Below are 55798 nucleotides of genomic sequence, written 5' to 3'. Positions count from 1 at the left end.
ACCGGCGGGCTGATCACCGCGGCGGCGGTCATCCTCGCCGTGGTGATGGTCGCCATCGGCACCTCCCGGGTGACGAACACCAAGATGCTCGGCCTGGGCATCGCCCTGGCGGTCCTGATGGACGCGATGGTGGTGCGCAGCCTGCTGGTCCCGGCGATCATGCGGCTGACGGGCAGGGCGACATGGTGGGCACCGGCGTGGCTGCGGCGACTGCACGAACGGTTCGGACTGAGCGAAGGCGAGCCGACGGCGCCCCTCCAGGGGCCCGGGGCCGGGCCGGCGGGAGGCCCCGCGGAGCACGAGCAGCCACAGCGCATCGTCACCGGTTGAGACGGCCGAACCCTCTAGTCTGCACGGAGGTTCCCGAAAGGACTGCCCATGCGAGCCGTCGTCTTCGAACGCTACGGCGCCCCCGCCGAGGTACGCGAGCTGCCCGACCCCCGCCCGGCCCCCGACGGCGTGGTCGTCCGGGTCGAGGCCACCGGGCTGTGCCGCAGTGACTGGCACGGCTGGATGGGCCACGACCCCGACATCGAGCTGCCGCACGTGCCGGGGCACGAACTCGCCGGTGTCGTCGAGGCCGTCGGCTCCCGGGTGACCCGCCGGCGGCCCGGCGACCGGGTCACCGTGCCGTTCGTCTGCGCCTGCGGCACCTGCCCGGCCTGTGCGGCGGGCGACCAGCAGGTGTGCGAGCGGCAGACCCAGCCCGGCTTCCACCACTGGGGCTCCTTCGCCCAGTACGTGGCGCTGGACCACGCCGACGTCAACCTGGTCGCGATCCCGGACGACATGGCGTACGCCACCGCCGCCTCCCTCGGCTGCCGCTTCGCCACCGCCTTCCGCGCGGTGGTGCAGCAGGGCCGGGCGGCGGCGGGGGAGTGGGTCGCGGTGCACGGCTGCGGCGGGGTCGGGCTGTCCGCCGTGATGGTCGCGGCAGCCTCGGGGGCGCGGGTCGTCGCCGTGGACGTGTCGCCGCAGGCGCTGGACCTGGCGCGGAAGTTCGGTGCGGCGGAGTGCGTGGACGCCTCGCGCACCCCGGAGACGGCCGTGGCGATCCGTGAACTGACCGGCGGCGGAGCCCACCTCTCCCTCGACGCCCTCGGCTCCCCGGCCACCTGCGCGGCGTCCGTGAACGGCCTGCGCCGGCGCGGCCGCCACGTCCAGGTCGGCCTGCTGCCCCCGGCCGACGGCACCACGCCCGTCCCGCTGGCCCGTGCCGTGGCCCTGGAGCTCGAACTGCTGGGCAGCCACGGCATGGCCGCCCACGCCTATCCGGCGATGCTGGAACTGGTCGTGTCCGGGGTGCTGCGTCCGGACCTGCTGGTGACGCGGACCATCCCGCTCGACGCGGCCCCACAGGCCCTGGCCGCGATGGGCACCGCACCGGGCGCGGGCGTGACGGTCATCGAGCCGTGGCGCTGACGGCGGCCCCCTCCCGGTCCGGGACCGCCGCCAGCGCCCCGCACGCCTCGTACGCCGCCAACGGAACACGGTGCGGCCCCGGTTGCCCGAAGTCGCGGCCGGCGACCGGCCGGGTCAGTCGAACCGGCGGCCGCGGTTGCGGGGGCGGGAGGCGACCCAGGCGCGGACCGTGTCCGCGTACCAGTAGGGCTTGCCGCCCTCCACGTGGTCGGGCGGGGGCAGCAGCCCGTGCTTGCGGTAGGACCGGACGGTGTCGGGCTGCACGCTGATGTGCGCCGCGATCTCCTTGTAGGACCAGAGCCTTCGGTCGGTCATGAGTTGCACCTCCCTGCGCACACCGCGGCGGCGGCCGGGAAAGCCGTCGGGGGAGCCGGGCGCTGCGCTGGCGATCACCAAGCCTGCGTCCGGTGAACGACACCGGGTGAGGAGCGGACAGTGCCTGTCGTCACGGTGTGACGCACAGTCGACGTACACGCGACACATGTGACACAAGAGGGGTGTTCGTGACAGAACTGCCGCAATGGTGTCGCTACGCCCCGCACGAGCGCAGGAACGCCCGGGTCCGCCGGGCGATCGGCAGCGGAGCGTCCGGCTCGCAGGGATACATGTCCTGCTCCACGATGGCGAACAGATCCACGTCCAGCCGCTGGGCCGCCGCCAGGACGGGGCTCAACTCCGGTACGCCGGCGGGCGGTTCGCACATCACGCCCTGGGCCACGGCCGGTCCGAAGGGGGTGCCCTTCGCCCGCACGTCGGCCAGGACCTCCGGGTCCACCTGCTTGAGGTGCAGATAGCCGATGCGCTCGCCGTAGGTCTCGATCAGCTTGACGCTGTCCCCGCCGCAGTACGCGTAGTGCCCGGTGTCCAGGCACAGCGACACCGCGTCGGAGTCGGTGCCGTCGAGGAAACGCGCGACGTTCTCCTCGCTGTCGATGTGGGTGTCGGCATGCGGGTGGACGACGATCGTCAGTCCGTACCGCTCCCGCACCTCCCGGCCGAGCCGCTCGGTCAGGGACGTCAGGTTCCGCCACTGCTGCGCCGTCAGCGCGGACGGCTCCAGCACCTCGCCCGTCTTGTCGTCCCGCCAGAAGGAGGGGATGACGACCAGATGGCGGGCGCCCATGGCCTGGGTGAGGGCCGCGATGTCGCGGACGTGCGCCCAGGTCCTGTCCCACACGGCCGCCCCGTGGTGCAGGCCGGTGAAGACCGTGCCCGCCGAGACCTTCAGCCCGCGCCGGGCGGTCTCCTCGGCGAGCACGGCCGGGTCCGTCGGCAGATAGCCGTAGGGGCCCAGCTCGATCCACTCGTAGCCGGAGTCCGCCACCTCGTCGAGGAAGCGCCGCCAGGGGACCTGCTTCGGGTCGTCGGGGAACCACACACCCCAGGAATCGGGCGCCGATCCGATCCGGATACGGGACAGTGAGGAGGAGGGCGGCAGCGACGTCATGGGCGCCAGCGTGAGGGCGCGCAGAAAGCGGTGTCAAGAGTTGGTCCGTATGTCTGGACAAAACATTGACAGGGTCGGCCCGGGGAGGCTAGAAATCCGGGAAGAGCCGCGACGAGCCGGGAAAGAGCCGGGACGAGCCGGGGAAGAGCCGCGACGAAGGGAAGCCGATGGCGTACGACCTGATCACCATGGGGCGGATCGGGGTGGACCTCTACCCGCTCCAGACAGGTGTCCCGCTCGCCCAGGTGTCGTCCTTCGGCAAGTTCCTCGGCGGCTCGGCGACGAACGTCGCGGTCGCCGCGGCCCGGCTCGGCCGGCACACCGCCGTGATCACCCGTACCGGTGACGACCCGTTCGGCGCCTATCTGCACGAGGCGCTGCGCGGTTTCGGCGTGGACGACCGCTGGGTCACGCCGGTCCCGGGCCTGCCGACCCCGGTCACCTTCTGCGAGGTCTTCCCGCCGGACGACTTCCCCCTCTACTTCTACCGGCAGCCCAAGGCGCCCGACCTGGAGATCGACGCCCACGACCTGGACCTCGACGCCGTCCGCGACGCCCGGATCTTCTGGGTCACCGGCACCGGCCTGAGCGAGGAGCCGAGCCGTACGGCGACCCTCGCGGCCCTCACCCACCGGGCGAAGTCCGGCCCGACGGTGTTCGACCTCGACTGGCGCCCGATGTTCTGGAGCCACCCCGACGAGGCCCGCCCCTTCTACGCCGAGGCGCTGCGGCACACGACCGTCGCCGTCGGCAATCTGGACGAGGTGGAGGTCGCGACGGGTGTGCGCGAGCCCCACGAGGCCGCTCGCGCGCTCCTCGCGGCCGGGGTCGAGATCGCCGTCGTCAAGCAGGGACCCAAGGGTGTCCTCGCGGTCGGCGCGAACGGCGACTCGGCCGAGGTGCCGCCCCTGCCGGTCACCGTCCTCAACGGACTCGGCGCCGGGGACGCGTTCGGCGGCTCCCTCTGCCACGGCCTCCTCGAAGGCTGGGACCTGGAGACGATCATGCGGCACGCCAACGCGGCCGGCGCCATCGTCGCCTCCCGCCTGGAATGCTCCTCCGCGATGCCCACCCCGGACGAGGTGGCCGCCGCGCTCGACGCCGGAGCGGTGCTGTGAGGGCCGGCCGCGTCGCGGGCACCCACGCCGAGGGCGGGGACGGCGGGAGGAGCCCCCGTACCGACGGCGGGAGAAGTCCGCGTGTCGACGTCGCCGAACTCGTCCGCATCCGTACCCATCACCCCGAGGCGATCTCCGAGGCGGCCGTCCGCCGGGCGCGCAGGCCGTTGCTGAACGAGGGCGGCCGGCTGATGATCGTCGCCGCCGACCACCCCGCCCGGGGCGCGCTCGGCGTCGGGGACCGGGGGCTCGCCATGGCCAACCGCGCCGACCTGCTGGAGCGGTTGTGCCTGGCGCTGTCCCGGCCCGGGGTGGACGGCGTCCTCGCCACCGCCGACATCCTGGACGACCTGCTGCTGCTCGGTGTCCTCGACCACAAGGTGGTCATGGGCTCGATGAACCGGGGCGGACTGCAGGGCGCCCGCTTCGAGCTGGACGACCGCTTCACCGGGCACCGCCCAGAGGACATCCAGCGGCTCGGCTTCGACGCGGGCAAGCTGCTGCTGCGTATCGACTACGACGACCCCGGCTCCCTGACCACCCTGGAGTCCACCGCCCGGGCGATCGACGACATGGCCGCGCGCCGGCTGCCCGTCTTCGTGGAGCCGTTCATCAGCCGCCGCTCCCCCGAGGGGAAGCTGAGGAACGACCTGTCCGCCGAGGCCGTCACCCGGTCCATCGCCATCGCCTCCGGCCTCGGCGGCTCCTCCGCCTACACCTGGCTGAAGGTGCCGGTCACCGACGACCCCGACGACATGGCCCGGGTCATGGAGACCTCGACCCTGCCCGCCGTCCTCCTCGGCGGCGACATCGGCGACTCGCCCGAGAGCCAGATCGCCGCCTACGAGAAGTGGCGCGGCGCGCTCCAACTCCCCACCGTGCGCGGCCTGGTGGTCGGCCGCTCGCTGCTGTACCCGGCGGACGGCGATGTGGCCGCCGCCGTGGACACCGCCGTAGGACTGCTGTGAGGGCCGCATGACCAGTACCGATCCGCATCTGCCCAAGGGCGCGACCGCGAACGCCCAGTACGCAGTCGACATCGATCCCAAGGCGGCCGGCTGGACGCACAGCAGTCTGCGGGTGGCCGAGTTGACGCCCGGCGGCACACATACGTTCACCGCCGGGGACAGTGAGTGGATCGTGCTTCCGCTGCAAGGCGGATGTACCGTACAAATTGAGACTGCGTCAACCGAGCAGCACGAGTTCCAACTCCTGGGCCGGGACAGCGTGTTCGCGAAGGCTTCCGACTTCGCGTACGTTCCCCGGGACGCCCGGGTCCAGATCGCCTCCGGCGCGGGAGGCCGCTTCGCCCTGGCAGGAGCGAAGTGCGAGCGACGACTCCCCGCCCGCTACGGCCCCGCGCCGGAGGTCCCCGTCGAGCAGCGCGGCAGCGGCAACTGCGCCCGCCAGGTGCGGAACTTCGCCTCCGCCGACTCCTTCGACTGCGACAAGCTGATCGCCGTCGAGGTGATCACGCCGGGCGGCAACTGGTCCTCGTACCCGCCGCACAAGCACGACGAGCACCGGCCGGGCGAGGAGTCCGTGCTGGAGGAGATCTACTACTTCGAGATCGACGGCCCGAACGGCCTGGGCTATCAGCGCGTGTTCCCCTCCCGCGAGGGCGGCACCGACGTCCTCGCCGAGGTCCGCTCCGGCGACGCCGTCCTCGTCCCCGACGGCTGGCACGGCCCGTCGATCGCCCAGCCCGGGCATGACATGTACTACCTGAACGTCATGGCGGGCCCGGGCGCGACGCGGGAGTGGCGGATCTGCTTCCACCCGGATCACGTAGAGAGCACAGGGGGGTACCGATGACCACGACCCGGCTGACCGTCGCCCAGGCGCTGGTCCGCTTCCTCGCCGCGCAGTACACCGAGCGCGACGGCGAGCGGCGCCGGCTGATCGGCGCGACGTGGGGCATCTTCGGGCACGGCAACGTCGCCGGGATCGGCCAGGCGCTGATCGAGTACCGCGACGTGATGCCGTACCACCAGGGCCGCAACGAGCAGTCCATGGTGCACGCGGCGGTCGGCTACGCCCGTCAGGCGAACCGGCTGTCCGCGCACGCGGTGACGACGTCGATCGGCCCCGGCGCCACCAACCTGGTCACCGGCGCCGCTCTGGCCACCATCAACCACCTCCCTGTCCTGCTCCTCCCCGGCGACGTCTTCGCCACCCGTCCCGCCGACCCGGTCCTGCAGCAGCTGGAGGTGCCGTACGCGGGCGACGTCTCGGTCAACGACACGCTGCGCCCGGTGTCGAAGTACTTCGACCGCATCACCCGCCCGGAAGCCCTGATCCCGGCCGCGCTGCAGGCCATGCGGGTACTCACCGACCCGGTGGACACCGGCGCGGTCACCCTCGCCCTGCCGCAGGACGTGCAGGCCGAGGGCCACGACTGGCCGGAGGAGTTCTTCGCCGAGCGCGTGTGGACCGTGCGCCGGCCGGGCGCGGACCCGGTCGAACTGGCCGAGGCGGTCACGGCGATCCGCGCGGCCCGGCGGCCTCTCGTCGTCGCGGGCGGCGGGGTCCACCACAGCCGCGCCGAGGAGGCCCTCGCGGAGTTCGCGTCGGCCACCGGCATACCGGTCGCCTCCACCCAGGCCGGCAAGGGCTCGCTGCGCCACGACCACCCGCAGGACGTGGGCGGGGTCGGCCACACCGGCACCGCCACCGCCGACGAACTGGCCCGCACCGCCGACCTGGTGATCGGCGTCGGCACCCGGTACACCGACTTCACCACCGCCTCCGGCACCCTCTTCGCGCACCCGGACGTCCGCTTCCTGAACCTCAACATCGCGCCCTACGACGGCCACAAGCTGGCCGCGCTGCCGCTGATCGCGGACGCCCGCAGCGGCCTGGGCGAGCTGACCGAGGCCCTCCAGATGCACGGCCACCGCGTCCGGGACTCCTACGTCACCGAGTACACCGAGGACAAGGAGCGCTGGGAGCAGCGTGTCGACGCCTGCTTCGAGGCCGACGAGATCGACGTACGGCCGACGCAGCCGCAGGTCATCGGGGCGCTGGACGCCCTGGTGGACGAGTCGGACGTGATCGTCAACGCGGCCGGCTCGCTCCCGGGCGATCTGCACAAGCTGTGGCGGACGCGCTCGTACGACCAGTACCACCTGGAGTACGGCTACTCCTGCATGGGCTACGAGATCCCGGCCGCGATCGGCGTGAAGCTCGCGGCGCCGGAGCGCACCGTGTGGGCGCTGGTCGGCGACGGCACGTACCTGATGATGCCGACGGAGATCGTGACGGCCGTGCAGGAGGGCATCGCGATCAAGATCCTGCTGGTGCAGAACCACGGGTACGCCTCCATCGGCGGGCTGTCGGAGTCGGTGGGCGGCGAGCGGTTCGGCACCGCCTACCGGTTCCCGACCGAGGAGGGGACGCTCACGGGCGCCCCGCTGCCCGTCGACCTCGCCGCGAACGCGGCCAGCCTGGGCATGCGGGTGCTGCGCGCGAAGACCGTCGAGGAGCTGCGCGCGGCGCTCGCCGAGGCGCGGGCCGCCGACACTCCCACATGTGTCTACGTCGAGACCGAAACGGCCGACACTGTGTCGGGCGCGCCTCCGGCGCAGGCCTGGTGGGATGTTCCTGTGGCCGAGACCGCGACCCGACCGTCGGCGGTCAAGGCCCGTGAGCTGTACGACCGGCACGTCTCGACCCGACGCCGCCATCTGTAAAAGGAGTTTCTGGGCATGACGAAGATCGTCAACCACTGGATCGGCGGCAAGACCGCCGAAGGCGCGTCGGGCACGTACGGGCCGGTCACCGACCCGGCGACCGGCGCGGTCACCACGAAGGTCGCGTTCGCGTCGGTCGACGAGGTGGACGCCGCCGTCGCCGCCGCGAAGGAGGCCTTCGTGACCTGGGGCCAGTCCTCGCTGGCCCGGCGCACGGAGATCCTGTTCCGCTTCCGCGCGCTGCTGGACGCCAACCGGGACGCCATCGCCGAGCTGATCACCGCCGAGCACGGCAAGGTGCACTCCGACGCGCTCGGCGAGGTCGCGCGCGGTCTGGAGATCGTGGACCTGGCCTGCGGGATCAACGTGCAGCTGAAGGGCGAGCTGTCGACGCAGGTCGCCAGCCGGGTGGACGTCTCCTCGCTGCGCCAGCCGCTGGGCGTGGTCGCGGGCATCACGCCGTTCAACTTCCCGGCGATGGTCCCGATGTGGATGTTCCCGATCGCCATCGCGTGCGGCAACACCTTCGTGCTCAAGCCGAGCGAGAAGGACCCGTCGGCCTCCGTCAAGCTCGCCGAGCTGCTGGCCGAGGCCGGCCTGCCCGACGGCGTCTTCAACGTCGTGCACGGTGACAAGGTGGCCGTGGACCGCCTGCTGGAGCACCCGGACGTCAAGGCGGTCTCGTTCGTCGGCTCGACCCCGATCGCCCGTTACATCCACACCACCGCCTCCGCGGCCGGCAAGCGGGTGCAGGCGCTGGGCGGCGCGAAGAACCACATGCTGGTCCTGCCGGACGCCGACCTGGACGTGGCCGCCGACGCGGCGGTCTCGGCCGCCTACGGCTCGGCGGGCGAGCGCTGCATGGCCATCTCGGCCGTCGTCGCGGTCGGCGCGATCGGCGACACGCTGGTGGAGAAGATCCGCGAGCGCGCCGAGAAGATCAAGATCGGCCCGGGCAACGACCCGACGTCCGAGATGGGCCCGCTGATCACCGCCGCCCACCGCGACAAGGTGGCCTCCTACGTGCGGAACGCGGCCGCGGAGGGCGCGGAAGTGGTCCTGGACGGCACCGGCTACACGGTCGAGGGCTTCGAGGACGGCCACTGGATCGGCCTCTCGCTGCTGGACCGGGTGCCGACGTCGGCGAAGGCCTACCAGGACGAGATCTTCGGCCCGGTGCTGTGCGTGCTGCGCGCCGAGACGTACGAGGAGGGCCTGGCCCTCATCAACGCCTCGCCGTTCGGCAACGGCACCGCGATCTTCACCCGGGACGGCGGCGCGGCCCGCCGCTTCCAGCTGGAGGTCGAGGCCGGCATGGTCGGCGTGAACGTCCCGATCCCGGTCCCCGTCGGCTACCACAGCTTCGGCGGCTGGAAGGACTCCCTCTTCGGCGACCACCACATCTACGGCAACGACGGCACGCACTTCTACACCCGCGGCAAGGTCGTCACCACCCGCTGGCCCGACCCGGCCGACGCCCCGGCGGGCGTGGACCTGGGCTTCCCGCGCAACCACTGAGCGCCCGACAGGGCCGTCCGTATAGCGGACGGCCCTGTTTTTTTGTGCCCGGGCACTGCGATTCTCGTACCGGTGCAAGTGCCCGCCTATAGGGACCGTTGCTGCGAGAACCGGCTTCAGGCCGTCTTTTTGCTGCGGATTTCGTAGGTGAACACCCATTGACGTGGCGGTTTTCGTCGGGGTTCCATTCAGCCGCCGGGAGCGGACCAGAGCACGTACGACCAGGCCCGCCGGAGGCGATAGCGCTCCCGTCCTCACCCTCACTCGCACGAGTCGATCGGAACCGCCGTATGACCGACACGCTCCGCTCTGTCGACCCCGCCGTCATAGCCGCTTCTGACAGCCCCCAGAAACTCAAGCGGTCCATCGGCGTCGTCGGCGGCACCCTGCTCACGCTCTCGTGCGTCACCCCCGCCTCCACGCTCTTCGTCATCGTGCCCGACCTGTTCTCCAGCCTCGGCACCGCGACGGCCCTGTGCCTCGTCATCGGCGCGCTGCTCTGTATCCCCGTGGCCTTCTGTTACTCCGAGCTCGGCACCCTCATCCCCAGCGCCGGCGGCGAGTACGCCATCGTCTCCACGCTGGCCGGACGCCTCGCCGGCTGGCTGGCCTTCGTGATGTCCCTGCTCGTCGTGATGATCGTCCCTCCGGTCATCGCGATGGGCACCGCCGACTACCTCGCCCCGGTCGTCCACCTCGACCCGTCCCTCACGGGCGCCGGCGTGATGCTCGCGGCCACCCTCGCCGGCCTGCTGGACCTGCGCGCCAACGCCTGGATCACCGGCATCTTCCTGGTCCTGGAGGTCGTCGCCGCCGGCGTCGTCGCCCTCCTCGGCTTCACCCACTCCCACCGCGGCCTCGGCAGTCTCGGCTCGATGCAGATCGCCGGCGAGCACGCGCACGTGAACCCCGTGACCGCCATGATGGTCCTGTCCGGACTCGCCATCGCCCTGTTCGCCACCCAGGGCTTCTCCACCGCGATCTACCTCTCCGAGGAACTGGAGCACCCGCGCCGCAACGTCGCCCGCACCGTCCTCGCCACGCTCGCCATCTCCAGCGTGGTCATCCTGGTCCCGGTCGTGGCGATCACCCTGGGCGCCGGTGACCTCAAGTCCCTGACCGGCGGCGACATCAGCAGCATGGTCATCGCCTGGAGCAACTCGGCCGTCGGCACCTTCGTCAGCCTCTGCGTCGCCCTCGCGATCATCAACGCCGGCATCGTCATGGTCATCCAGAACTCCCGCGTCCTGTTCGCCTCCGCCCGCGACAAGGCCTGGCCCACCCCGGTCAACAACGCCCTCGCCAAGCTCGGCCGGTTCGGCTCCCCGTGGGTCGCCACCCTCGTCGTCGGCGTGCCCGGAGCCTTCCTCTGCTTCGTGAACCTGGACACGCTGTACGGCGTCACCGGCGTCGCCGTCACGGGCCTGTACCTGCTGGTCGCCGTCGCCGCGCTGCTCGCCCGGCGCGGCGGGCACGGCAGCCGCACGGCCTGGCGGATGCCGCTGTGGCCCGCGATGCCGGTGCTGCTCATCGCGGTCCTCGTCTACATCCTCGTCGAGCAGGACCCGTCCTACCTGCTGTGGACCGGCGCCATCACCGCCGTCGCCACCCTCTACTGGGCCCTCTACCTCCGCCCGCGCCGCGACACCCGCTGGCTGGTGTCGATCCCGGAGGACGCCGAGGCCTGACGGCCGGCCCGAGGGACACGCCGACGACGCCGGCCTTGAGGCCCCGCGGCGCTCCATGGCCCCGCGGTACCACGACCGGGATCCTCGCGTACCGCGCCCGAAGTACATCCGGCGGACCCGTACTCCCCAGGGAGGGGCCGGGGTTCAGCCCGGGGGATCCGTCGGATGTCAGTGCGGGCCCGTACCGTTGAGGCATGGATCTTCGGGTGCCCTCACCGCGAGGGCTGCTCAAGGGGCCGCGGCGGCTGATGGCCGCCGCGGCCGCCGTCGTGGTGCTGGCCGGCGCCGGCACCTGGACGGCCGCCGCCTCCGGCGGCCCGCCCCCGGTGCACCGCACCGACCGGATGATGGCGGTCGACGGCGTCCGCCTGGACACCTCGTTCTTCGCCCCGGCCGGCTCCGGCCGGCACCCGGCCGTCCTGCTGGGACACGGCTTCGGCGGCAGCAAGGACGACATGCGCGGCCAGGCCGAGGACCTCGCCCGGGACGGGTACGCGGTCCTGACCTGGTCCGCGCGCGGCTTCGGCAGGTCGACCGGGAAGATCGGCCTCAACGACCCCGAGGCCGAGGTCGCCGACGTCTCCCGGCTCATCGACTGGCTCGCCGCCCAGCCCCAGGTCCAGCTCGACAAGCCGGGCGACCCGCGCGTCGGCGTCGCCGGCGGCTCCTACGGCGGCGCGATCTCCCTGCTCGCCGCCGGACACGACCACCGCGTGGACGCCATCGCCCCGGCCATCACGTACTGGAACCTCGCCGACGCCCTCTTCCCGAACGGCGTGTTCAAGAAGCTGTGGGCCGGCATCTTTTTCAACAGCGGCGGCGGCTGCGTCCACTTCGAGCCCGAGCTGTGCCGGATGTACGACAGGGTCGCCGAGTCCGGCACCCCCGACCAGGCCGCCCGCACCCTGCTGGAGGAGCGCTCCCCGTCCGCGGTCGCCGCCCGCATCAAGGTGCCCACGCTGCTGGTGCAGGGCCAGACGGACTCCCTTTTCCCCCTCGGCCAGGCCGACGCCGCCGAGAAGGCGATCAGGGCCAACGGCGCCCCCGTGGACGTCGACTGGATCGCGGGCGGCCACGACGGCGGCGACATGGAGACCGGCAGGGTCCAGGCACGCGTGCGCGCCTGGTTCGACCGGTATCTGAAGGGCGACAAGAACACCGACACCGGCCCGGCCTTCCGCATCACCCGCACCGGAGGCGTGAACTCGAACGACGGCACGGCCCAGCTGCGCGGCGCCACCGCGCCCGCCTACCCGGGCCTGCGCGACCACCGGCGGGCCGTCGCCCTGACCGGCGGCACCCAGCGGATCGCCAACCCGGCCGGCGCCAGCCCGCCCGGTGTCTCCGCCCTGCCCGGCCTCGGCGGCTCCGGCGGCCTGTCCCAGCTCTCCGCGCTCGGCGTCGGCATCTCCCTCGACTTCCCCGGCCAGTACGCGAAGTTCGACTCCGCCCCGCTCACCCGCGACCTGCAGATCACCGGCACCCCGACCGCCACCGTCCACCTCACCTCCACCAGCGACGACGCCGTCCTGTTCGGCAAGGTCTACGACGTCGGCCCCGGCGGCACCCAGCAGGTGCTGCCCAGCCAGCTCGTCACCCCCTTCCGGGTGACCGGCGCCAAGGCCGGCAAGGACGTGACGATCACCCTCCCGGCGATCGACCGCACGGTGCAGAAGGGCCACCGGCTCCGCCTGGTCCTCGCCTCCACCGACCTCGGCTACGCCTCCCCGGCCGCGCCCGCCACCTACACCGTCTCCCTCAAGGACGCCCTGAGCGTGCCGACGGCCCCCGCCGTCAGCACCGCCGCCGCGCCCCTGCCGTCCTGGGTGTGGTGGCTGCCCGCCGCCGGCGCGGCCGTCGCGCTCGCCCTGCTGCTCACCGCCCGCCGCCGCACGACCGCCCCCGCACCCGCCCCGGAGCTGGCCGAAGTCCCGCTCGTCATCAAGGACCTGAGCAAGCGGTACGCCAGGTCCACCGACCGGTACGCGGTGCGCGAGCTCTCCTTCCGGGTGGAGCGCGGCCAGGTGCTCGGCCTGCTCGGCCCCAACGGCGCGGGCAAGACCACCACCCTGCGCATGCTGATGGGCCTGATCACCCCGGACGACGGAGAGATAAGGGTCTTCGGGCACGCCGTCCGGCCCGGCGCGGCCGTGCTGTCCCGGGTCGGCGCGTTCGTGGAAGGCGCGGGCTTCCTGCCGCACCTGTCCGGCCGGGAGAACCTGGAGCTGTACTGGCGGGCCACCGGCCGCCCGCCCGCGGACGCCCACCTGGACGAGGCGCTGGAGATCGCCGGGCTCGGCGACGCGCTCGCCCGCGCGGTGCGCACGTACTCCCAGGGCATGCGCCAGCGCCTCGCCATCGCCCAGGCCATGCTCGGCCTGCCCGACCTGCTCATCCTGGACGAGCCCACCAACGGCCTCGACCCGCCGCAGATCCGCGAGATGCGCGAGGTGATGATCCGCTACGCGGCCGCCGGCCGTACGGTGATCGTCTCCAGCCACCTCCTCGCCGAGGTCGAGCAGTCCTGCACCCACCTCGTGGTGATGGACCGCGGCCGGCTCGTCCAGGCGGGCCCCGTGCACGAGATCGTCGGCTCCGGCGACACCCTGCTGGTCGGCACAGCCGCACCGGTGCAGGAGCCGGTCGTGGAGAAGGTCGGCGCGCTGCCCGGCGTCGCCTCCGCCGTGCGCACCGACGACGGACTGCTGGTCCGGCTGGAGCCGGGCGGCACGGCCGAGCGGCTGGTCGTGGAACTGGTGCGCCTCGACGTGCCCGTCGCCTCGGTCGGTCCGCACCGCCGCCTCGAAGACGCCTTCCTGACCCTGATAGGAGGTTCCGCATGAGCACGCTCGCCGAGGTCGCCTCCGGCTATCAGACCCGGCACACCCTGCCCCTGCGGGTCGAGCTGGTCCGCCAGCTCAAGCGGCGGCGCACCCTGGTCATGGGCGCGATCCTCGCCCTGCTGCCGTTCGTGCTGCTGATCGCCTTCGCGATCGGCACCCCGCACGACCGGAACGGCCAGGTCACCCTGATGGACACGGCCACCGCGTCGGGCGCCAACTTCGCCGCGGTCAACCTGTTCGTCTCGGTGGGCTTCCTGCTGGTGATCCCGGTCGCCCTGTTCTGCGGGGACACGGTCGCCTCGGAGGCCAGCTGGTCCTCGCTGCGCTATCTGCTGGCCGCGCCCGTGCCCCGGGCCCGGCTGCTGTGGTCCAAGCTCGTCGTCGCGCTCGGGATGAGCCTCGCCGCGATGGTGCTGCTCCCGGTCGTCGCGCTCGCCGTCGGCACGGCGGCCTACGGCTGGGGCCCGCTGCAGATACCGACCGGCGGCGCGCTGGACAGCGGCACGGCGGCCCAGCGGCTCCTGGTGGTCGTGGCGTACGTCTTCGTCTCCCAACTGGTCACCGCCGGGCTCGCGTTCTGGCTGTCCACCAAGACGGACGCCCCGCTCGGCGCGGTCGGCGGAGCGGTCGGCCTGACGATCGTCGGCAACGTCCTGGACGCGGTCACCGCCCTCGGCCACTGGCGCGACTTCCTGCCCGCGCACTGGCAGTTCGCCTGGGCCGACGCCGTCCAGCCGCACGCCGAGTGGTCCGGCATGATCCAGGGCGCGGCGGTCTCCGTCTCCTACGCCCTGGTGCTGTTCGCCCTGGCCTTCCGAGGCTTCGCCCGCAAAGATGTGGTTTCATAATTGCTTTTTCGTATTTCTTTCTCCGGTAGTGCGCCGAGGAATCTGAATAATGTGCGCTCCTTCACTGCGGAAAACTTCATGCGTATGGAGTAGTGCATCGCTTTGGGCGGGCTGTGGACTGCTATGTTCTGCCTCTGTCGGATCAGAGGTAACTCCAAGTGAGGTGATCATGAACAAGGCAGTTCTCACCACTGCGGCGCTGGCCATTGGCGCGAGTCTCGTGGGTGGCTCCGCCGTCGCGGCGTCGGCCACCGCCAAAGCGCCGGAACACGAAACCGGCCCGCTCGGTCTCATGTCCCAGGCCGAGGTGACTCCGGCGATCGTGCCCGCGGCCGACACCGTGATGCGGGTGGCCAAGCAGGGCAACCTCACCAAGGGCAGTGCGTTCGACGAGAACCAGTCATCTACGGTCACCGGCACGAACAAGGCGGCGCGGGCTTCCGGCGTATACCTGGACGGGATGGGACGCGACAGCAGTAAGAAGCCCGCAATTCCGGTGAAGAACCCGGCCGGAACCGGATCTGTTCAGCTCCATCCGCTGAATGCGCCGACCAGCGCCGGGCTCGGTAGCCTGCTCAGCCAGGGATGACACGTAAACCGTCAGGAGTCGGTGCGGTGAAAGCCGCCGGAATTCTGACACTCTGATCCGGTTCTCGTCACCCACGTCCGGCGCCTTAAAGGCGTAGCGCAGAGTCTGGAGCCGGACCAGCAGCTCCGTACTCGCCCGGTGCCCGATGCGATGCCCGGGATACGCCTCAAGCCTGTTCGGCCCACTGGAATCCTCCTGACCAGTGGGCCGGACGCATGTCGGCGTCCGCTCCTGCTTCCCCGTGAGGCACTTGGGAAGCGGGGCACGGCATCGTTCCGCCATCCGATGGAATCCGTCTGGTATGGCCGGTGTCCGCGTGACTTTCCGCCGCATATTTCGGTTTCTTGCCATGTAAGCGCGGGTTACCGTGAATCCAGGAAGGAACCGAGTTGACCAGGAAGTTCGCGGTCGTCACCGCACTGGCCCTTGGCGCTCTCTGCGGCAGCGCGGGCGTTGCCTCCGCCCATTCGAACACGACCAACGTCACTGGCGGTGAGGGCTTTTCGGAGTCCCCGGTCGTTGTGAACGCCCCCCAGCAGGGTGTGGTCGTCGTCAACGGCGCCCTCGTTGACGGCCGCTGCATCGCGCCGTGGTCCAACGGTGCCGTTCTCGGCGGCGTCGTTCCGCCGAACTCGCACTACGCCGCCTGTGACACCGCTGCTGTCAACCAGTCGCAGAACGCTCCGTACGTCGGCGGCCTGCTCTTCTGACCCCCCGCTCCGAGTAATTCGGGGCAGGTGAACCCTCCACAAACGCAGTCCGGAAAGGACATCTCATGCGTAACAAGGTTACGGCCATCTCGGCCCTCGCCGCAGGTGTCGTTCTGGCGGCCGCCGGCACCGCCGCAGCCGACAACTGCACGACTGTCACCGGCGGCAACGGCTTCTCGTCGTCCCCGGTCGTCGTGAACGCCCCCCAGCAGGGCGCCATCGTCTCCAACGGCACGCTTGTCGACCTCCGCTGTGTCGCCCCGTGGTCCAACGGTGCCGTTCTCGGCGGCGTCGCCGCACCGAACTCGCACTACGCCGCGTGCAACACGGCCGGTGTCAACCAGGCGCAGAACGCGGCGTACGCCGGCGGCCTGCTGTTCTGACCCCTTCGCGCTCCGAACCCCCCCCGGAGCGGGGATGTCAGCAGACGTTCCCGTCCAACCCACCCCTCCCACAACCGAAAGGCGCATCTCATGCGTAACAAGGTTACGGCTCTCTCCGCGCTCGCCGCGGGCCTCGTCCTGGCCGCCGCCGGCACCGCTGCTGCCGACAGCAACACCTTCGCCAGCGGTGGCAACGGCTTCGCGGAGTCTCCGGTCGTCGTGAACTCCCCTCAGCAGGGGCTTGTCGTTTCCAACGGTGCTCTGATCGACGGCCGCTGCATCGCGCCGTGGTCCAACGGTGCCGTTCTCGGTGGCGTGGTCGCGCCGAACTCGCACTACGCCGCGTGCAACACGGCCGAAGTCAACCAGGCGCAGAACGCCCCCTACGCGGGCGGCCTGCTGTTCTGAGCAGTCATCACCGGCCTGGCGGCCCGCCGACATTCGGCGGGCCGCCAGCTGTTTTCTGTGGCCGCCCTGGAAGAGCGTCCCGAGAACGCCGAAGGCCGGCTCCGGGAAACGGAGCCGGCCTGGATCGCTCGGCGGGTGTGTGTCCTCTGAAACGATCAGTTATTTGGCGATCGGAAGCTTGGCCGGAAGCTGGGCAGGCGACTTGCCGTTGAGAGGGTTCGGAAGGGTGCCGCCGAAGACGGGTGTCTTGACGATGCCCGACTGCTTCACGCCCTCTGTCGCGGTCCTGACGTCGTTGGCGACGGCGCCCGTCGGCATCTCGGCTGCGTTGGGAAGAGCACGGGTGACCGTCTTCCCGTCCTCCAGAATGCCCTGTGCCGGCACGTCCGCGGCGACAGCGGGCGCCGCAGCCCCCGCGATGGCCAGGGTGCCGACCATGAGGGCCGCAGCCTTCAGCTTCTTCATTGTGTTCCTTTCGTCCGCAGCTCGGGAGCTCGGGTCACACTTCTCCTGGGCTAACGAGAGAGATGCGCCGCGGGAAACTCCGCTGACGGCAAGTTTCCGGAACTCATACATCCCGAATGACCTCGCGGATAAAAACGGATAAGCGGCCCGCCGTCGTGCGGCACCGGGCCGCCGACGGCGGGCGTCCGTCACCACATGACCGGCCCCCTCAGGCGGTCGCGTCGATCGGTTCCGAGCGCGGTGTCGTGTGCCTTCCGTCGGTGACGGCGATCGTGTAGCGGTGATGTGAGCCGTGGGGGACGGAATCCGTGTAGGTCATGTCCGGTCGGTTCCATTCGGCCGACCGCTGCCTCCGCGAGGCCACGAGAACACCGTCTCGGTAGATCAGGTACGTCAGCTCCGCGTCGTCCCTGTCCCATGCGGCACGCCAGGTGAGCGTGACCGTTCCGGCGCGGGCACGCCCGACCGTGAGCCGGGGCGCCGCCTCCGGGGCCGTGTCGCCGGGGCGGGCCCCGAAGCGCGTCAGACCCTGCTGGGGTTTGCCGTTGACCGTGGTGAACTCTCCGCCCGCCCAGAGGACGCCGCCGGCCATCACGAGCGTACGGGGGCCGACTCCCTCACCGATACCGTCATCGGTGTCGGGGAACCAGTGCAGGATGCTCTTGTCACCGATCGACTGAGCCAGGAAATGCCGTCGGGGTCCGTCGGGGAAGCCCCCGGGGGTGAGGCCGCAGTAGTGGGCGTGGGATGCGCTGTACAGGACGTCCTTGTACACGACGACATCCTGAGTGGCGCCCAGACAGGTGTCCTTCCAGACCATCGCGCCGTCGGACAGCCGGCCCGCGATACGGCCGTCGAAGATGCCCGCCCCCTCGCCCTCGGCTCCCAGGTAGAAGCGGTCGCCGTTGCGGGCCAGCGACGTCACCGCGGATCGATCCGGCAGCCAGTCCGGGAAGGACCTCACCGTCGAACCCGTCGTGGGATTCAGGGAGACCAGCGCCTGCTCCGGCTTGCCGTTGACGTTGTGGAACCTTCCGCCGACGAGCACCTGTCCTCGATCAGGTGCGGCCAGGAGGGCCCGGACCGGCTCGTCGATGTCCGCCTTGAACGGCAGCAGTGTCCCGCTGCGGCTGAGCGCCGCGAGGCGCTTTCTCTCCTGGCCGTCGACGACCGTGAAATCGCCCCCCAGGTACACGGTCGTGCCGGTGGTCTGGATGGCCCGTACGGGCGCCGCCACGGCGGGGCGGAAATCCCTCCGCAGCGAGCAGTCGGCCGTGTTGAGGGCGACCGCACTGGCCACTCCGGCGCCGTCGACCTTGCCGAACGATCCGCCGACATACAGTACTTTGCCGTCGGGCGATGCCTTCAGCGCCCGTACCGTCCCGGCGCCTTCCGTGAAGGAGTGGGCACACGGCAGCAGTTTGCCGGTCGCCGCGTCGAAGGCCGCGAAGTTCTTCCGGGTGACCTGCTTCTGGCCGGGCTTCGCGCCAGGCGGGCGGACGCTGTCGAAAGTGCCGCCGACGTACACGACACCGCGTGCGTACTCGACCGACCAGACGATGCCGTCCGTCTGCCAGGTCGCCAACGGGGCCGCGGTCAGAGTTGTTTCACCGCGCAGGGTCTTCTCGGCACGCGGGATTTTCACGTCGTGCGCCTGCGCGCCGAAAGCGGACGTGAGCGAAGCGGCCGTGAGGAGGGCCACCGCGGAAGCCGTGGTGGCGGTCCTGGCCGTGCTTTTACTTGGTCGCATGGAACTCGAAAGTAGGCACCCGGCCCCGGATTTCGCGACGCCGCGACGACGCGCTCCGCCCTTCAGGACCTTAGTGAAGCTCAAATGGCCTAGGAAAAGGAGTCGTAACCCACCACGGCATGCTGTTCGTGGGAATCTCGGGCCAGATCAGGTACCCGAGCTCTGGTACCCCGAGCAACGAGGAGGAGTGCTCGTCATGCGAGTAGCCGCCCGAACAAAGACGCAGTCACGGCAGTTGAGTTGGGGAGCGGGGCTCGTCGGCGCCGGCCTGACCGCGACCTTGGCCTTCGGCATCGCCGCCGGCCCGGCGTCGGCCCACGCCGTCCCCCGGGCGACGCAGGCGTGCACGTCGTGCAAGGCGACGACCACCCCCACGACCGGGTGCCCGTCGTGCCAGACAAAGCCGCCCACGTCCGGGTGTTCGGCGTGCCAGTCGATGCCGCCCATGCCGACCATGCCCCCGTGCGGGTGCCAGACGGCGCCGCCGCCCCCTCCGCCGGTCTGCCCCCCGGGCTCGACCGCGGTCAGCGTGACCAATCCCAAGACCGGCTCCGTCGCGATCCCCGGCGACGGAAGCTTCAAGCTCACCGTCTCCAGCACCGCCCAGGGCCAGGTGTTCAGCTTCGACATCCCCAGCTCCGCTCACCGCTCCGTCGTCAGGGTCACCGCGACGGGCGGCACCGCCGGCTCCACCGTGGTCACCTACGACAGCACGACGGGCTTCCCCGACGGCATCGAGGCCGCCGGACCGCTGCACGCCCCGGTCAACTCGACCGGCAAGTTCGCGAATCTCAGCCGCATCGACTTCTGCGTCAAGCCCACCAAGTACTCCTGAGGAACCCGCAGGTGAGGGGGCCCGGGACGGCCCGGGCCCCCTCAGGGCCGGAAAGGGGGCGGGCCGGGGGACACCCCCGGGGTGCTGGGCGGTGCCGGGGGGGACGTGTCGCCGGTGGGCGCGGTGTCGATGCAGTCGGTGAACTGTACGAAGCGGGCGGGACCGGTGCCCTCGGTGACGGCGAACTCGGTCCGAGGATGGCTCCGCAGCAGGCACATGTCGTAGCGGACGACGGTCGGCAGGCTCTCCCCCTCGTGGGCTGTCCGGTACTGGTGGCGGCCCACGAGCTGACAGGAGTCGTAGCGGATCAGGGGTCCCCGTGGGCCCACCGTGTAGCGGTGCGGGCGGACTTCGGCGGAGAAGTCCTGGAAGGCGATCGCGGTGTCGTCGCAGTCGTTGAAGTGGACCGTTCCGCTGCTCCACACGCAGTCGATGATCCTGACGTCCGGGTCACGTACTTCGAACCGGATGTCCTGGGCGTGGAAACGCTGTACCGAGTCGTGGTGTCGGCTGACCGGAAAGCGGAAGAAGGTACTGGTGGTGCCGTACTCCGGGCTGCTTTTGGGGCGCTTGCCGGTGATGATGTACGAGCCGCCGCGGCAGTTGATGGATCCGCCGTAGGGGAACTCCAGGAAGTTGCCCCACTCGTATTCGACCTTCATGTCGGTGAACCAGTAGTTCAGGAACTGGTCCTGGTAGTTGGGGCTGGCCTGTTTGCGGCCCGTGAGCCCCGAGTACAGAAACGCCTTCCGATAGCTGCCGGCGACCGTGCAGGCTTCCCAGCGCATTTCCGAGTTGGTGTCCGTGCCGTCGAGGGCCAGCCCGTACTCCCATTCCCCGAGCCACTCGCACTCCGAGAACCGGTAGTCCTGGGCCTGGCCGGTGGAATAGGAACTGAAGAAGGACGCGCCCGGTGTGTCCGAGCGGAACTGCATGCGTTCGAAGGACAGGTTCGACCAGCTGTCCTCATTGCGGCACAGATAGGAGCCCGGGCCGGTGGCCGGGCGGAAGACCAGGGCGGTCATGTTCTTGCCGGCCCCGACAAAGCGCAGACCGTTCGCGGGCCGAGGCGGGGCCACGCCGTTCAGCAGCGCACAGGGACGGGTGATGAGAAAGTCCCCGGCGGGAATCTCGATCACCAGTCTGCCCACCCCGCCCCGGACATGGGCGGCGGCGAGCGCATAGGCGGATTCGAATGCCGCTGTGTCGTCGGTGTTTCCATCCCCCACGGCACCGAGTTCGGCTACGTTGATCGCGGACATCGGCCCCGGGTGCGCACTTTTGGCGGACGCGCTGTCGGCCGGCAGGGCCGCAGCGACCAGCAGTGACGCTCCGCCACGCAGAATATTCCGACGGTTGCGTGAGATCGCACCACCCAGTTCTGACATAGTTGCCTTCCTTTCTCACGTGGTTGTGTCACCAAGGAGGGTGATGGCCGAGTTCGCGGAGACGCTGAGGCAACTCTCGACGGCACAGAAACCGGCGAAGGGGGTGTCGGTCTACAGTCGGTTCGTCAATCGCCCGGCCGGCCGTGTCATGGCCGCGCTGGCCTTCCGGATCGGTGCGACCCCCAATCAGCTGACGCTCCTCGGTGCCTTGTTCACTTTTCCGGCCCTGGCGGCGGTGGCCCTGCTGCGGCCCGCGCCGGTGATGTCGGTCTGTGTCGGCGTGGCCCTTGTCCTGGGCTTCGCCCTGGACGCGGCAGACGGTCAGCTCGCCCGGATCCAGCGCTCTGCGAGTCTGTCGGGCGAGTGGCTGGACCATGTGCTGGACTGCGTCAGGATCGTCACGCTGCACTCGGTCGTCCTGGTGGCGTTCTACCGCTTCTTCGTTCTGTCCAGTCCGCTCCTTCTGCTGGCCCCCGTGGTGTTCCAGTCCGCAGCGGTGGTGATCTATTTCGCCGGCATTCTCACGCAGAAGCTCAAGGGGGGAAGAGTGGTGGCGGGAACGGACAGGGGATCTGCCTCGGTGCTGGGGCCCGTGCTGCTCCTGCCGGTCGACTACGGCACGACCTGTATCAGCTTTCTGTTTCTCGGCAGTCCGGCCATCTTCCTAGTTCTGTACTGCGGGCTGTTGCTGGCTCATGTCCTGTTCCTCGTCGCCTTCTCGGTGAAGTGGTACCGGGAACTGCATCAGTTCCAGCGCCCCGCGCAGTAGTGTGCTGGAGGTGTGGACCGTATAGGGGAAGTAGACGACGTCGACACCGACGTCCGCGAAGCGGCGTTCGAGGTTTTCCCATGTGGGTGTGCCCTTCCAGTCGTCTCCCTTGAAGACGACGTGAAAACCGACCTGCCGCCAGGTCCGCAGTTTGTCCTCGTGTGTCTCCACCACGACATCGTCGACGTGGCGCATGCTGCGGACGATCTCCAGGCGCTCGGTCAGCGGGATCACCGGCCGCCTGCCCTTGACGCGCCCGGCCAGTTCGTCGGACACCACCCCGGCCACCAGGCGGTCACAGCGCCGGCGTGCCTGACGCAGGATGTTGAGGTGCCCGATGTGGAACAGGTCCCAGACGCCGGGCGCGTATCCGATGAGTGTCGCTTCCACGGGTCAGCCTCCGGTCGTCGGGCTCGGGCCGGTGCGTGCGGGCACCGTCACGGACAGGGAGGGCGATCTGTGGGAGGTGCGGGTGCCGGTGACGGTCACCTCGATGGCGTACCGGTGGCGCGTACCGGCGGGCACGGAGTCGGTGTAGCTCATCTGCGGAAGGTTCCAGGGCGTGGAGGAGAGGGTCTGCCGGGAGACGGGCTTTCCGTCCCGGTAGAGCCGGTAGGCCAGGGCGGCGGTGGTGCGGTCCCACGACGCGCGCCAGCCGATGGTGACCTTTCCCGGGATCGCGGCCAGCAGCGTCAGGGCGGGGGTCTGCGGCAGGCTCGTGGGCGTTCCGGTGCCGAAGCGGGTGAGTCCCTGCTGTGGCCGGTCGTTGACCCGGGTGAACTCGCCACCCACCCAGAGGGTGCCCCGGGCCATGGTCAGGGCGCGCGGGCCGACCCCCTCTCCGAGCCCGCCGTCGGTGTCGGGGAACCAGTGCAGGATGCGCCGGTCCGTGACCGACTGGGCCAGGAGAGTGTGGCGAAGGCCTCGTTCGGGAAACCCGCCGGGGGTGCCCCAGCAGTCGTGTGCGTGGGAGGCGCTGTAGAGGACCCCTTTGTAGGGCAGGACGGCCTGGGTGGCGCCGAGGCAGGTGTCCTTCCACACCATTTTGTTGTCGCGGAGCCGGGCCGAGATACGTCCGTCGAAGACACGGTGCCCGGTCCCTTCGGCGCCGATGTAGAAGTGAGAGCCGTCCTGCGCGAACGACTTGACCACCGAAGCGGCCGGCAGCCAGCCGGGATAGGTGTGGACCGTCGCCCCGGAGGTGATGTCCAGCGCGGCCAGGGCGTGGGCCGGCCGGCCGTTGACCGACTTGAAGTCACCTCCGACCAGGATTTCGCGCCTCGCGGGCACGGCCGACAGGGCGCGGACCGGAAGATCGATGTCGGCCTTGAACGGCAGCAGGGAACCGCCGGGGGTGAAGGCGGCGATGCGGTTCCTGCTCTGCCCGCCCACCTGGTTGAAGTCACCGCCCAGGTACACCCCGCGGTCGGTCGTCTCGATGGCCCGCACGGTCGCGTTCACCGCGGGCCGGAAGTCCTTGCGCAGGGTGCAGTCGGCCGTGTCGACGGCCACGGCGTTCGCCACCCCCGTGGACCCGGCGTGGCCGAACGAGCCGCCCACGTACAGCACCCGCCCGTCGGGGGAGGGCTTCATGGCCCGTACGGTGCCGGCCGTGTACGGGCCGGCACCGGAGGTGAAGGACAGGGCGCAGGGCAGCAGTTTTCCGGTCGCGGCGTCGAACGCGGCGAAGTTGTGCCGCTGGACCTGCCGGGTGCCCGGCGCGGCACCGGGCGGACGGACCGTGTCGAAGGAGCCCGCGGCGTAGACGACACCGCGGGCGTAGGCCAGGGACCAGACGATGCCGTCCGTCTGCCAGGTGGCCAGCGGATCCGCGGTGAACGTTGCCGGTGCATGGCCCGCGACCGCGGTCGCGGGAGAGCTGAGCAGAGCGCCTGTGCAGATGAGGGCAGCGGCAGCCGGGCCCGCGACCACCTTCTTACGGAGCTTGCTCTGACGCAAGGGGACACCTCAAAGGAAAGGGGGGGCGGGCAGGACGAGGGCATCGATGCGGACGGTGCCGGCTCACGCGGTGCGACGGCGCAGCACCTGGACCAACTCGCTCACACCCAGAGGCGCGCGATATCGCCACAAAAAGGTACCAAAGACCGACATTCCGAAAGTCAGACTGAGGGCGAGTCCTGACGGAGTGTCACCCGACAGGAGGCGCACGGCTGCCAGCACCACCGAGACGGCCAGGCCGATACCGAGAGCGCTCGTGTATCCGGCGGCCACGGTGGTGAAGCCGAGCCGCAGCCGGACCAGCAGAGCGGCCGAGAGGTTCTCCACGACGACGGCCGCGCCCCAGGAGACGGCCGCGCCGAGGATGCCCCACCGGGGCACGGCGAGCACGCCCACCGTGAGCTGCACCGCGAACGCCGCAGCCGTGCAGGCCAGATGCCACGAACTCTTGCCGGCCATGAGCAGCACGGTCTGCGCGTTGCCGACCGCGACATTGACCACGGCGGCGGCACACAGGACGACCAGGGCGGGTGCCCCCTGGGTGAACTCCGGCCCGAAGACGGCGAGGACGGTGCGGGGGAAGCCGGCGATGAGAACGAACAGCGGCCAGGAGAAGAGGACGATCCAGCAGGTCGAGATGCGGTGCAGGTGGTGGGCCTCGGCGACCTCGCCGACGGCGAGCAGCCGGCTGAGCTGGGGTGCGACGGACAGGCGGACGGCGAGCTGGAGGAGGGTGCCCGCGGTGACGACGCGGCCGATGGCGGTGTAGATACCCGCCTCGGCGTCGGTGGCCAGCGCCGACAGCAGGATGACCCCCACCCAGACCGCACTGATGTCGAAGACGGAGGAGACCGCGCGGGGTGCGGAGAAGGCCCAGAACGCCCGCCAGGAGACGGGCTCTCCACCCCGTGGGGCCGTCGTGGTGCGGTGGTGGGCCCGGCAGCGGTGCAGGCCCAGCCATGCGGCTGCGAGACCGGCCAGCGCCGGCAGCAGCCAGGCCGCCGCCAGGGACATCATCCGGGGAACCCAGCAGGCCACCGGCACCGCGATCAGCACCCGGAGCACGGGCTTGCCGATCTGCTCCACGGAGACGAACGGCACCACGGTGCCGTATCCCTGGGTGGCGCCGAGCAGCAGCAGGCTGACGGTGGCGGCGGGCAGGACCAGGCCGAAGAACCGGATCAGGGCGACCGCGTCGGCGCGGGGCAGGTGCGGCAGGAGCGTGGTGGCCACCGTGGGGCACAGCAGCAGCACCGCGCTGGTCGCGGTGGCGGCCGCCACCGCCGGGAGCACGGCCATGCGCAGCAAAGAGCCCACCGAGCGGCCGCCGTTGAGAGCGAGATCGCCGGGGATGAAGCGGACGAGCCCGGTGTCGGCGCCGAGCTTGCAGACGTTGCTGGCGATGGTGAACACGGCGACGCCCGTGAAGATCGCTCCGGCCCCCTGGGCTCCGGCCGCTCGGGTGATCAGGCCGACCAGGAGGAAGGCGAACACGGCGTTCGTGGCGGAACCCGCCGCGCCCCACAGACCGCCCCGTGCGGCGGCGGCGACCGTGCTGCGGGCGGGGGCCCCGGTGGTGGGAGCGGCCGCGCCGGGCGGCGTCATCCCCTGGAGACCGTGACTGTGTCGTGCTGCCCCGCGGGCTGCGTGCCCGGCAGGACGCTCTCGGTCCGGAGACGGGGCTTCACGCGGCGGAGCACGGCGGCACCGCCCCGCACGCGTCCGGCGTCGATCACGGCGCCCAGCAGTCGTACGCCGGAACAACTGATCAGCTCGCCCGTCTGCCTGAGGTCGTCCCGCCGGGTGTCACGTCCGGTGACCACCACGACACCGGCGTAGTGCTGGGCCGCCACCAGCGCGTCCGGGTGCTCCAGCAGGGGCCGGCCGGCCACGACCGTGGTGGGCGGGCAGGTGCCGGACGCCGCCTGGTCCATCGCCTGGGACACGTCGGTGAGCGGGGACCGGCCGGTCCTGCCACCGCGGCAGAGGGCAAACCGTCCCGCAGAGCCCGCGTCGACGAGGTCGCCCCCCTCGGGCAGGGAGGGATCCGGCTCGGTGCGCTCTTCCGCCGGCACCAGCGGCAGGCGGGCCGCAAGGCCGTGCGCGTCGGGGTCGGCGTCCACGAGCACGACCTCCCGTCCGCACTCCGCGAAGGCCGCGGCCAGGTTCGCGGCGACCGCCCCGGCGCTGTCGTCGGCCCGTGGCGTCACCACGAGGAGGCAGCCGGCACCGCCCGAGAGCCCGGTACGGAAGGCCAGGGACCGATAGGCCTGGGCCCGGGCGCCGTCCGTGCGGCCGACGGTCAGCAGCGCGTCGTCCGCGCGTGGGCCGGCCGGCAGGCTGCCCAGCACGGGCGCGCCCAGGGCGGCCTGCACCTCGCGGGCCGACCGCACCCGGCTGTCCAGGGCCGAGCACAGCCAGGCCAGCAGGATGCCCAGGACGGCACCGCCGGCCAGACCGAGGACGGCCAGCGTGCCCGTCCCGGGACCCGAGGGCAGGGCGGGCGCCGCGCCCCTGCGGACGATGTCGCCACCGCTGGTGTCGCGGGAGCTGATCTCGGCCACGCGCTTGCGCAGGCTGCCGATCTCGCTCTGTACGGCGGCGCCGTCCGCGCTGTTGTCCCAGTCCTTCCTCGTCTGCCGGGTCAGCGCGGTGATCTGCGTTCTCATGCCGTCGACGGCCCGGAGCACCGCCGCGTCGTTGCGGCTCCTGCGGTCGGCGAGATAGGCCTCGGCGAAGGCGTCGGCGCCGCGCGCCGCGCGCTGGGGGGCACTCGCGGTGAACTCGAAGCGGAGCATCTGGGACTTGGCCGGGTTGGTGACCCGGAGATGGTCCTGGAGAGCGGCGGCGCGGCTGTCGGGCTGTCCCAGGGCCTGCGCCGCACGGACGGCGACGGCCGCGCTGGCGGCGATCTGCTGCTCCGTGCTCATGCTGATCTGGTTGTCGACGGGCACGCTGACCGTGTCGAAGGGGTCGGCGCCGGCGCGGACCAGAACGTCACTGGTGGAGCTGTAGGTGCCGGCGTCGTAGAGCGCCATGGCCAGCCCGCCGAGCAGCCCCAGGGCGACCCCCAGTGCCATCGCCACCCGGTGGCGAAGGAGCAGGCGCAGTTGGTCACGGAGCTGGTCCGGTTCGCCGAAACGGTCGTCGAAGGGGATGGGACCGGTCACAGGTGGCCTCCTGGGTGAGGAAGTGAGGCGTGCGGGACGGGGGCGGACCGGGCCGCCGGTGCGGCGAGTTCGGACACCTGGCGCCTTGACGTGCTGATGAGCAGCGGAACGGTCATCATCAGCAGCATCGGGCCCGTGATACCGAGCAGGCTTCCGCGGAGGAACATCAACTGGTAGAAGGCGAAGGCGGGGACCAGCAGAGCGGCCAGCGTGCCGCGCCGGTCCCGCAGGCGTTCCCGTGCCTCGTCCATACGGCGTCCCGCCGCGCCCAGCAGGCAGAACACGAGGGCCACGGCGACCGGGCCGGCCCACAGGTAGCTCTCGATCCACAGGGGCGCCGACAGGTTGAGGAAGTCGTAACCCGCGTACCGCGCCAGCGCGATACCGGTGTCGTCGGGTTTGTCCCGCCACACCGAGCGCGGCACCATGAAGAGGAGGGGGCCGAGTGCGGACCGGGGGGAAACCCCGTTCTCCCGCGCGTAGTCGAGGCCGGTCTGCACCTGCTGGAAGGCGTCGTAGTCGCCCTTGGCGGTGAACTGCTCGGCCATCGACACGACGGCGACCGTCTGCCGGTCGTCGTAGCGGAAGTAGTCGCTGTAGGGAAAGACGACGAGCACCGTGGCGAGAACGGCGCCGGCGATCGCGCGCGAGGCCCGGGGGCGGCACCACCGGTCCACGGTGAACAGCAGCGTCAGCAGCACCGTGCCGGCCCAGAACCTCGGTTTGCTGATGGGGTTGTTGACGACGATGTTCAGGGCGACGAGCAGGGGCAGCAGCAGCCATCGCAGGCCGCGCAGCAGGCGGTCGCCGCCCGGCAGGCGCGGCAGGCGCAGCAGGCCCAACAGCCCCCAGAAGGCGGGCACGGACAGCGACCAGCTGCGCAGAGGCTGCAGGAAGGAGTCCGACGCGTTGTTCAGGGCGCCGGTTTCGTGGACGGCCTGGCGGCTGGTGAAGTACGCGACGACTCCGCCTGGTTGGCCGGGAATCAGCAGCACCGCGAGCACCAGCGCGAGTCCGGACAGCACCAGGACGCGCCAGGGCGCAAGGCGGCGGGCGAGCAGCCGTTCCAGCGCGCCGGGCCGGGTGGCACGGGTGGCCGCGCGTCGCACGGCGAGGGCCGTTCCGGCGCTGTGGGCGAGCAGCCCCAGCTCGACGACCGCCACGGCCGCGAAGGAGGTTTCCGCGCCGGCCCGGTAGGGCCAGGGGTAGGTGTCCGAGGTGAGCTGCGCCAGGGGGGCCAGACCGAACCAGATGTAGGAGAACATCCAGAAGCCGAAGGCGACGAGCCGGACCGTGGGAGCGGTCAGCACGCGGGTGAGGGCGCCCCCGGTGTGCGCCACGACCACACCCTGCAGCAGCAGGGCCGCCGGCACCGGCCCGTGGTGCGGCCGGAGTACCAGCACCGGCAGCACGACGATCAGCACCACGGCCCAGACGCAGACCCCGGGCACACTGCGGGCGCACGCGTCCCGCACCGGGGCATCGGGGATTTCTGCGGTCGACGAGTGCGGCGAGTACGGCGAGTGCTTCGGCGGAAACCTCACCGGCAGATGTATAGCGGCCTCCGTCCCGTAATACCGCATCAGGCGCGCCAATGCGGAGCAAATCGGACAAACCTCAATACTCTGGGCACCTCGCATCCCCCTTCAGCTGAGGAGCTGTCCATGAACAAGCAGGTCGACGCCGTCGTTGCCGGTGGCGGGGGGTTCATCGGCGGGCACCTCGTGGGCGCCCTGCTGGGCCAGGGGCTGACGGTCCGCTCCATCGACGTCAAGCCCCGGCGCGAGTGGTACCAGGTCCACGAGGACGCCGAGAACCTGACCGCGGACCTCTCGCTCCCGGACAGCGCACGCGACGGCGTCCGGGGCGCTCGGTTCGTGTACATGCTGGCCGCGGACATGGGCGGCATGGGCTTCATCGAGAACAACAAGGCCGCGTGCATGATGTCGGTGCTCACCAGCACCCACATGCTGCGGGCCGCGCATGAGGCCGGCGTGGAACGGTACTTCTACTCCTCCTCCGCCTGCGTCTACGCCGCCGGCAAGCAGACCGACCCGAAGGTCACCGCCCTCAAGGAGGAGGACGCCTATCCGGCGCAGCCGGAGGACGGCTACGGCTGGGAGAAGCTCTTCTCCGAGCGCATGTGCCGTCACTACGCGGAGGACTACGGGTTCACCACCCGCGTCGCCCGCTACCACAACGTCTACGGCCCGCACGGTACGTGGTCCGGCGGCCGGGAGAAGGCCCCGGCCGCGGTGTGCCGCAAGGTGGCCGAGGCCGTGCTCTCCGGGGACCACCGGATCGAGATCTGGGGCGACGGCCTGCAGACGCGTTCCTTCATGTACATCGACGACTGCCTCAAGGGCACGCAGATGATCACGGAGGGGGACAGCGGCGTACCGGTCAACCTCGGCTCCTCCGAGCTCGTGACGATCAATCAGCTCGTCGACCTGGTCGAGCGGATCGCGGGCATCCGCTGCGAACGCAGCTACAAGTACGACGCTCCCCAGGGCGTACGCGGCCGCAACTCCGACAACACCCTGATCCGCGAGATCTACGGCTGGGAGCCCTCGATCCCGCTGGCGGACGGCCTGGAGAAGACCTACGCCTGGGTCTACGACCAGGTGAAGCGTTCCCAGGGCTGAGACCCCGGTGCGAGGACACCACGAGCCGATGCGGATCTTCGTTCACGACTACAGCGGTCACCCCTTCCAGGCACAGCTCAGCCGGGAGCTGGCCCGCCGCGGTCACGCAGTGGTCCACTCGACCTGCACGGCCTACCGCAGCGGCAAGGGCGATCTGGAGGCGGACGTCCCCGGCCTGCGCTTCGTCACCATCGGAGACCGCATGGTGCTGAAGAAGCAGGCCTATGTGCGCCGGCTCTTCCAGGAGAGTCTGCTGGGCGTCGAGCTCGCCCGGCAGGTGCGCCGTGCGAGGCCCGATGTGGCGCTGCTGTCCAACCTGCCGATTCCCACGCTCGTCGTGACCGTGGCAGCGCTGAAGCGGCTCCGCATCCCCTGGGTGCTGTGGCACCAGGACGTCACCGCCGTCGCGCTCAAGAGCTTCGCCGCCGCGGAGGTCGCCGATGCGATGGGCATCGCCGCGAAGGTCTTCGGCGCCGGCGAGAAGTGGGCCGCACATCAGGCCTCGGCCATCGTGGTGATCGCCGACTCCTTCGTCGAGGTGCACCGGCAGTGGGGAACCGCCGACAAGGTCACCGTCATCCCCAACTGGGCACCGCTGGACGAGATTGTCCCCGTGGCCCGGGCCAATGCCTGGTCGGACGAGCAGCACCTGAGCGGCGTGAAGACCCTCCTGTACGCCGGCACGCTGGGCCTGAAGCACAATCCCGTGCTGTTGGTGCGGCTGGTGGAGCGTCTGCGGCAGCGGGGCGAGCGTGTGCGTCTCGTGGTCGTCAACGAGGGCCCGGCCGTGCCCGTCCTCGAACGGGCCGCCGCCGTCCACGGGATCGAGGTCACGCTGCTGCCCTTCCAGCCCTACCGGCGACTGCCCGAGGTACTGGGCAGCGGTGACGTACTGGTCGTTCTCCTCGAAGGCGACGCCGGGAGGTTCTCGGTCCCGTCGAAGACCCTGTCGTACCTGTGCGCCGGGCGCCCGGTTCTCGGCCTGATGCCGGCCGAGAACCTGGCCGCCCAGCTGCTTCATCAGGCCGGCTCGGCGGTCTTCCCGCCGGCACAGTCGTCGCTGGAGGACGCCGCCGGCTGGGTCCAGGAGGTCCTGTCCGACCCGGAATACGCCGCGTCGCTCGGCAAGCGGAGCCGCGTCCTGGCCGAGCGGGAGTTCGCCCTGGAAGGCTCCGCCTTCCGCTTCGAGGACATCCTCAAGGCGGTGACCGGCGCCTCGGTGCCCTGAGCACCCCGCCGGGCGCCCCGCGGAGCGCCCGGCGGGGGGACCTTCACCTCTGTCGTGCGCGATCGCGGTAGAGGCTCTCCAGCCGGTCCACCACCGCGCGGATGGAGAAGACCTCCCTGATCGCCCGGCGCCCGGCGTCGGCCAGCCGGCGGCGCAGAGCCTCGTCGCCGAGCAGCCGGCTCACCGCCTCGGCCAGGGACTCCGGGCTCTCGTCGGTGATCAGCGCCGCCTGCCTGCTCGCCAGTTCCTCCGCGATGCCGCAGCTGTCCGTGCACACCACGGGTGTTCCTTCGGCCAGTGCTTCCAGAACGGTCATGCCGAACGGCTCGTTCACGCTGGGCAGGACGTAGACGGTGGCCCGGCGATAGGCCTCCAGCGCCGCGGAGTGTTCCAGCGCGCCGCCGTAGTGGACCACGTCGGTCAGCCCGCGGTCGGCGATGAGCTGGTTCACCTGCCGCAGCGATCCCTCGTCCGTTCCGTGGAGGGTGAAGCGCGCCTCCGGGATCTCCTTGTGGACCAGGGCGGCCATCTCCACGAACGCCTCGGGTCGTTTGCGCGGGTGAAGCCGGGCGAGGAAGAGCACGTGGTGGCCGCCGCGCGGCCGCTCGTCCGTCACCGGACGGGGCGGGGGCATACCGTTGCCCAGCATCACCAGCGGCGGAGCCTCGGGGCTCAGTACCGCGGCAAGGGCCCGCCGCTCCTCCTCGGTGAGCACGAGGCAGCAACGTGCCCGCCGGAGCAGGGGGACGTAGACGCGGTCGAAGACACGCGCGGCGATGCCGGTACGGGGTTCCACCATGCCGTGTGTCTGGACGACGAAGTCGGTGCCCCGCATCCGGGCGACGGCGAGTGCGGCCAAGGACACGAGGTCCCTTCCCGCATGCAGGTGAACGGCGTCGGCGCGTCCCATGGCCTGCCAGAGGTCCCGCAGCAGCAAGGGGTGCATGAGGCCGAGATATCCCTGGCCCGGGACGACGGTCCGCGCCGGGCGGGAGGTGAACGGGACGGTGCCGATGTGTCGGGGAGCCGGCGTCCGGCCCTGCCACAACGCCACCAGCTCCACGTCGTGACCCCGTGCGGCCATCTCCCGGAGTTGGGTGACTGCCACGCTCGGCGGGCCTCCGAAGGCCGCGCCTTCGCTGACGAGCGTGACGACCTGGACCACTCTCATGGCCTGATTCCTCTCATGGATTCGGACGGTGACGTCCCCCTTGGAGCACCGCCGGGCGCGAGGACCAGGCCCGGGGCGAGGTCCTGGTGTGCCACGGCGCCGGCTCCCACCACGGCGCCCTGGCCGATGGTGACGCCGCGCAGCACGACCGCCCGGGCCGCGACCCAACTGCCCGGCTGCAAACGGATGGGGCCGTTGTCGAACTCGAACGTGGCGGACCGGCGCAGATGGCTGCCCGTGCACAGCAGCGCGCTCTGCGAGACGCAGCAGTCGTGGCCGATCGTGACTGGTTCGAGGTTGAGGATCCAGGCGCACTCGCCGATCCACACGTCGTCGCCGACGTCCAGCTTCCACGGCCAGTGCACCCGCACTCCGTGCCGGATCAGCACCCGCCTTCCGATGCGGGCGCCGAAGGCACGCAGCAGCACCGGACGCCAGCGGGCCGGGAACCACCACTTGACGAAGACGAGGTGGAGGACCGCGAACCAGGCGGCCTGGACGAGCAGGGGGCGCCCCTTGTCGTATCCGGCACCGGTGAAGCCGCGCAGCGACCACGTGGCCTGGACTGTGCGCTGTGCCATGACGCTGTGCCTTTCCCGGAGGGCCACGACGGCCGGAGCGAGCGGTGTGATCAGTAGGCGCCCTGGCCGTTCAGTACCGCGCGCACGGTGCGGGCCATCACGGTGACGTCTCCTGCCAGGGACCAGTTGTCGATGTAGCGCAGATCGAGCGCGACCGTCTCGTTCCAGGAGAGGTTCGCTCGTCCGCTCACCTGCCACAGCCCCGTCAGACCCGGTTTGACGGTGAGCCGGCGCCTCTCCACCAGGTTGTACTTGTCGACCTCTTCGGGCAGCGGGGGGCGCGGTCCGACCAGTGACATGTGACCGAGCAGGACGTTGAACAGCTGGGGCAGCTCGTCGAGCGAGTAGCGGCGCAGGAAGCGTCCGACGGGCGTGACTCGTGGGTCACGGCGCATCTTGAACATGTGCCCGTCGTTCTCGTTCGCCTCTTCCAGCTGGCTCTTGAGCCGGTCGGCGCCCACCACCATCGTGCGGAACTTCCACATGGAGAAGTGCCTGTTGTGCCGGCCCACGCGGGTCTGCCGGTAGAGGGCGGGGCCGGGTGAGCCGAGCCGCACCGACAGCCCCACGAGGAGAAGCAGGGGGGAGAGAAGGGCGATCAGCAGCAGCGCACCGACACGGTCCACGACGCCCTTGAACAGCGCCGGAATGTCGTGGCGCGAGGGCGGTGCGACGACGTGCAGCATCGTCAGCCCGGCGGCGGAGGTGGCCCGGAGCCGACGCCGGGCGACATCGATGATGCCGGGCAGCACGATGAGCGGGCAGCCCCGGTCGTGCAGCGCCCAGGACAGCCGGCGCAGTCGTTCGCCGGACATGGGGCGGCTCACCGCCACGAAGGCCAGATCGGCGGCCAGTTCGTCCACGGCGCCCAGTACGGCCGCCGCGTCCGTCTCCGGGGGCCGAGGCGCATCACCGGCCAGCCGTACGCATACGGCGACGCCCGAGGAGACCGGGTCCTCGCCCACCGCGCAGGCGCCGACGACGACGTATCCGTGGTCGGTGCGCTGGGCGAGCTGCGCGACCACGGCGTCGACCAGAGGGCCCTCACCGACGACGAGGACGCGGCGCAGAGTGCGGGCGTCCCGCCAGGCGGCCCGCAGATGACGGCGGATCACCTCCTGACAGGCCGAGGTGAGGACCAGCGCGGGCAGGAGCGCGGTGAAGGCCTCGATGGGGACGCTGTTCAGTCCGCACAGCACACGGAGCGTGGCCAGGGCGCCGACCAGCACCAGCCAGTCTCTCAGGACGTCCCGCAGACCGACCCCGTCGGTCCAGCCCCCGGACGCGTAGCGTTTGCCCGCCAGTCCGATCAGCGGCCACAACACGGCGGCGGCGGCCGCCAGGCGCAGCGGGTGCGGCTCCCGGACGTGGATGATCGCCGCCGAAACCGGCAGCGCCGCGCCGGCCAGATCCACGCAGACGGAGAGCGGGCGGTACCAGCGAGCCCGCGCGCCCTCGCGGTGAAGAGTTTTGAAGGGCGGGGAGAAGGACGCCTGCCCGGACATCGCGTTGGTGGACCGGCCCATGGCTCTCCTTAGCGGCCTCAGTCGCTCATCGGCCACTACTTATATCAGTCAAACTTCATAAACCTATGTCTTTCCGTACATTGATCTGCATTGTCCAATGCGTATAGTGCGGGCACGGTGGGGAACGGAGCGCTGGCGATCGCAGCGAAACCCGGGAGGAGAGAAGGATGCCGGTATTTGCCGTGCTCGCCCACACCGAGCCCGGGCTGTTCGCCCGGCTGGTCGAGAGGCTGGCGCCGTACCCTGTGGTCGTCCATGTGGACGCCCGGTCGCGAGGTGACGACTTCGCGGGAGTGCCTCGCACCACGTACGTCCGCGAACGCGTCGTTGTCCGATGGGGAGGTTTCTCGGTCGTCCGCGCGATGCTGGCTCTGTACCGCACGGCGCTGGAGTTCGCGCAGCCGTCCGATCACATCGTTCTGCTGTCCGGGCAGTGCTATCCCGCCCGCCCGGTGGCCGAATTCGCCGACTATCTCGCTACGGCCCCGTTCCGGCAGCACTGCCGGACGGCACCGCTGCTCGACGGCGCGGCGGCCGAGGGCCGGGTCCTCAAGCGGTGGTGTTTCGACGCCCTTCCCATCGGACCGGGCCCCGCCTACCTCGCCCGCGCCATGCTGCGCAGGGGGATCTCGGAGTTGACCCCTCGACGCAGGCCTTCGGTGTTCGGTGACGTCGAGCCGGTGTCGGGGAGCCAGTGGACGGCGCTGACCGCCGACTGCGTCGCGGACCTCCTGGGCAAGGCCGAGGACCCCCGCTGGGAGAACCTGTTCCGCACGACGCTCGCACCGGACGAGATGTTCTTCCACACGCTTCTGTGGAACAGCGGCCGGCGGGCCGAGGTGGAGGATCCGGTACTGAGGCCGAGGGCCGGCCGCATCACCTCTGACCTGAGCAACTTCCACTACGTGGACCGCATGCTCAGGGGCACCAGGACACTTGCCGATCTCCCGGCGATCGACGCCTCCCGGATGTACTTCGTCCGCAAGGTCGCCTCGGCCCGGTCGGCGGAACTGCTCGACGCCCTCGACAGACGAACGTGACCGGTGCCGGACGCGAGGCGTCCGGCACCCGGCCGACTACTTCTGGGACGCGGCCCGGCGACCTCCCCGGTACAGGGCGGTTCCGGCAACCAGCAGAGCCCCGCTGGCGGCCAGGGCTGCGAAGGTCTCCTCCGCGCCGGTACGGGCCATCTCGGGAGGCTGGTGCGCCGGCGGCGGGGTCTGGTGGTCAGGCTGATGCACCGGCTCGGCGCGGGGGTGGTCCGGTGCCTTGGGCGGCTCCGGTGCGGGCTCTTCGTCGCCGTAGCTCTCGTGGGACGGCTGATGACTCGGTTCGTCGTCCCCGTAGTTTTCGTGGGAGGGCTGGTAACTCGGGTCGTCGTCTCCGTAGTCACCGTGAGTGGGCTGGTAACTCGGTTCGTCGTCGCCGTGGTTTCCCTGGGTGGGCTGGTGACTCGGTTCGTCGTCGCCGTGGTTTCCCTGGGTGGGCTGGTGACTCGGTTCGTCGACTCCGTGGTTTCCGGAGGACAACCGGTGACTCACCTTCGTCGTGCGGGTGGAGGAATCGCGGCCGGGGGAATCGTCGGTGGTGTGAGCCGGGGCCGAGAAATCCTCTGCCGTCCTGCGCGCCATCTGCGTCGCGCCTTCCGCGCGCTCGACGGCCCGCAGGGCGCCTGCCCCACCCGGGAAGTCCCACTGATCCGTGTTTCCGGACGTCGAAGCGAATGAGTCGGCCCCTGTCATCCGCGGACCGGAGTCCGCGAATGCCCATGAGCCGCACAGAGTCAGGGCGCTTGTCGCGGTGGCCGCCACGATCAATCCCTTGCTCAGGGTCTGTCGCACTCTCTTGACTTTCCTCTCGGAAGGATTCGGAAGCCGGCCCCTGGAGCCAGAGAAGGGGATGCTCCGCAGCGGGCCGTGGGGTGTTGTTCCGCGCGGTCGTCGCAGGGGTGTATGTCGCTCGGATATGGCGCCCGTTCACACGTGCCACGACGCGCAGACTGTGAACGAAATAAGGAGCCCGAAGAAACCCGTATGCGTGAAACACCGGGAAATTCACCCGATTGCCCGTCCGGCGCGGCCGGCCGGCGGCCCCTCACGGCAGCGGCGCCTCCAGCGGCAGCGCGGCCGCCGCCGGCGACGGCACCTGCGGCGGAGCACCTCGCAGCCGGCGCCGTACCCCGCGCACCAGCGTGCCCGCGGTGAAGGTCGCGCCGTGCACGAAGCGCATCGCCGGGCCGAAGCCCGCCGCCGTGATCAGACCGGCCAGGAACAGCCCGGGGTACGACGACTCGAACTCCGCCCCCACCTCCGGCGCCCCGTCCGCACCCGTCGCCAGCAGCGCCCGCAGCTCGGGGGAGAGCAGCCGCAGCCGGTCCCGGGTGGCCCGGAAACCGGTCGCCGCGATCACATGCCCGGTGTGCAGGGACCGCGCCCCGGCGCCGGGCCCCGCGAGCTCCAGGCGCAGCCCGTCCGGCACCTCACGGGCCGTCACGATCTCCCGGCCGAGCAGCACCTCCACCCGGCGCTCCACCCGCTCGCGCACCCACCAGGCGCCCGCCGGGCCGAGCGCGTCCCCCGCGATCCGGGTCCGGGTCCGCTCCGGCAGCCGCCGGTACAGGCCGGGCCGCTCGGCGTAGAACCAGTTCCGCCAGCCGGGGCCGAGGCCGCTGTGCGGCGCGCGGACCGAGCGCCACCAGGGGCGCTCCCAGGGCGGCGGCACGTCGTTCCAGCACAGCCGGTCCGCGCGGGCCAGCACCCGCACCCGGGTGCCCTGTTCGGCGAGGAGCGCGGCGGTCTCCAGAGCCGCCTGGCCGCCGCCGACGACGGTGACGTCCCGGCCGCGGAAGCGTTCGAGGTCGGCGTGGTGGCTGCTGTGCGAGACCAGCGCCGGGGACAGATGGCGCAGCGGCTGCGGGATCTCGGTGAACGGCAGCACGCCCACGGCCAGCGCGACCGTCCGGGCGGTGAACGTCTCGCCGTCCTCGGTGACGGCCTCGAAACCGCCCGCGCACGGCGCCAGCCGGGCCACCGTCCGCTCGTCGACGGGCGGTACGGCGTTGCGCGCGAACCACAGTCCGTACTCGGCGAACACGTCCAGCGGGAGGGGCTCGGCGTGCCGGGCGGCCAGGCCCCGGAAGGCGCAGAAGACGTCGAGCCGCCAACGCCCCTCCGGATCGGAGAGGTTGGAGGCCCAGGGCTCCGACTTGAGGAACATGCCGCGGGGCATGTGGTCGCGCCAGGACGCCATGGGCCGGCCGAGCACGCGGACGCTCAGCCCGGCCGCCGCGGCGTGCGACGCGATGGACAGCCCGTACGGGCCGGCGCCCACCACCAGCAGGTCGTACATCAGCAACTGCTCGCTTTCTCGTCCTCACGGAAGTCGTCGGTGATGTCGGTGATGTCGGGGACATCGGTGATCTCGGTGCCTCCGGGACCGCACGCCGTGGGCACCAGGCACGGTGCGGTGTCCGGTACGGCCGCCGGTGCGGGGGAGCTGCGAGGGCGCAGCCGGCCGGTGACCGGGCCCGCGAGGCGGCAGGCGGCGCGCCGGCTCCACAGCGTCCACATCGCCCGGCCCGGCGCCGGGTCGTCCGCCGCGTGCCAGGCCAGCTCCCGGCCCGCCGGCGCGGGCCGCAGCGCGGTCAGCGGGGCGTAGTTCTCCACCACGAACCGCCGCCCGGCGAGCGGCCTCCCCGCCGGCAGCGGACGGTGGGTCAGATCCAGGTGCAGGGCGCGTACGACGTCCAGGCCGGCGCTGTCGGTGAACAGCCGGAACTGGGCGCCGGGACGCGGGTTGAAGTCCAGCAGGTGGTAGCGGCCGGTGCTGCCGCAGCGGCGGAAGTCCAGGTCGAAGATGCCCCGGTAGCCCAGGTCGCGGGTGAGCCGCTCGGCCAGCGCCGTGATCTGCGGGTTGGGCGTCCACTGGCCGACCGCGGTCAGACCCGCGCCGCGCGGCCAGGCCAGGTGCTTGCGGCCGGGGCCGCCCGCTCGGACGGCGCCGGTGCGGTCGGCGTACCCGTGGCAGAACCAGTCGCGGTCCGGCCCCGGCGGCAGGAACGTCTGGAGCAGCAGCGTGCTGCCCGCCTCGGCGCTGCGCAGGAACAGCTCCCGGGCCTCGCGCGCCGAGCGCACCAGCACGGTCGAGCGCAGCCCGCTGCCGGCCGGCACCAGCCAGGGCCGGCTCCACTTGGCCACCAGCGGCAGCCCCAGCCGCCACGCGGCCGCCGCCGCGTCCTCGGCGCTGTCCGGGACCAGGGTCACCGGGTGCGGGACGCCCGCGGCGGCGCACAGCCCGGCCAGCTCCGCCTTGTCGGCTACGCGTTCGGGCAGCGCGCCGGGCTGCTGCGGCAGCAGATAGGCGGGCGCCAGCTCCTCGCGCAGCCGGCCGGCCGCGATGGCGCTCGCGTCGTCCAGCGGGATCAGCACCGCCGGCCGCGCCACGCGGGCCGCGACCCGGAGCAGGGTGGCGGCGATGTCGCCGGGGGAGGCGCCGGGCCGCGGCGGGGGATGCAGCCGGTGCACGAATCGCGACGCCCGTACGGGACTTCCCGCGGAATCGGCGACGACGTGCACCTCCACTCCCGCCCTGCCGAGCGAGCGCACGGCGCCCAGGGTGCCGTGATGAAAGGGGTTCCGGTCGATCCGCAGCAAGACCGCGGGGACCTGGACGTCCAGGAGCGACACGGGTGTTGTTCCTTCTCCTCGATTCGCCCGTGCGGGGGTTCGGGCCACCTGAAAGCCGTAACCGCACTGGCGGAATTCGTACCGATATGACTGTGTGTCAGTAACAGGAAAACGCGGCGGACGGAAAGCAACCGAGTGGGGCGAGGAGCGGGCATGGGCGCACAGCAGAGCGGTGCCAGGACCCGGCGGTCCGCGGTGATCGCGGTGGCGGCCGTCGCGTCGGTCGCCCTGGCGGTCGGCCCCGGTTTCGCCGTGGAGCCGGTCCCACCGCCCCCGGACACGCCGGTCCCGGTGACACCGAGCCCGGTGACTCCGGTCCCGGTGACGCCGACCACGCCGGCTCCCACGCCCACCAAGGCTGCCGTACCGCCGTTCGGGGCGTTCCTCGACTCGGGGCCGGTCGGGGTCGCGCGGATGGCCGGGCTGAGCCGTTGGCTGGGCAGCACCGAGCTGAAGGTCGCCCACACCTATCTCCCCGGCGACCGCTGGCGGGACATCGAGGGGGCGCCCGGATTCCTGGACGTGTGGGCGCGCTGGCGGCGGGACAAGGCCGACCGCACGCTCGTCCTCAACGTGCCCATGCAGGAGCGCAACGAGGACCACGTCTCCGACGCCGGGGTGCGGTGGCTGCTGCGGCAGGGCGCGGCCGGGGCGTTCGACGGGCACTTCAAGACCCTGGCCGAGCGGCTGGTGGAGCTGAAGGTGCCGGACACGGTGATCGTGCTCGGCTGGGAGATGAACGGCACCACGTACACCCATCGCTGCGGGCCGGACCCGGAGAGCTGGAAGGCTTACTGGAACAGGATCGTCACCACCATGCGTGCCGTACCGGGGCAGAAATTCCGGTTCGATTTCACGCCGAGCCGCGGCCGGGACGGGGTGCCCTGGACCGAGTGCTATCCGGGGGACAGCACGGTCGACATCATCGGTATGGATTCCTACGACCAGCCGACCGGGGAGTCCTTCGACGAACAGGTGAAAGAGCCCTACGGCCTCCAACAGCACGTGGATTTCGCGAAGTCCCACGGCAAACCGATCTCCTACCCGGAGTGGGGACTCTTTCGCAATGGTGACAACGCCGAATACATGAAACGCATGCTCGCCTGGATCGACGAGCACAAGCCGCTCTACAACACGCTCACCGACTACTGCCCGCACGGCGTCTGGCAGTGCTCGGCCAACCCCAGGTCGTCGCAGATCTACCGCCGCGCCCTGTACGACCTCCCCGTCCAGCCGAGCACCGCACCCACACCGGCGCCGACTCCCACACCGGCCACGGCTCCCGCTTCGCCCCCGGCCGCGAAGCCGGAGGCGGCCACCGGGTCCCTGGGCGACTGCTCGCCGGTGGATCTCGGCAACTGGATCGAGTACTGGCTCGGCGGCAGGCTCTGCATCCGCTTCGACTGGTGGTCGCGGAGTAGTTAGCACCGACGGTGTTCCCTCCACCAGCGCAGCACCTCCTTGCCCCGCTGCCGGGCCGCCGTCTCGCACAGGGCGGCCGTCAGCAGCGGGGCGGTGGGGCGGCGGGCCAGCAGGAGACGGCGGTTGGTGACCGGTTCGGGACGCCAGTGGCGCTTGTACGGCTCGTCGCCGCGCAGCAGGCTCAGCGCGCCGCGTCCGGTCACCTGGTCCGTACAGGCGTCCAGCAGCATCACGGCGACGTCCGCCTTGTGCGCGCGCAGGTCCGGATGGGCGCCGTAGAGGTAGCCGCCGGCGAGGCCGCGGGAGAGCAGGGTCAGGTCGACGGCCAGCACCTCGCCCGCGATCCGGAACTCGGTGACCACCGCGCTGCCCGATCGGACCATCGGGCCCACCGCGCGCACCAGATGGGTGCGGAAGCGGGGCTGGAGGTGCTCGGTCGTCACCCTGCGTCCCTGCCACTGGAGCCGGTGCAGCTCCAGCAGCCGGTCGAGGGCCCCGGCCACCTCCTCCGGGCCGACCGCCCGCCGCTCCACGCCCAGCGAGTCCAGCTTGCGCAGCTTCGCCCGCACCCGCTGCTGGGCCTTGTTCGACGGCAGCCGGGCCACCAGGCCGTCCATGGACACGGCGGGCAGCTCCAGGCACAGGGAGTCGGGCACCGCGCGGCGCGGGCCGGACCAGCAGCCGTGGATCCGCTCCACCGCCGCGCCCGGGCGTACCTCGCGGAAGTCGACCAGTGCCGTACGGGCCGCGCGCGCGAGGGCCGTGGTGAGCGCGCGCACCGCGGGTCCGTCGTCGGCGTCGTCCAGGAGGATGTCCGCGTAGTCGGAGATCGGCCCGCCGAGCGGTACCAGCACGGGCAGCGGCCGCCGGACCAGCATCAGAGGCGCGGCGGCCAGCAGCTCGCCGCCGGAGCGCACCAGCAGCAGCCGCAGCCGGCCGGGGCGGCCGTACGACAGCCACCACGAGTGCAGCCAGGCGTGGCTCTGGAAGGGGGTCGCGGCGGCGCACCGCCCGTACAGCCGCTCCCAGGCCGGCGCCAGCGCGGCGAAGCCGGCCTCGTCGGTGAGGAGTTCGGTGACGAGTTCGGGAACGCGCCGGGGAGTGAACCCGGGGACGAACCCGGTGCCGGGTTCGCCGGCGCGGGCGGTGCGTCCCGGCTCCGTGGCCGTCACCGGGCGCCGTGCGCGTCGGCGGCGACGGCCGGGCCGGGCACCGGGGTCGGACGCGCGGTCTCCTCCTCCGGCCGGCGCCGCGGCCGGACCAGCAGCGCGAGGGTGCCGAGCAGCCCTCCCGCGCTCGCCCCGACCAGCCCGGTCACCTTCGCGGAGGCCGAGGCCGGCGAGGTCGGCTTGAGCGCGCGGGAGAACTGGAGGAGGCCGACGTGCGTGTCGTCCTTGGCGTCGTCGGCGTGTTTGGTGAGCGCGCGGGCCACCGCGTTGGCCATGTCGGCGGCTTCGGCCGGGTGGGCGGAGGTGGCGGAGATCGAGACCATCGGGGCGTCCGGCGAGGTCGCGGCGCGCACGCTGTCGCGCAGCGTCCTCACCGGCACCCCGGCCCACACCTGGGCGTCGGCGAGCACCGCGAGCTGGGTGGCGACCCGGCCGTAGGCCTGGGCGAAGCCGAGGGCGGAGGCGGTGTCGGACTTGTCGGTGGGGACGGCGATGACATAGCTCGTCGCCGTGTACGCCGGGGGCTTCAGCTCGCCGTACGCGCCGCCGAGCAGCCCGCCCGCGAGGACCCCGGCCGCCACCAGGGACCAGGACGGGAGCGCGCGGAGGCGGGCGGGGCGGTGGTTGTCGGTCATGAGGGCTCTGCTCCCTGCTGGACGGGGAAGTGGACGGGGATGTGCGGCACCTGGAGGGGGATGTGCGGGGCGGCGAGCGCCGCGGCGTAGACGTCCATGAGCCGTGCGGCGCTGCGGGTGATGCAGTAGTGGCGGGCCGCCTCGGGGGCGGTGCGCGGGCCGGGGCCGGCGGCCTGGACCTCGGCGCGGACCTCGGCGAGGGCGCGGGCGTAGGCGCCGGCGTCGCACGGGACGCGCAGCGCGCCCGGGGCGGCCTCGGGCGCCAGGTCCTGAAGGGCCGGGCAGGAGGTGTAGCGCACCGGCAGCCCGGCCGCGAGCGCCTCCACGACCGCGAGCCCGAACGCCTCCTCGGCCGACGGCGCGGCGAGCACGTCCATCGCCGAGGCCAGCGCGGGCAGATCGGGGCCGGACGTGTCGCCGCCCGAGTCGCCCGAGCCGCCGGAGTCGCCCGTGTACGCCCGCTCGCCGGCGAACAGCACCCGGTCGGCGCCGCCCGCCGCCCGAGCCGCCCGCCGCAGCGCGCCCTCCTCCGGGCCGCCGCCGACCAGCAACAGCCGGCAGTCGTCGGGCAGTCGGGTGAGCGCCTGGATCAGGACGTCGAAGCGTTTGCCGGGGGCGAGACGGCCGACGGCGCCGATGACGAACGCGTCGGCGGGCAGTCCGAGCCGGTCGCGGGTGCGCAGCCGGGCCGCCGGATCGTAGGCGAACCGCGCCAGGTCGATGCCGTTGGGCACGACCGTCAAGCGCGGTGCGGGCACGCCCCAGCACATGAGCCGGTCGGCGACCGTGGGGGAGACGGCGACCGTGGCCCGGCCGAGCCGCTCGCCCAGCAGATACAGCCCGCGCACCCCCGCGGTGAGTGGCCTGCCCTCCATCTGGGAGTCGCCGAGGGAGTGTTCGGTGGCGACGACCGCGCGGACCCCGGCCAGTCGGGCGGCGATCCGGCCGTACAGGCAGGCTCGGTAGAGGTGGGTGTGCACGAGGTCGTAGCGGCCGCGCCGGATGATCCGGGCCAGCCTCGGCAGCGCGGCCAGGTCGAGGTTGCCGGTCATGCCGAGGTGGGTCACGCGCACCCCGTCGGCCGCCAGCCCGGCGGCCACCGGACCGGGGTTGGTCAGCGTCACCACGTCGCAGTGGACCGGCAAGTGCCGCAGCAGCAGCCGCAGTTGCTGTTCGGCCCCGCCGATGCCGAGGCCCGTGATGATGTGCAGCGCCCTCATCGCAGCCCCGCGACGGGACGGCGGCGCAGCCGGTGCAGCCGGTACTTCAGGAGCAGGCGTGCGGCGCTGTCGTTCTGCCCGACGTGCACGCGCGGCAGGGCGTGCGGGCCGTTCAGCGCGCCGGGGTCGATGGCGCAGGCGTAGCCGTATCCGGCCGCGCGCACGGCCTCCATGGCGCGCCGGTCGACCGTGCCGTACGGATAGCAGAAGCCGGTGACCCCGGTGCCGGTCAACTGCTCCAGCCGGGAGCGGCTCTCGGCGGTCTCGTGCCGCAGCTGTGTGTCGTCGGCGCGGGTCAGATCCACGTGGGTGAGGCCGTGCGAGCCGATCTCCACGCCCGCGGCCGCGGCGCGCCGGATGCCGGCGGCGGTCAGCAGCGGCTTGCGCGGGCCCAGCGGATCCCAGTCGTTGACGCCGCCGAGCCGGCCGGGCAGCACGAACAGGGTGGCCGTACAGCCCCAACGGGACAGCACCGGAAGGGCGTTGACCAGGAAGTCGGCATATCCGTCGTCGAAGGTGAGGGCCACCAGGTACCGCCCCTCGCCGCGCGCGCGGGCGGCGAGCAACTCGGTCACGGACACGCCCCGCAGCCCCTGCCGGCGCAGCCAGCGCAGCTGCCGCTCCAGCCGGGCCGGGCTGACCGTGATGCGGTACGGGTCGTCGGAGCAGTCGCCGACCGAGTGGTACATGGCGATCCAGGGAACCGGGCCGGGTCTGGAACGGTGGACCGGCGGGGCCATCTCAACGCAGGAGGACATGGGCGAGCCTTCGGGTCTGGGTGGGTACGGAACGGAGGGCGGCGGCGCGGTCCTGTCGTCTCATTCCCGGCGTCCGCCCGGAGGGGGGCTCGGCGGCGTCCCGGAGTCCCCCCGGTCGAGCCAGGCCGAGAGCGGGGACGCGTGCGAGCCGAGGCGCCGGAGCGCACGCGTGACGTAGCCGCTCGGGCGGTTCGGCGACGCGGCTGGGGGTGCCCCCTGCGGGGGGATGCGTGCCAGGCGTCGCCGAGCGGCCTGGAACGAGACGACAACGCTCAGTGCCCGGTCGCCCAGGGCCCGGCCGAGCAGGACGAACACGACGGTCACGGTGGCGACGCCGGCCGCGAGCCCGGCGAGCGGCGACCCCGGCAGCCGGGCGACGAAGGCCCCGGCCAGGGCGGCGACCCCGGCCGCCCGCAGCGGCCGGCTCAGCTCGCACAGCACGCCCGAGGTCCGGACGGGCACGCTGCGGGTGCGCATCCCGGCGAGCAGCAGGGCGGCGGTGACGGTGATGCCGGTGGCGTTGGCGGCGGCGATCCCGGTGACGCCCCAGGTGCCGACCGTCCAGGCGGCGATCCAGGACGTCACGACGATCCCGGCGCCCATCGCGGCGAGCGGGTACCAGGTGGCGCGGCCCGCCGAGAAGTAGGAGCGGACCAGGACGCCGGTGAGCGTCTGGCCGAGCAGCCCGAGCGCGTAGACCCGCATCACCTCGGCGGTCGCCGCCGTGTCATGGGCGGTGAACGCGCCGCGCTGGAAGAGGAGTTGGATCAGCTGCGGCGCACAGGCCGTCACCGTGGCGGCGCCGAGCAGCACCAGTGTCGCGGCCAACGCGAGATCCCGCTCCACCCGGGCCCGCGCCCGCTCCATGTCACCCTCGGCCAGCGCCCGCGCGACCACCGGGAAGGTGACCGTGCACAGCATCAGCGACAGCGACATCGGGATCTGCGCGACCTTCTGCGCGTAGTTGAGGTGCGAGATCGCCCCGGCGGGCAGGCCGGAGGCGAAGTACCGCTCGATCAGTACCTGCGACTGCCGGCACAGCGCGAAGAGCAGGACGGTCGCCATCAGGGGCGCGGCGAGCGCACCAGGCCCGTCCGCCGCCTTCGGCGCCGCGTCCTCCGTCCTGTCCCTCCTGCGCAACTCTCGTACGAAGAACGGCAGTTGCAGCAGAACCATCAGCAGGCCGCCCGCCGCGACCCCGACCGCGGCCGAGCGCACGCCCCAGCGGCCGCCGAGCGCGTACATCGAGGTGACGATGCCGAGGTTGTAGGCGAGGTAGATCGCGGCCGGGGCGAGGAAGCGGCGGTGGGCGCGCAGGGCCGCGCTGGCGTATCCGGCGAGGCCGAAGCTGAGCACGCAGGTCGCGGTGAGCCGGGTGCAGTCCACGGCGAGCCCCGGATCGGGCAGGCCCGGCGCCAGCACCGCCACGAACTGCGGGGCGGCCAGCGCGAGCAGTCCGCCGACCGCCGCGAACGCCAGCGCCAGCCGCGGCAGCGTCCCGGCGACCAGCGAGCGCACCGGATCCCCCGGCACGCCCTGCGCCCGCCGGGCCAGCGCCCTGCTGAACGCCGGGATCAGCGCGAACGCCAGCCCGTCCTCGATGAGCAGCGTGGCCGCGAACTCCGGCACGGTCCAGGCCACCAGGAACGCGTCGGTGTCCCGCCCGGCCCCGAACAGCCGCGCCAGCGCCTGATCCCGCACCAGCCCGAGCAGCGCCGCCGCGACGGACAGGGACGCGGTGACCAACGCGGCCCGCGCGAGAAACCGCCGGGTGGGCGGAACGTGCCCCCCGCAGGTCTGCTGCGCAGGCTCGGCGGCCGGGGAACCGACGGATGGCGGTGTGTCGGGTACGGCTGACGGGACGGTGCCGGTGGGGGTGGTGTCGGCGGAGCCGGGGTTGGCGGACGCGGTGGATCCGGCATCGGCCGACGTGGAGCCGGCGGGTGCCGGGGGGCGGGCATCGGCGGTCCCGGAGCCGGCGGATGCCGCGGATCGGGCGTCGGCGGAGCCGCAAGCGTCGGACGGGCCGGGAGCGGCAGGTGCCGCCGGTTCCTGCTCGGCAGCGTTGCCCGACCGGGCCACCGGCAGCGCGAGTGTGCCGGTGACTGGATCCGGTACCGGCCCTGGTCCGACCTCAGGCACCGGCGCTGCTCCGGTCCATGGCACCGGCCCCGCACTGGTCCCCTGTCCCGGTTCCGCGTCCGTTCCCGGCGCTGGTCCCGCGTCAGTTCCCGGTGCCGATGCCGGTCCCGGGCCGGTCTCCGGGCCCGGCGCGTCCTCGATCCTCGGGGCCGTCATCCGATCCGCCCCCGCCCCTGGCACCGAACCCGCCCCTCGTGCCGAGCCCGAACCAGCACCCGGCGCCGTACCCGTACCCGAACCCGAACTCGTACCCGGCATCGCGGCCCGCACGGCATTCGTGTGGTCGGTGTCATCGCAGGGCCGCCTTCCCCGTCGTCGTTCCCCGCTTCGTGGGTGTGCCGGTCCCACCCGGCACGTCGGCGGTGCCGTCCGCGGCGTCCGCTCCGGCCAGCGCCCACCAGGCGACCAGGCCGAAGCAGACCGCCGTCAGGACGGTCGAGGGGCCGCCGATGTCGGCGTAGGCGAAGTCGACCAGCTGCCAGACGAGCAGGCCGCACGCGGTCAGGGCGCAGTCCAGGCCGTGGCCGCCGGGCGCCCGGCTGCGCGAAAGGCCGCGCAGCGCGCACACCAGCAGGGCCAGCCAGCCGCCTACGAGGCAGAGCAGGCCGATCAGGCCCTGCTCGGCGAGGACCAGCAGGTACATGTTGTGCGGGGACAGCAGCGGCTGACGCCGGAACGCCGCGCCCGCGCCCTCCGTGTCGCTGCCGGAGGACAGCGCGAGGGAGGCGTGTCCGTCGCGGTACTCGGGGAAGCCCTTCAGACCGACGCCGGTCAGCGGGTGCGCGCGCCACATGTCGACGGCCGCCGCCCACATCGTGTACCGGTCGGTGACCGACTGGTCCGGCGCGTCGGCCACCTGGGTGATGCTGTCGAACCGCTCCTGGAGCATCGTCGTACCCATCCCGAACCCGCCCACCAGGACCACGCACGCGGCCATGGCCACCGCCCCCGCCCGCAGCGCCCGGCGCAGCCCGGCCAGCACCAGCTGCGCGGTGAGCGTGACGGCCGTGGCGATCCAGGCGCCCCGGCTGAACGACAGCGCGAGAGGGAGCAGCAGGGCCAGGGCGCACGCCGTGGCCGTGGCCCGGACGCGCACCGGGCCGCGGCCCAGCGCCAGGCCCGTCGCGCAGACCAGCCCGTAGCACACCACCGTCGCCATGCCCATCACGTCCGACGACCCGAACGTGCCGACCGCGCGGATGTCCTGGCCCTGGTAGGAGGCGCCGGTGCCGGTGACGTACTGGTGCACGCCGATCGCGCCCTGGAACAGCGCGAGGGCCACGAACGACCAGGACAGCAGCCGCAGGTCCCGGCGGTCCCGCAGGAGCAGCACCACGGCCGCCGGGACCAGCACGAAGATCTGGAGGTAGCGGCCGAGCCCGGCGATGCCGGTGCCCGGCGTGACCGCGTGCAGCGCGGCGAGCGAGACGCCGAACACGGGCAGGCCGAGCAGGACGGCGGCCCGGCGGGACAGCGGGCGGGCCCGGTCGCGCAGCAGTCGTACGGCGCAGTAGGCGACCACCAGCGCGGACAGTGCGTCGGCGGGGCCCGCGCCGCCCTCGGCGCCGGGGTCGGCCGGCAGCGCGAGCAGCGCGACCACGGCCGCCACGGGCAGCACCGGAGCGCTGCGCCAGGGGCGGGCGAGCGGCGAGGCGAGGGCCATCGGTCAGCTCCCCGTCGAGCGCACGAGCGCGGCCGCGGTGCGCAGCAGGACGCAGACGTCCCGCCACAGCGACCAGTTGTCGATGTAGGCGTTGTCGAAACGGGCCCGGTCCTCGATGGAGGTGTCGCCGCGCAGCCCGTGGATCTGGGCGAGCCCGGTGATGCCGGTGCGCATCCGGTGGCGGGCCGCGTAGCCCGGGTAGGTCTGGCTGAACTGCGTGACGAAGTACGGCCGTTCGGGGCGCGGTCCGACGAGGCTCATGTCGCCCCGCAGCACGTTCCACAGCTGGAGCAGCTCGTCCAGCGAGGTCTGGCGCAGGAACCGGCAGAAGGGGCTCATCCGGTGCTCACCGGCCACGCTCCACCGGGTGGCCGCCTCGTGCTCGTCGGCCGGGCGGTGGGTGCGGAACTTCAGCAGCGTGAAGGGGCGGCCGTCCATGCCGATGCGTTCCTGCCGGAAGACCACGCCGGGCCCGTCGGTGACCCGGAGCACGACCGCGCACGCCAGCAGCACCGGGCCGGCCAGCACCAGCATCGTCCCGGCGACCACCACGTCCAGCAGCCGCTTGCCGGCACTGCCGCGCCGCCGCGAGCCGAGCTCCAGCCGCCGCAGCCCGAACCCGGCGAGCTGGTCGCGCATCTCGTACGACGGCGAGTCCGCGTCCAGCTCCCACACCGTGCACCCCGACTCGGCGAGCGCCCGCAGCAGCGGCCCCTGCCCGGTGCGTACGGCGGGGTCGACGGTGAGCACGGTCCGCACCCCGTTCTGGATCAGTGCCCGCTCCACCTCCTCGCCGCTGGTCAGCACCGGCAGCCCGCCGTGGCCGCCGTCGGGCCGGTCGGTGACGACGCCCACCGGCCGCACCCCGCAGCGCGGGTGCCGCAGCAGCGCGGCGGCCACCCGTTGCGCGGTCGTGGCGGGCCCGATCACCAGGGCGGTGCGCGGGCGGCGCAGCAGCGCCACGCGGCGGCGCCAGTGCACCGCGCCCCGGCCCGCGCAGGCGGCCGCCGCGTGCAGCGCCCAGCAGAGCAGCAGCGTGCGGGCGCTCAGCGCGAGCTCGGGGGTGTAGGTGGCGAGCAGCGCGGCGAGGCCCAGCCAGGCCACGGCGATCCGCCCGCACACCGCGGGCAGTTCGTCGAGGACGCCGGGCACGAGCCGGGCCGCGTGCGGGCGCAGCAGCAGCGCGCCCGAGACCAGCGCGGTGACCAGCAGCGGCCGGCGCGCGGCCGCGTCCAGCGCGGCCGCGCCGGCCAGCGCCGCGAGCAGGTCGGCGGCGAGCAGGGGGAGCGGCGAGGCGGGCCGGGCGGGCGGGCGCCGCGGCGGGAACCGGAAGCCGTCGGCGGCGCGGGCCGGCAGGACGGAGACGGCCGGGAGCCCGGGATCCCAGGGGTGCGCCCCGGAGGAGGGGACGGTTCTTTCCGCGGTCACGGGTGGATGGACTCCCTGCACTCGGAGGGCACGCGCGGACGTGGTTCCGTGCGCGCGTCGAGGAGTTCGCGGTAGACGTCCGAGATCCGCTCGGCGGTGTGCCGCACGTCGTGCGTGGACAGGATGTGCCGGCGCCCCCACTCGCCCAGCGCGGCGCGCAGCGGCGGGTCGGACAGCAGCGCGGCGATCGCCCCGGCCAGTGCCGCGGGGTCCTCCGGCGGGACCAGACAGCGCGCGGCGAGGGCGGGCGGCAGGCTCTCGCGGGCGCCGTCGACGTCGGTGACCACGACCGGCCGGCCACAGCCCAGCGCCTCCAGCGGGGCGAGCGCCATGCCCTCCCAGCGGGAGGGGAGTACGACCAGGTCGGCGGCGCGGTACCAGGGCACCACGTCGCCGACGGCACCGGCGAAATGGACGGACGGATGGGCCCGGTGCCTCAACGCCTCCCGGTCCGGACCGTCTCCGACGAGCACGAGCCTCGCCCGCGGCACCGCGTCGAGCACCCGCGCCCAGGCCCCGAGCAGGAGGTCCTGGCCCTTCTGCCGGCAGAGCCGGCCGACGCAGACCACGACGGGCGCCGCGGGGTCGGACGCCGGGAGGGGCGCGGTGCGGGGTCCCGGGGCGAAGCGCTCGGTGTCGATGCCGTTCGGGACGACCGTGTACGCGGCGTGCACACCGGCGCGCAGCCCGGTCTCGCGCTCCGCCTTGCTGACGCACACCACCCGGTCGGCCCAGCGCGCCCCCCACCGCTCCCAGTGCAGCGCGAGTGCCGCGGTGGTGCCGCCGACCGCCTCGAACGACCAGGCGTGCGGCTGGAACACGGTCGGGATCCGGCCGCGTACGGCCAGCCGGCCCGCGAGGCCCGCCTTCGCGCTGTGCGCGTGCACCAGTTCGGGCCGCACCCGGTCGATCAGCCGTACGAGGCGTCGTACCTCACCCGGCAGACCCGGGCCCGGGGCGCGGCCGGCCTGCCAGCGGCGGACGTCGGCGCCCAACTCCCGTAGTCCTTCGGCCAGTTCGCCGTCCGGACAGGCCGTCGTGACGTGGAGGCCCGCCGCGAGCTGGGCGCGCGCCAGGTCGAGGACGACCCGGGCGACACCGCCGTCGACGGGTTGCGCGAGGTGCAGGACCCGGGGCCGGGGGGCGGGTGCTGACTGGTGCATGGGTGGGATTCCTCGTTCGCAGGGGGCGTTCGGGACGGTGGTCGGGAACGCGCCTCACGCCTGTGCGCCCACGGCGGCGAGGAGCACACCGGCCCATGCCGCGTCCGGCTGGGGGGTGAGGTGTGAGCTCGGCGGGTCACCGCCGCCCGGCAGGGCCGGTCCGGGATCGCACACGTCGCTGCCGTGGCCGAACGCGTTGGGGTAGGTGCAGGTCCGCCGGGCGGGTACGGTGCCCGGTTCGCTGGTCGTGGCGTTCATCGCGTCGTCCGCCGGCTTGACGCGGCCGCCGCGTGCGACCCGCGTACGCCGGGGCCCGGCGGGGAGCGTGAGCCGGGCGCCCGTCGTCGTGCACAGCGGCGGACCCAGGAACTTGCGCATGAGCGGCGGTGCCCTTTCGCATGTGCTGGAGAGATCCGCAACTCTAGTCGCTATATGTATTAATCCGGGGAAATCTGAAGAAAATGGACAAGTGTGTCGGAAGTGTGAAAGGAAGTGCCTTTGCTTACATCACACCATTGGCGGCACAACTCCCGGCGTCCGGTCGCGTTGGACACAAGGCCGGGTGTCCGCCCGGATGTTTGTCTCGATTCCCAAGGAGTACCTCTCCATGTCGCGTATCGCGAAGGGTCTGGTCCTGACCTGCGCCGCTGTCGCGGCTGTCGCCGGCGCCGCCGGCGCGGCCTCTGCCGACGCCGGCGCGATCGGCAGCGCCAAGAACTCGCCGGGCGTCCTGTCGGGCAATCTTCTCCAGGCCCCGATCCATGTGCCGGTCAACCTCTGCGGCAACACCGTCAACGTCATCGGTGCGTTGAACCCGGCGGCCGGCAACATCTGCGTCAACGACTGACGCCGGGACGCGCCCCTTCTGACGGCCGTCCGCACCGCGCGTCCGCCGCGGCGCGGACGGCCGGTTTTCGCCTTCCGCCGGACGGATCACAGGTGATCACGAATGGCGTCCGCGCGGTTGCAGAGCGCGATCGGCGCACGGACGGTGAGCTCAGGCCCCTTGTGGGCTCCCTCATGTCCGCCGAAAGGAACCCCATGCGTGCTCTGCCCACGCTGCGCGTAGCGTCCACTGTCCTCTGTGCCGCCGTCCTGGTCGGTGTCGTCGGCCCCGCCGCCGTCGCCGCCGACACGGGCCGCACCCACAGCACCGCCGAGTCCCCCGCGCCGAGCGCGGAGCAACTGCTCGTCCAGGTCAGAGTCCTGGACGGCACAGGAACCGTCCTCCAGCCGGTCATCGACCTGGTCAGGGAGTCGCTGACGAAGGGCAAGCTGGACGCCGACGAGGCCAAGAAGCTCGGCGAGGCGGCCCAGCAGGCCATCTCCGCCGCGAAGGCCGACCCGGCCCTGCTGCCCCCGGTCAAACCGACGGCACCCGCGACGCCCCTCGCACCCGGCGCGCCCGCGAAGCCGGCGGCTCCCGTGACCCCCGTGGCTCCTGCGGCGCCTGTGGCTCCTGCGGCGCCTGTGGCTCCTGCGGCGCCTGTGGCTCCCGCGGCCCCGGCCCATCCGGCCGCCGCGAAGCTCACCGACGCCAAGCCGTCCTCGACCCGCGACCTCAGAGACGACGAGCTGAACGGCCTTCAGGGCGGCGTCGCCAAGCTCCTGAAGGGGGTCACCTCCGGCCTGTCCACCGTGGTGTCGCTTGCCTCCGGCGTCGTGTCCGGCCTGGTGAACCTGCTGACCGGCACGCTCGGCGGCGTCCTGGGCACCGTGGGGGGTTTGGCGCAGTCCCAGCCCTCGGCCCACTGAGTCCAGGGCACGGACACACCCCGGCCGCCGTACCTCCGGGTACGGCGGCCGAGCGCTTTTCCCACGCGTCGTTCCCCGGGGATCCCAGGGGGATCTCATATGTCTTCTCGGTGCGGGGTTTCCGGTCCGGCCGGATGTCGTTAGGCACGGCGTCAGAAATCCCCGGGTGACGTGAGTTGCCGAAGAAAGGAACACGATGAAGTCCCTGAAGGCTGCCGCTGTCGTTGCCGGATCCGTGGCCCTCGTGGGCGTCGCCGCGCCCGCGTTCGCCTACACCGCCACCGACGTGACGCCCACCCTCAACGGCGCCGTCAACCAGCTCTCCAAGGGCTCGATCACCCTCGACGATTCGATGCCGCTCCAGCACCAGTCGGACGCGCTCGACACCGAGAACAAGGATTCCATGCTCCACACGGTCAAGGGCGCCACCGGCGCGGTGAACCAGCACGCCCCGCTGCTCGGCGGCCTGCCCCAGTAGACCCGTGTCCCGCGGGTCGTCGGTTCGTATGCGGTGAGGTTCGGCCGGTGCGCGGAACGGGGGCTTCGGCGTTGGACCGGGTCTGTCGACGACTTCCCGGTCCCCGCGGGCACGCTCTCGCCGCCCGCGTCGACAGCCTGTGCCCCTCCGCGCCGAGTGCTCACCGGGCTCCCGCGTGGGCGGTGGACGTCGCCGCCCGGACTCAGGCGATCGCCGGCGAACGGCGCCGATCCCTTGTCACCGCCTTCCCTCGATCGTGTGGAGCGGTGGGCGGGGCAGTGGTCCGGAAGGGTGAGCAGCCGCCCGGCGGACCGCGGAGGCCTCGATACGGTCGCGCGGTGACCTCAACCTCAAGCGGCCTCCGCCCCGCCGACCTCGGCACGCTCGTCCTGCTCGCCTGGAGCGGTGAGGCCCCCGACGGCGCCGACATGCCGTATCTGCTGGCCTACTCCCTCGGGGACGCCGAGGGCGGCCCGCAGACCACCGCGGCCGCGGTCGAGCACCTGCTGGCCGACAGCGAACTGCCGGTCGGCGGCGACCTGGTCGACGGCTACGACCGGCCCGGACTGCCCGTCAGCCTGCTCGTCGAGGCCGGCCAGGCCGTCGTACGGATGCCGCAGCTGGTCGCCCAGGCCGACGCGCCGCCGGAGTGGCTCGCCGCCGTCAAGGAGCGCGGCTACGCCTACCTCGTGTTCACCACCCGCGCCTGGCCCGAGGGCCGGCCCGGCAGGACCGTCGAGGCGGCCGACCTCGCCGCCTTCGCCGGCGCCGACGAGACCCTGAACGCCGCCGCGCACATCGTGCTCCCGGCCACCAGCAGGCGCCACTGATGCCGAGGGCCCTGGCCGGCGGCAGGGGGCTCGGGCTGCTGCTGGTGATCACCGGGGCGGCCGGGCTGCTCGCCTCCTGGGTCATCACGCTCGACAAGTTCAAGCTGCTCCAGAACCCGCACTTCGTCCCCGGATGCAGCCTCAACCCGGTGGTCTCCTGCGGCAGCGTGATGAAGAGCCCCCAGGCCTCGGTCTTCGGGTTCCCCAACCCGATGCTGGGCCTGGTGGCCTACGGCGTCGTCGTGTGCGTCGGCATGAGCCTGATCGCCGGGGCCCGCTTCCCCGGCTGGTACTGGCTGCTGTTCGAGGCCGGCTGCCTGTTCGGCGTCGCGTTCGTCTCCTGGCTCCAGTTCGAGTCCCTGTACCGGATCGACGCGCTGTGCCTGTGGTGCTGCCTGGCCTGGGCCGCCACGATCCTGATGTTCTGGTACGCCACCTCGCTGGTCGTCACCCACGGCTATCTGCCCGCGCCCGTCTGGCTGAAGCGGTTCCTCGACGAGTTCACCTGGCCGCTCCCGGTGCTGCACATCGGGGTGATCGGCATGCTGGTCCTGACCCGCTGGTGGGACTTCTGGACCAGCTGAAGAGTGGACAAGTCGACTGTTAGGGCAATTACGGCAGCCGGGCGAATTGTGAACAGAAGCGGTTTTCGGGCTCGTTACGCGGTACGGACGCCGAACTCCCGCATCCTGGAAGGGACCGTACCTGACATGAAGTCGACCACCCGAGGAACCCTTGCCGCCGTCCTCACGGGCGTCGCGGCCGCCGTGGGTGCCGCAGCCACCCCCGCAGCCGCCGTCGGCACGGTCCCCGTCCCCGTGCCACTGGGCGGAGCCTCCAGGGTCCTCGGCACGGAGGTGCCGCAGGCGGGCCTGGAGGTGCCGGTGCCGCTGCTGATGCCGACCCCGCCCGAGGGCCCGCGCTTCGTCCCCGGCCACCTGATGCCCGAGCGCACCCTGCCCGAGGTGCCGTTCAACGGCGCCCTGCCCGGTGCCCACCTGCGCACCCCGATCCCGGACGTCCTCGGCGAGGGTGCCGACCACGTCGGCGTCACCCTGCCCGCCAACCCCCTGCGCACCATGACTCCCGGCGTGGCCATGGACGCCCCGCTGACCCAGCCCAGCGTCGCCAACCACGGCCTCCCGTCCCTCCAGGAGCCCGCCCTCGGCGTCATCGCGCCGGTCCTCCAGACGGTCACGAACGGGGACCTGTCCACCGGGCCGGGGCTGTAGCGCCGCCGTCCCGAGGCCCCCGCACGCCCCGCATCCCCGTACGCACCACATCCGCCGGTGCCCGTCCGGCCCTGCTCCTCCCCACCGGATGGCCCCAGTGCGGTGACCCTCCGCGCCCCGCGCCGGTTAGCCGGTACGGACATCCGGTCATGGCTGTCCGGACACGGACAACCGAATCCCCAAGGAGCGAGCGATGGTCGTCGATGCGGGCGGAGTGGCGGTGGGCGCGGGGCAGGGGTCGAGTGCGCAGGCGGGGCCGGCGAGAACGTCGCGCAGAGAGGCGGCGCGGGGGCTGCTGGCCTCCGCCGCCGCGCTGGCGCTCGCCCCGGTCGTCGCCGCCTCCCGGCCCACACCCCCGGTGCGGGCCTTCGACGGCACCTCCTTCGACGAGGTGTACCGGGGCCGCCGCATCCAGGGGGTGCTCGTGCCGGCCGCGGTGAGCGGGGCGGACGAGGACGACTGGCGGATCGTCATCGACGGGCGCCCGCTGCATCTGATGCGGCGGGCGGACGGCACCTGGCTCAGCATGGTCGACCACTACACGTCGTACCGCACGCCGCTGGAGGCGACCCGGGCGGCCGTGGACGAGATGGGCCCCGGCCAGCGGCTGCGCGAGGACGTGGCACCGGGCCCGATGGGCGTCGGCGACGCGGGGACGGGGGCCATGGGCGGCATGGAGGACACGGTGGCGGGGGGTCGGCCTGGCCTACCCGGGTGAGGACGTCAGCAGGCTCAGCGCGAGCGAGCGGCGCCGGTCGGTGAACGCCCTGCTGGAGCTCGAACGGCGCGGCGAGTACGACGAGTTCGCGCGCAGACACATCGACTGCTCCATCCCCGACGGCGAGACCGGCCTGTACACCGCGCATGAGGCACCGTCCTTCCCGCCCTGGCACCGCCGCTTTCGTACGGCAGCTGGAGCTGGAGCGGGCGCTGCGCCGCATCGACTCATCGGTGACGGTGCCGTACCGGGACTGGACCCGGGATCGTACGACGGCCTCGGTGCCCCGGACGAAGGACCTGCCCGGCGGCAACGGGCGGCGCTCCGACCGGCAGGTGACGTACGAC

At 72.2% G+C, this 55798-nt stretch carries 53 protein-coding genes and 1 pseudogene (2 of these 54 only partly in view); 28 read left to right on the top strand and 26 right to left on the bottom strand.

The features are described 5' to 3' along the window. Window positions 1–330 carry the 3' portion of an MMPL family transporter gene (locus ACFC8N_RS02865; protein ID WP_376285755.1) on the top strand. It extends 1911 nt beyond the left edge of the window, so the window shows 330 of its 2241 coding nt (coding positions 1912–2241); the start codon falls outside the window, past its left edge; it ends in the stop codon at window positions 328–330. Between the two features lie 48 nt (window positions 331–378). Beyond that, window positions 379–1422, top strand: coding sequence for a zinc-dependent alcohol dehydrogenase family protein (locus tag ACFC8N_RS02860; protein WP_376285752.1), 1044 nt, complete (start codon window positions 379–381; stop codon window positions 1420–1422). 114 nt (window positions 1423–1536) lie between these two features. Here ACFC8N_RS02860 and ACFC8N_RS02855 read toward each other — a convergent pair whose 3' ends face one another. Further along, window positions 1537–1737, bottom strand: a complete 201-nt coding sequence (locus ACFC8N_RS02855) for a MerR family transcriptional regulator (RefSeq protein WP_356023082.1) — start codon at window positions 1735–1737, stop codon at window positions 1537–1539. Window positions 1738–1951: 214 nt separating this feature from the next. Continuing rightward, the gene (locus tag ACFC8N_RS02850; protein ID WP_376285749.1) at window positions 1952–2869 is read right to left on the bottom strand and encodes a sugar phosphate isomerase/epimerase family protein; all 918 of its coding nucleotides are present in this window, start codon (window positions 2867–2869) and stop codon (window positions 1952–1954) included. Window positions 2870–3036: 167 nt separating this feature from the next. Between ACFC8N_RS02850 and iolC the strand changes: the two genes are divergently transcribed. From iolC to ACFC8N_RS02790, 12 genes are all read left to right on the top strand, one after another. Further along, complete coding sequence (gene iolC, locus ACFC8N_RS02845) at window positions 3037–3987, top strand: 5-dehydro-2-deoxygluconokinase (RefSeq protein WP_362819665.1); 951 nt, start codon at window positions 3037–3039, stop codon at window positions 3985–3987. After that, window positions 3984–4955: a deoxyribose-phosphate aldolase gene (locus ACFC8N_RS02840; protein WP_356023075.1), complete on the top strand. Its 972-nt coding sequence runs from the start codon at window positions 3984–3986 to the stop codon at window positions 4953–4955. The genes iolC and ACFC8N_RS02840 overlap by 4 nt, the downstream gene beginning before the upstream one ends. Window positions 4956–4962: 7 nt before the next feature. Beyond that, window positions 4963–5802 (top strand): 5-deoxy-glucuronate isomerase, encoded by an 840-nt coding sequence (gene iolB, locus ACFC8N_RS02835; protein WP_376285746.1) that lies wholly within the window; start codon window positions 4963–4965, stop codon window positions 5800–5802. After that, window positions 5799–7679, top strand: a complete 1881-nt coding sequence (gene iolD / locus ACFC8N_RS02830) for a 3D-(3,5/4)-trihydroxycyclohexane-1,2-dione acylhydrolase (decyclizing) (protein ID WP_362819663.1) — start codon at window positions 5799–5801, stop codon at window positions 7677–7679. Before iolB ends, iolD begins: the two co-directional genes overlap by 4 nt. 15 nt (window positions 7680–7694) lie before the next feature. Next, window positions 7695–9197, top strand: a complete 1503-nt coding sequence (gene mmsA, locus ACFC8N_RS02825; RefSeq protein ID WP_376285743.1) for a CoA-acylating methylmalonate-semialdehyde dehydrogenase — start codon at window positions 7695–7697, stop codon at window positions 9195–9197. Between the two features lie 290 nt (window positions 9198–9487). Next, window positions 9488–10885 carry an APC family permease gene (locus ACFC8N_RS02820; RefSeq protein WP_356023066.1) on the top strand — a complete coding sequence of 466 codons (1398 nt, stop codon included), beginning with the start codon at window positions 9488–9490 and terminating at the stop codon, window positions 10883–10885. A 194-nt stretch (window positions 10886–11079) separates the two neighbouring features. After that, the gene (locus ACFC8N_RS02815; RefSeq protein WP_376285740.1) at window positions 11080–13728 is read left to right on the top strand and encodes a CocE/NonD family hydrolase; all 2649 of its coding nucleotides are present in this window, start codon (window positions 11080–11082) and stop codon (window positions 13726–13728) included. Next, window positions 13725–14576, top strand: a complete 852-nt coding sequence (locus ACFC8N_RS02810) for an ABC transporter permease (protein ID WP_356023061.1) — start codon at window positions 13725–13727, stop codon at window positions 14574–14576. Before ACFC8N_RS02815 ends, ACFC8N_RS02810 begins: the two co-directional genes overlap by 4 nt. Before the next feature lie 169 nt (window positions 14577–14745). Continuing rightward, a complete protein-coding gene (locus ACFC8N_RS02805) occupies window positions 14746–15165 on the top strand; it encodes a hypothetical protein (RefSeq protein WP_356023059.1) in 420 nt (139 codons plus the stop codon). Between the two features lie 389 nt (window positions 15166–15554). Next, window positions 15555–15875, top strand: coding sequence for a hypothetical protein (locus ACFC8N_RS02800; protein WP_356023057.1), 321 nt, complete (start codon window positions 15555–15557; stop codon window positions 15873–15875). 65 nt (window positions 15876–15940) lie between these two features. Next, on the top strand, window positions 15941–16258 hold the full coding sequence (locus ACFC8N_RS02795; protein ID WP_356023055.1) for a hypothetical protein: 318 nt from the start codon (window positions 15941–15943) through the stop codon (window positions 16256–16258). A 90-nt stretch (window positions 16259–16348) separates the two neighbouring features. Then, the gene (locus ACFC8N_RS02790; protein ID WP_356023052.1) at window positions 16349–16666 is read left to right on the top strand and encodes a hypothetical protein; all 318 of its coding nucleotides are present in this window, start codon (window positions 16349–16351) and stop codon (window positions 16664–16666) included. A 159-nt stretch (window positions 16667–16825) separates the two neighbouring features. Here ACFC8N_RS02790 and ACFC8N_RS02785 read toward each other — a convergent pair whose 3' ends face one another. From ACFC8N_RS02785 to ACFC8N_RS02775, 3 genes are all read right to left on the bottom strand, one after another. Then, window positions 16826–17131 (bottom strand): hypothetical protein, encoded by a 306-nt coding sequence (locus tag ACFC8N_RS02785; RefSeq protein WP_362819660.1) that lies wholly within the window; start codon window positions 17129–17131, stop codon window positions 16826–16828. Window positions 17132–17339: 208 nt separating this feature from the next. Then, window positions 17340–18965, bottom strand: coding sequence for a fibronectin type III domain-containing protein (locus ACFC8N_RS02780; protein WP_356023048.1), 1626 nt, complete (start codon window positions 18963–18965; stop codon window positions 17340–17342). A gap of 63 nt (window positions 18966–19028) precedes the next feature. Beyond that, window positions 19029–19424, bottom strand: a complete 396-nt coding sequence (locus ACFC8N_RS02775) for a hypothetical protein (protein WP_356023045.1) — start codon at window positions 19422–19424, stop codon at window positions 19029–19031. Here ACFC8N_RS02775 and ACFC8N_RS02770 point away from each other — a divergent pair. Further along, a complete protein-coding gene (locus tag ACFC8N_RS02770; protein WP_356023043.1) occupies window positions 19411–19716 on the top strand; it encodes a hypothetical protein in 306 nt (101 codons plus the stop codon). The two genes, ACFC8N_RS02775 and ACFC8N_RS02770, sit on opposite strands and share 14 nt — an antisense overlap. A 41-nt stretch (window positions 19717–19757) precedes the next feature. On the opposite strand, the gene ACFC8N_RS02765 is transcribed toward ACFC8N_RS02770, so the two are convergent. Further along, on the bottom strand, window positions 19758–21104 hold the full coding sequence (locus tag ACFC8N_RS02765; RefSeq protein WP_362819658.1) for a glycosyl hydrolase family 28-related protein: 1347 nt from the start codon (window positions 21102–21104) through the stop codon (window positions 19758–19760). A gap of 43 nt (window positions 21105–21147) precedes the next feature. Here ACFC8N_RS02765 and ACFC8N_RS02760 point away from each other — a divergent pair, with 43 nt between their 5' ends. Beyond that, window positions 21148–21873, top strand: a complete 726-nt coding sequence (locus ACFC8N_RS02760; protein ID WP_376285732.1) for a CDP-alcohol phosphatidyltransferase family protein — start codon at window positions 21148–21150, stop codon at window positions 21871–21873. On the opposite strand, the gene ACFC8N_RS02755 is transcribed toward ACFC8N_RS02760, so the two are convergent. The 5 genes from ACFC8N_RS02755 to ACFC8N_RS02735 form a co-directional block, all read right to left on the bottom strand. Continuing rightward, window positions 21769–22263, bottom strand: a complete 495-nt coding sequence (locus ACFC8N_RS02755; RefSeq protein WP_376285729.1) for an adenylyltransferase/cytidyltransferase family protein — start codon at window positions 22261–22263, stop codon at window positions 21769–21771. The two genes, ACFC8N_RS02760 and ACFC8N_RS02755, sit on opposite strands and share 105 nt — an antisense overlap. Window positions 22264–22266: 3 nt before the next feature. After that, window positions 22267–23832, bottom strand: a complete 1566-nt coding sequence (locus ACFC8N_RS02750) for a fibronectin type III domain-containing protein (RefSeq protein WP_376285726.1) — start codon at window positions 23830–23832, stop codon at window positions 22267–22269. Window positions 23833–23895: 63 nt separating this feature from the next. Then, window positions 23896–25437: a lipopolysaccharide biosynthesis protein gene (locus ACFC8N_RS02745; RefSeq protein ID WP_362819654.1), complete on the bottom strand. Its 1542-nt coding sequence runs from the start codon at window positions 25435–25437 to the stop codon at window positions 23896–23898. Beyond that, window positions 25434–27002: a hypothetical protein gene (locus ACFC8N_RS02740; protein WP_376285723.1), complete on the bottom strand. Its 1569-nt coding sequence runs from the start codon at window positions 27000–27002 to the stop codon at window positions 25434–25436. The genes ACFC8N_RS02745 and ACFC8N_RS02740 overlap by 4 nt, the downstream gene beginning before the upstream one ends. Further along, the gene (locus ACFC8N_RS02735) at window positions 26999–28546 is read right to left on the bottom strand and encodes a hypothetical protein (RefSeq protein WP_376285720.1); all 1548 of its coding nucleotides are present in this window, start codon (window positions 28544–28546) and stop codon (window positions 26999–27001) included. Before ACFC8N_RS02735 ends, ACFC8N_RS02740 begins: the two co-directional genes overlap by 4 nt. Window positions 28547–28666: 120 nt before the next feature. Between ACFC8N_RS02735 and ACFC8N_RS02730 the strand changes: the two genes are divergently transcribed. Both ACFC8N_RS02730 and ACFC8N_RS02725 read left to right on the top strand, forming a co-directional pair. Continuing rightward, window positions 28667–29647 carry an NAD-dependent epimerase/dehydratase family protein gene (locus ACFC8N_RS02730; protein ID WP_376285717.1) on the top strand — a complete coding sequence of 327 codons (981 nt, stop codon included), beginning with the start codon at window positions 28667–28669 and terminating at the stop codon, window positions 29645–29647. A gap of 28 nt (window positions 29648–29675) precedes the next feature. Next, window positions 29676–30875, top strand: coding sequence for a glycosyltransferase family 4 protein (locus tag ACFC8N_RS02725; RefSeq protein ID WP_376285714.1), 1200 nt, complete (start codon window positions 29676–29678; stop codon window positions 30873–30875). A gap of 43 nt (window positions 30876–30918) precedes the next feature. Here the strand turns inward: ACFC8N_RS02725 and ACFC8N_RS02720 are convergent, their stop codons facing one another. The 3 genes from ACFC8N_RS02720 to ACFC8N_RS02710 are packed head-to-tail and all read right to left on the bottom strand — an operon-like array spanning window position 30919 to window position 34042. Then, a complete protein-coding gene (locus ACFC8N_RS02720; protein ID WP_376285711.1) occupies window positions 30919–32046 on the bottom strand; it encodes a glycosyltransferase in 1128 nt (375 codons plus the stop codon). Then, complete coding sequence (locus ACFC8N_RS02715) at window positions 32043–32627, bottom strand: putative colanic acid biosynthesis acetyltransferase (protein ID WP_356023017.1); 585 nt, start codon at window positions 32625–32627, stop codon at window positions 32043–32045. The genes ACFC8N_RS02720 and ACFC8N_RS02715 overlap by 4 nt, the downstream gene beginning before the upstream one ends. 50 nt (window positions 32628–32677) lie before the next feature. After that, on the bottom strand, window positions 32678–34042 hold the full coding sequence (locus tag ACFC8N_RS02710; RefSeq protein ID WP_376286255.1) for a sugar transferase: 1365 nt from the start codon (window positions 34040–34042) through the stop codon (window positions 32678–32680). A gap of 278 nt (window positions 34043–34320) precedes the next feature. On the opposite strand from ACFC8N_RS02710, the gene ACFC8N_RS02705 reads away from it, so the two are divergent. Next, window positions 34321–35193, top strand: a complete 873-nt coding sequence (locus tag ACFC8N_RS02705) for a beta-1,6-N-acetylglucosaminyltransferase (RefSeq protein WP_356023013.1) — start codon at window positions 34321–34323, stop codon at window positions 35191–35193. A 36-nt stretch (window positions 35194–35229) separates the two neighbouring features. On the opposite strand, the gene ACFC8N_RS02700 is transcribed toward ACFC8N_RS02705, so the two are convergent. The 3 genes from ACFC8N_RS02700 to ACFC8N_RS02690 form a co-directional block, all read right to left on the bottom strand. Next, window positions 35230–35682, bottom strand: coding sequence for a hypothetical protein (locus ACFC8N_RS02700; RefSeq protein ID WP_376285707.1), 453 nt, complete (start codon window positions 35680–35682; stop codon window positions 35230–35232). A gap of 565 nt (window positions 35683–36247) precedes the next feature. Beyond that, window positions 36248–37501, bottom strand: a complete 1254-nt coding sequence (locus tag ACFC8N_RS02695; protein WP_376285704.1) for an FAD-dependent oxidoreductase — start codon at window positions 37499–37501, stop codon at window positions 36248–36250. Beyond that, on the bottom strand, window positions 37501–38838 hold the full coding sequence (locus ACFC8N_RS02690; RefSeq protein WP_362819642.1) for an ATP-grasp domain-containing protein: 1338 nt from the start codon (window positions 38836–38838) through the stop codon (window positions 37501–37503). Before ACFC8N_RS02690 ends, ACFC8N_RS02695 begins: the two co-directional genes overlap by 1 nt. A 153-nt stretch (window positions 38839–38991) precedes the next feature. Between ACFC8N_RS02690 and ACFC8N_RS02685 the strand changes: the two genes are divergently transcribed. Next, window positions 38992–40263: a glycosyl hydrolase gene (locus ACFC8N_RS02685; RefSeq protein ID WP_356023004.1), complete on the top strand. Its 1272-nt coding sequence runs from the start codon at window positions 38992–38994 to the stop codon at window positions 40261–40263. Here ACFC8N_RS02685 and ACFC8N_RS02680 read toward each other — a convergent pair. From ACFC8N_RS02680 to ACFC8N_RS02640, 9 genes are all read right to left on the bottom strand, one after another. Then, window positions 40260–41432 carry a GNAT family N-acetyltransferase gene (locus ACFC8N_RS02680; protein ID WP_376285701.1) on the bottom strand — a complete coding sequence of 391 codons (1173 nt, stop codon included), beginning with the start codon at window positions 41430–41432 and terminating at the stop codon, window positions 40260–40262. The two genes, ACFC8N_RS02685 and ACFC8N_RS02680, sit on opposite strands and share 4 nt — an antisense overlap. After that, window positions 41429–42064 carry a lipopolysaccharide biosynthesis protein gene (locus ACFC8N_RS02675; RefSeq protein ID WP_356023001.1) on the bottom strand — a complete coding sequence of 212 codons (636 nt, stop codon included), beginning with the start codon at window positions 42062–42064 and terminating at the stop codon, window positions 41429–41431. Before ACFC8N_RS02675 ends, ACFC8N_RS02680 begins: the two co-directional genes overlap by 4 nt. Further along, window positions 42061–43284: a glycosyltransferase gene (locus ACFC8N_RS02670; RefSeq protein WP_356022999.1), complete on the bottom strand. Its 1224-nt coding sequence runs from the start codon at window positions 43282–43284 to the stop codon at window positions 42061–42063. The genes ACFC8N_RS02675 and ACFC8N_RS02670 overlap by 4 nt, the downstream gene beginning before the upstream one ends. Then, a complete protein-coding gene (locus ACFC8N_RS02665) occupies window positions 43281–43973 on the bottom strand; it encodes a polysaccharide deacetylase family protein (RefSeq protein ID WP_376285696.1) in 693 nt (230 codons plus the stop codon). Before ACFC8N_RS02665 ends, ACFC8N_RS02670 begins: the two co-directional genes overlap by 4 nt. A gap of 129 nt (window positions 43974–44102) precedes the next feature. Then, entirely contained in the window at window positions 44103–46184 is a 2082-nt protein-coding gene (murJ, locus tag ACFC8N_RS02660; RefSeq protein WP_376285693.1) for a murein biosynthesis integral membrane protein MurJ, read from the bottom strand. A gap of 289 nt (window positions 46185–46473) precedes the next feature. Beyond that, window positions 46474–47847: an O-antigen ligase family protein gene (locus tag ACFC8N_RS02655; RefSeq protein ID WP_376285691.1), complete on the bottom strand. Its 1374-nt coding sequence runs from the start codon at window positions 47845–47847 to the stop codon at window positions 46474–46476. Window positions 47848–47850: 3 nt separating this feature from the next. After that, window positions 47851–49275 carry a sugar transferase gene (locus ACFC8N_RS02650; protein WP_376285688.1) on the bottom strand — a complete coding sequence of 475 codons (1425 nt, stop codon included), beginning with the start codon at window positions 49273–49275 and terminating at the stop codon, window positions 47851–47853. Next, window positions 49272–50438: a glycosyltransferase gene (locus ACFC8N_RS02645; protein WP_376285685.1), complete on the bottom strand. Its 1167-nt coding sequence runs from the start codon at window positions 50436–50438 to the stop codon at window positions 49272–49274. The genes ACFC8N_RS02650 and ACFC8N_RS02645 overlap by 4 nt, the downstream gene beginning before the upstream one ends. A gap of 54 nt (window positions 50439–50492) precedes the next feature. Then, window positions 50493–50816 (bottom strand): hypothetical protein, encoded by a 324-nt coding sequence (locus ACFC8N_RS02640; protein WP_356022985.1) that lies wholly within the window; start codon window positions 50814–50816, stop codon window positions 50493–50495. A gap of 229 nt (window positions 50817–51045) precedes the next feature. On the opposite strand from ACFC8N_RS02640, the gene ACFC8N_RS02635 reads away from it, so the two are divergent. From ACFC8N_RS02635 to ACFC8N_RS02600, 8 genes and pseudogenes are all read left to right on the top strand, one after another. Then, the gene (locus ACFC8N_RS02635; protein ID WP_356023268.1) at window positions 51046–51285 is read left to right on the top strand and encodes a chaplin; all 240 of its coding nucleotides are present in this window, start codon (window positions 51046–51048) and stop codon (window positions 51283–51285) included. 194 nt (window positions 51286–51479) lie between these two features. Next, window positions 51480–52193 carry a hypothetical protein gene (locus tag ACFC8N_RS02630; protein ID WP_376285682.1) on the top strand — a complete coding sequence of 238 codons (714 nt, stop codon included), beginning with the start codon at window positions 51480–51482 and terminating at the stop codon, window positions 52191–52193. 196 nt (window positions 52194–52389) lie between these two features. Continuing rightward, window positions 52390–52671 (top strand): hypothetical protein, encoded by a 282-nt coding sequence (locus ACFC8N_RS02625; protein WP_356022983.1) that lies wholly within the window; start codon window positions 52390–52392, stop codon window positions 52669–52671. A 338-nt stretch (window positions 52672–53009) separates the two neighbouring features. Then, the gene (locus tag ACFC8N_RS02620) at window positions 53010–53501 is read left to right on the top strand and encodes a DUF5949 family protein (protein ID WP_376285679.1); all 492 of its coding nucleotides are present in this window, start codon (window positions 53010–53012) and stop codon (window positions 53499–53501) included. Further along, window positions 53501–54085 carry a vitamin K epoxide reductase family protein gene (locus ACFC8N_RS02615; RefSeq protein ID WP_376285677.1) on the top strand — a complete coding sequence of 195 codons (585 nt, stop codon included), beginning with the start codon at window positions 53501–53503 and terminating at the stop codon, window positions 54083–54085. Before ACFC8N_RS02620 ends, ACFC8N_RS02615 begins: the two co-directional genes overlap by 1 nt. A gap of 126 nt (window positions 54086–54211) precedes the next feature. Then, complete coding sequence (locus tag ACFC8N_RS02610; RefSeq protein WP_376285674.1) at window positions 54212–54733, top strand: hypothetical protein; 522 nt, start codon at window positions 54212–54214, stop codon at window positions 54731–54733. Window positions 54734–54926: 193 nt separating this feature from the next. Then, on the top strand, window positions 54927–55451 hold the full coding sequence (locus ACFC8N_RS02605) for a tyrosinase family oxidase copper chaperone (RefSeq protein WP_356022973.1): 525 nt from the start codon (window positions 54927–54929) through the stop codon (window positions 55449–55451). Next, window positions 55435–55798, top strand: a pseudogene (locus ACFC8N_RS02600) (tyrosinase family protein) (its annotated part continues 82 nt past the right edge of the window); the annotation flags it as partial. The gene ACFC8N_RS02605 and the pseudogene ACFC8N_RS02600, both read left to right, overlap by 17 nt.

Origin of the sequence: Streptomyces sp. NPDC055966, from assembly GCF_042269865.1 — a bacterium.
In the GTDB taxonomy this organism is placed as follows: domain Bacteria; phylum Actinomycetota; class Actinomycetes; order Streptomycetales; family Streptomycetaceae; genus Streptomyces.
This window is presented reverse-complemented; position numbering and strand designations above follow the sequence as displayed.

Excerpts from the sequence above, each read along its gene's own strand:
- ACFC8N_RS02860 (WP_376285752.1), top strand. The coding sequence starts at position 379 with ATGCGAGCCGTCGTCTTCGAACGCTACGGCGCCCCCGCCGAGGTACGC.
- ACFC8N_RS02855 (WP_356023082.1), bottom strand. The coding sequence starts at position 1,737 with ATGACCGACCGAAGGCTCTGGTCCTACAAGGAGATCGCGGCGCACATC.
- ACFC8N_RS02850 (WP_376285749.1), bottom strand. The coding sequence starts at position 2,869 with ATGACGTCGCTGCCGCCCTCCTCCTCACTGTCCCGTATCCGGATCGGA.
- iolC (WP_362819665.1), top strand. The coding sequence starts at position 3,037 with ATGGCGTACGACCTGATCACCATGGGGCGGATCGGGGTGGACCTCTAC.
- iolB (WP_376285746.1), top strand. The coding sequence starts at position 4,963 with ATGACCAGTACCGATCCGCATCTGCCCAAGGGCGCGACCGCGAACGCC.
- iolD (WP_362819663.1), top strand. The coding sequence starts at position 5,799 with ATGACCACGACCCGGCTGACCGTCGCCCAGGCGCTGGTCCGCTTCCTC.
- mmsA (WP_376285743.1), top strand. The coding sequence starts at position 7,695 with ATGACGAAGATCGTCAACCACTGGATCGGCGGCAAGACCGCCGAAGGC.
- ACFC8N_RS02820 (WP_356023066.1), top strand. The coding sequence starts at position 9,488 with ATGACCGACACGCTCCGCTCTGTCGACCCCGCCGTCATAGCCGCTTCT.
- ACFC8N_RS02815 (WP_376285740.1), top strand. The coding sequence starts at position 11,080 with ATGGATCTTCGGGTGCCCTCACCGCGAGGGCTGCTCAAGGGGCCGCGG.
- ACFC8N_RS02810 (WP_356023061.1), top strand. The coding sequence starts at position 13,725 with ATGAGCACGCTCGCCGAGGTCGCCTCCGGCTATCAGACCCGGCACACC.
- ACFC8N_RS02805 (WP_356023059.1), top strand. The coding sequence starts at position 14,746 with ATGAACAAGGCAGTTCTCACCACTGCGGCGCTGGCCATTGGCGCGAGT.
- ACFC8N_RS02795 (WP_356023055.1), top strand. The coding sequence starts at position 15,941 with ATGCGTAACAAGGTTACGGCCATCTCGGCCCTCGCCGCAGGTGTCGTT.
- ACFC8N_RS02790 (WP_356023052.1), top strand. The coding sequence starts at position 16,349 with ATGCGTAACAAGGTTACGGCTCTCTCCGCGCTCGCCGCGGGCCTCGTC.
- ACFC8N_RS02785 (WP_362819660.1), bottom strand. The coding sequence starts at position 17,131 with ATGAAGAAGCTGAAGGCTGCGGCCCTCATGGTCGGCACCCTGGCCATC.
- ACFC8N_RS02765 (WP_362819658.1), bottom strand. The coding sequence starts at position 21,104 with ATGTCAGAACTGGGTGGTGCGATCTCACGCAACCGTCGGAATATTCTG.
- ACFC8N_RS02760 (WP_376285732.1), top strand. The coding sequence starts at position 21,148 with ATGGCCGAGTTCGCGGAGACGCTGAGGCAACTCTCGACGGCACAGAAA.
- ACFC8N_RS02745 (WP_362819654.1), bottom strand. The coding sequence starts at position 25,437 with ATGACGCCGCCCGGCGCGGCCGCTCCCACCACCGGGGCCCCCGCCCGC.
- ACFC8N_RS02730 (WP_376285717.1), top strand. The coding sequence starts at position 28,667 with ATGAACAAGCAGGTCGACGCCGTCGTTGCCGGTGGCGGGGGGTTCATC.
- ACFC8N_RS02725 (WP_376285714.1), top strand. The coding sequence starts at position 29,676 with ATGCGGATCTTCGTTCACGACTACAGCGGTCACCCCTTCCAGGCACAG.
- ACFC8N_RS02720 (WP_376285711.1), bottom strand. The coding sequence starts at position 32,046 with ATGAGAGTGGTCCAGGTCGTCACGCTCGTCAGCGAAGGCGCGGCCTTC.
- ACFC8N_RS02715 (WP_356023017.1), bottom strand. The coding sequence starts at position 32,627 with ATGGCACAGCGCACAGTCCAGGCCACGTGGTCGCTGCGCGGCTTCACC.
- ACFC8N_RS02705 (WP_356023013.1), top strand. The coding sequence starts at position 34,321 with ATGCCGGTATTTGCCGTGCTCGCCCACACCGAGCCCGGGCTGTTCGCC.
- ACFC8N_RS02695 (WP_376285704.1), bottom strand. The coding sequence starts at position 37,501 with ATGTACGACCTGCTGGTGGTGGGCGCCGGCCCGTACGGGCTGTCCATC.
- ACFC8N_RS02685 (WP_356023004.1), top strand. The coding sequence starts at position 38,992 with ATGGGCGCACAGCAGAGCGGTGCCAGGACCCGGCGGTCCGCGGTGATC.
- ACFC8N_RS02675 (WP_356023001.1), bottom strand. The coding sequence starts at position 42,064 with ATGACCGACAACCACCGCCCCGCCCGCCTCCGCGCGCTCCCGTCCTGG.
- ACFC8N_RS02670 (WP_356022999.1), bottom strand. The coding sequence starts at position 43,284 with ATGAGGGCGCTGCACATCATCACGGGCCTCGGCATCGGCGGGGCCGAA.
- ACFC8N_RS02665 (WP_376285696.1), bottom strand. The coding sequence starts at position 43,973 with ATGTACCACTCGGTCGGCGACTGCTCCGACGACCCGTACCGCATCACG.
- ACFC8N_RS02655 (WP_376285691.1), bottom strand. The coding sequence starts at position 47,847 with ATGGCCCTCGCCTCGCCGCTCGCCCGCCCCTGGCGCAGCGCTCCGGTG.
- ACFC8N_RS02645 (WP_376285685.1), bottom strand. The coding sequence starts at position 50,438 with ATGCACCAGTCAGCACCCGCCCCCCGGCCCCGGGTCCTGCACCTCGCG.
- ACFC8N_RS02640 (WP_356022985.1), bottom strand. The coding sequence starts at position 50,816 with ATGCGCAAGTTCCTGGGTCCGCCGCTGTGCACGACGACGGGCGCCCGG.
- ACFC8N_RS02635 (WP_356023268.1), top strand. The coding sequence starts at position 51,046 with ATGTCGCGTATCGCGAAGGGTCTGGTCCTGACCTGCGCCGCTGTCGCG.
- ACFC8N_RS02630 (WP_376285682.1), top strand. The coding sequence starts at position 51,480 with ATGCGTGCTCTGCCCACGCTGCGCGTAGCGTCCACTGTCCTCTGTGCC.
- ACFC8N_RS02625 (WP_356022983.1), top strand. The coding sequence starts at position 52,390 with ATGAAGTCCCTGAAGGCTGCCGCTGTCGTTGCCGGATCCGTGGCCCTC.
- ACFC8N_RS02615 (WP_376285677.1), top strand. The coding sequence starts at position 53,501 with ATGCCGAGGGCCCTGGCCGGCGGCAGGGGGCTCGGGCTGCTGCTGGTG.
- ACFC8N_RS02610 (WP_376285674.1), top strand. The coding sequence starts at position 54,212 with ATGAAGTCGACCACCCGAGGAACCCTTGCCGCCGTCCTCACGGGCGTC.
- ACFC8N_RS02605 (WP_356022973.1), top strand. The coding sequence starts at position 54,927 with ATGGTCGTCGATGCGGGCGGAGTGGCGGTGGGCGCGGGGCAGGGGTCG.